Origin of the sequence: Acinetobacter terrestris, assembly GCF_004331155.1 — a bacterium.
Classification (GTDB): domain Bacteria; phylum Pseudomonadota; class Gammaproteobacteria; order Pseudomonadales; family Moraxellaceae; genus Acinetobacter; species Acinetobacter terrestris.
Genome location: NZ_SJNZ01000030.1, coordinates 1 through 48,403 on the forward strand (window position 1 = coordinate 1; position 48,403 = coordinate 48,403).

Annotated in this window: 45 protein-coding genes, 2 pseudogenes and 1 other annotated feature; of the genes and pseudogenes, 17 read left to right on the top strand and 30 right to left on the bottom strand. The window is 35.7% G+C overall.

Annotated elements, in window-relative coordinates; translation table 11 throughout:
* The 14 genes from E0H81_RS13765 to E0H81_RS13835 all read right to left on the bottom strand — a co-directional run.
* On the bottom strand, positions 1–2,318 hold a 2,318-nt coding region (locus E0H81_RS13765), incomplete at its 3' end, for a type IV secretory system conjugative DNA transfer family protein (protein WP_244926544.1).
* Positions 2,315–3,427, bottom strand: a complete 1,113-nt coding sequence (virB11, locus tag E0H81_RS13770; protein ID WP_131319699.1) for a P-type DNA transfer ATPase VirB11 — start codon at positions 3,425–3,427, stop codon at positions 2,315–2,317. The genes virB11 and E0H81_RS13765, both read right to left, overlap by 4 nt.
* Positions 3,408–4,832: a type IV secretion system protein VirB10 gene (gene virB10 / locus E0H81_RS13775; RefSeq protein WP_131319702.1), complete on the bottom strand. Its 1,425-nt coding sequence runs from the start codon at positions 4,830–4,832 to the stop codon at positions 3,408–3,410. Before virB10 ends, virB11 begins: the two co-directional genes overlap by 20 nt.
* Entirely contained in the window at positions 4,832–5,725 is an 894-nt protein-coding gene (locus E0H81_RS13780; protein ID WP_131319704.1) for a TrbG/VirB9 family P-type conjugative transfer protein, read from the bottom strand. Before E0H81_RS13780 ends, virB10 begins: the two co-directional genes overlap by 1 nt.
* 11 nt (positions 5,726–5,736) lie before the next feature.
* Positions 5,737–6,552: a VirB8 family type IV secretion system protein gene (locus E0H81_RS13785; protein ID WP_004644763.1), complete on the bottom strand. Its 816-nt coding sequence runs from the start codon at positions 6,550–6,552 to the stop codon at positions 5,737–5,739.
* A 162-nt stretch (positions 6,553–6,714) separates the two neighbouring features.
* Positions 6,715–7,416, bottom strand: coding sequence for a P-type DNA transfer protein VirB5 (virB5, locus tag E0H81_RS13790; protein WP_004644764.1), 702 nt, complete (start codon positions 7,414–7,416; stop codon positions 6,715–6,717).
* A gap of 11 nt (positions 7,417–7,427) precedes the next feature.
* Positions 7,428–8,453, bottom strand: coding sequence for a TrbL/VirB6 family protein (locus tag E0H81_RS13795; RefSeq protein ID WP_004644765.1), 1,026 nt, complete (start codon positions 8,451–8,453; stop codon positions 7,428–7,430).
* A gap of 23 nt (positions 8,454–8,476) precedes the next feature.
* The gene (locus E0H81_RS13800; RefSeq protein ID WP_015060281.1) at positions 8,477–8,776 is read right to left on the bottom strand and encodes a hypothetical protein; all 300 of its coding nucleotides are present in this window, start codon (positions 8,774–8,776) and stop codon (positions 8,477–8,479) included.
* Between the two features lie 2 nt (positions 8,777–8,778).
* Positions 8,779–11,241 (bottom strand): VirB4 family type IV secretion/conjugal transfer ATPase, encoded by a 2,463-nt coding sequence (locus tag E0H81_RS13805; protein WP_131319706.1) that lies wholly within the window; start codon positions 11,239–11,241, stop codon positions 8,779–8,781.
* 7 nt (positions 11,242–11,248) lie between these two features.
* Positions 11,249–11,575, bottom strand: a complete 327-nt coding sequence (locus E0H81_RS13810; RefSeq protein WP_005407440.1) for a VirB3 family type IV secretion system protein — start codon at positions 11,573–11,575, stop codon at positions 11,249–11,251.
* Positions 11,575–11,880, bottom strand: a complete 306-nt coding sequence (locus tag E0H81_RS13815; protein WP_004644768.1) for a TrbC/VirB2 family protein — start codon at positions 11,878–11,880, stop codon at positions 11,575–11,577. The genes E0H81_RS13810 and E0H81_RS13815 overlap by 1 nt, the downstream gene beginning before the upstream one ends.
* Before the next feature lie 134 nt (positions 11,881–12,014).
* Positions 12,015–12,692 carry a lytic transglycosylase domain-containing protein gene (locus E0H81_RS13820; RefSeq protein WP_131319708.1) on the bottom strand — a complete coding sequence of 226 codons (678 nt, stop codon included), beginning with the start codon at positions 12,690–12,692 and terminating at the stop codon, positions 12,015–12,017.
* Positions 12,692–14,944 carry a type I DNA topoisomerase gene (gene topA, locus E0H81_RS13825; protein WP_131319710.1) on the bottom strand — a complete coding sequence of 751 codons (2,253 nt, stop codon included), beginning with the start codon at positions 14,942–14,944 and terminating at the stop codon, positions 12,692–12,694. The genes E0H81_RS13820 and topA overlap by 1 nt, the downstream gene beginning before the upstream one ends.
* Positions 14,945–15,227: 283 nt before the next feature.
* On the bottom strand, positions 15,228–15,506 hold the full coding sequence (locus E0H81_RS13835) for a hypothetical protein (RefSeq protein WP_005248732.1): 279 nt from the start codon (positions 15,504–15,506) through the stop codon (positions 15,228–15,230).
* 533 nt (positions 15,507–16,039) lie between these two features.
* Between E0H81_RS13835 and E0H81_RS13840 the strand changes: the two genes are divergently transcribed.
* The gene (locus tag E0H81_RS13840; protein WP_131319712.1) at positions 16,040–16,288 is read left to right on the top strand and encodes a hypothetical protein; all 249 of its coding nucleotides are present in this window, start codon (positions 16,040–16,042) and stop codon (positions 16,286–16,288) included.
* 28 nt (positions 16,289–16,316) lie between these two features.
* Here E0H81_RS13840 and E0H81_RS13845 read toward each other — a convergent pair whose 3' ends face one another.
* Together E0H81_RS13845 and E0H81_RS13850 are read right to left on the bottom strand one after the other, a co-directional pair.
* Positions 16,317–16,637: a hypothetical protein gene (locus E0H81_RS13845; protein WP_005248735.1), complete on the bottom strand. Its 321-nt coding sequence runs from the start codon at positions 16,635–16,637 to the stop codon at positions 16,317–16,319.
* An 11-nt stretch (positions 16,638–16,648) separates the two neighbouring features.
* Positions 16,649–16,921: a hypothetical protein gene (locus E0H81_RS13850; protein WP_131319714.1), complete on the bottom strand. Its 273-nt coding sequence runs from the start codon at positions 16,919–16,921 to the stop codon at positions 16,649–16,651.
* Positions 16,922–18,106: 1,185 nt separating this feature from the next.
* On the opposite strand from E0H81_RS13850, the gene E0H81_RS13855 reads away from it, so the two are divergent.
* The 8 genes from E0H81_RS13855 to E0H81_RS13890 all read left to right on the top strand — a co-directional run bounded on the left by E0H81_RS13855 (position 18,107) and on the right by E0H81_RS13890 (position 25,931).
* Entirely contained in the window at positions 18,107–19,312 is a 1,206-nt protein-coding gene (locus E0H81_RS13855) for a replication initiation protein (protein ID WP_131319716.1), read from the top strand.
* 914 nt (positions 19,313–20,226) lie between these two features.
* Positions 20,227–20,745 (top strand): molecular chaperone DnaJ, encoded by a 519-nt coding sequence (locus E0H81_RS13860; protein WP_131319718.1) that lies wholly within the window; start codon positions 20,227–20,229, stop codon positions 20,743–20,745.
* An 89-nt stretch (positions 20,746–20,834) separates the two neighbouring features.
* Complete coding sequence (locus E0H81_RS13865; RefSeq protein WP_131319720.1) at positions 20,835–21,149, top strand: hypothetical protein; 315 nt, start codon at positions 20,835–20,837, stop codon at positions 21,147–21,149.
* A gap of 362 nt (positions 21,150–21,511) precedes the next feature.
* Positions 21,512–21,892, top strand: coding sequence for a DUF6573 family protein (locus tag E0H81_RS13870; RefSeq protein WP_015060287.1), 381 nt, complete (start codon positions 21,512–21,514; stop codon positions 21,890–21,892).
* A 152-nt stretch (positions 21,893–22,044) separates the two neighbouring features.
* A complete protein-coding gene (locus tag E0H81_RS13875) occupies positions 22,045–22,821 on the top strand; it encodes a ParA family protein (RefSeq protein ID WP_015060288.1) in 777 nt (258 codons plus the stop codon).
* 3 nt (positions 22,822–22,824) lie between these two features.
* Entirely contained in the window at positions 22,825–23,865 is a 1,041-nt protein-coding gene (locus tag E0H81_RS13880; protein ID WP_131319722.1) for a ParB/RepB/Spo0J family partition protein, read from the top strand.
* A gap of 324 nt (positions 23,866–24,189) precedes the next feature.
* A complete protein-coding gene (locus tag E0H81_RS13885) occupies positions 24,190–24,858 on the top strand; it encodes a plasmid mobilization relaxosome protein MobC (RefSeq protein ID WP_015060290.1) in 669 nt (222 codons plus the stop codon).
* Positions 24,858–25,931, top strand: a complete 1,074-nt coding sequence (locus E0H81_RS13890) for a relaxase/mobilization nuclease domain-containing protein (protein WP_104516576.1) — start codon at positions 24,858–24,860, stop codon at positions 25,929–25,931. The genes E0H81_RS13885 and E0H81_RS13890 overlap by 1 nt, the downstream gene beginning before the upstream one ends.
* 45 nt (positions 25,932–25,976) lie before the next feature.
* On the opposite strand, the gene E0H81_RS13895 is transcribed toward E0H81_RS13890, so the two are convergent.
* From E0H81_RS13895 to E0H81_RS13920, 6 genes are all read right to left on the bottom strand, one after another.
* Positions 25,977–26,912 carry a hypothetical protein gene (locus E0H81_RS13895; RefSeq protein WP_015060294.1) on the bottom strand — a complete coding sequence of 312 codons (936 nt, stop codon included), beginning with the start codon at positions 26,910–26,912 and terminating at the stop codon, positions 25,977–25,979.
* A 71-nt stretch (positions 26,913–26,983) separates the two neighbouring features.
* Complete coding sequence (locus tag E0H81_RS13900; protein ID WP_131319753.1) at positions 26,984–27,322, bottom strand: DUF192 domain-containing protein; 339 nt, start codon at positions 27,320–27,322, stop codon at positions 26,984–26,986.
* 116 nt (positions 27,323–27,438) lie between these two features.
* Positions 27,439–28,734 (bottom strand): Y-family DNA polymerase, encoded by a 1,296-nt coding sequence (locus E0H81_RS13905; RefSeq protein WP_131319725.1) that lies wholly within the window; start codon positions 28,732–28,734, stop codon positions 27,439–27,441.
* A gap of 24 nt (positions 28,735–28,758) precedes the next feature.
* The gene (locus E0H81_RS13910; protein WP_131319727.1) at positions 28,759–29,340 is read right to left on the bottom strand and encodes a LexA family protein; all 582 of its coding nucleotides are present in this window, start codon (positions 29,338–29,340) and stop codon (positions 28,759–28,761) included.
* A 279-nt stretch (positions 29,341–29,619) separates the two neighbouring features.
* Positions 29,620–30,549 (bottom strand): potassium channel family protein, encoded by a 930-nt coding sequence (locus tag E0H81_RS13915; protein ID WP_045900839.1) that lies wholly within the window; start codon positions 30,547–30,549, stop codon positions 29,620–29,622.
* 239 nt (positions 30,550–30,788) lie between these two features.
* Positions 30,789–31,916, bottom strand: coding sequence for an SEL1-like repeat protein (locus tag E0H81_RS13920; protein ID WP_131319729.1), 1,128 nt, complete (start codon positions 31,914–31,916; stop codon positions 30,789–30,791).
* 670 nt (positions 31,917–32,586) lie between these two features.
* Here E0H81_RS13920 and E0H81_RS13925 point away from each other — a divergent pair.
* From E0H81_RS13925 to soxR, 3 genes are all read left to right on the top strand, one after another.
* On the top strand, positions 32,587–32,883 hold the full coding sequence (locus E0H81_RS13925; protein WP_005175534.1) for a type II toxin-antitoxin system RelE/ParE family toxin: 297 nt from the start codon (positions 32,587–32,589) through the stop codon (positions 32,881–32,883).
* 1 nt (position 32,884) lies between these two features.
* Positions 32,885–33,175 carry an addiction module antidote protein gene (locus tag E0H81_RS13930; RefSeq protein WP_004969304.1) on the top strand — a complete coding sequence of 97 codons (291 nt, stop codon included), beginning with the start codon at positions 32,885–32,887 and terminating at the stop codon, positions 33,173–33,175.
* Between the two features lie 110 nt (positions 33,176–33,285).
* Entirely contained in the window at positions 33,286–33,738 is a 453-nt protein-coding gene (gene soxR / locus E0H81_RS13935; RefSeq protein WP_131319731.1) for a redox-sensitive transcriptional activator SoxR, read from the top strand.
* A 3-nt stretch (positions 33,739–33,741) separates the two neighbouring features.
* On the opposite strand, the gene E0H81_RS13940 is transcribed toward soxR, so the two are convergent.
* Both E0H81_RS13940 and E0H81_RS13945 read right to left on the bottom strand, forming a co-directional pair.
* Complete coding sequence (locus E0H81_RS13940; protein WP_131319733.1) at positions 33,742–34,956, bottom strand: cyanate transporter; 1,215 nt, start codon at positions 34,954–34,956, stop codon at positions 33,742–33,744.
* A gap of 281 nt (positions 34,957–35,237) precedes the next feature.
* On the bottom strand, positions 35,238–36,368 hold the full coding sequence (locus E0H81_RS13945) for a PIN domain-containing protein (protein ID WP_131319735.1): 1,131 nt from the start codon (positions 36,366–36,368) through the stop codon (positions 35,238–35,240).
* Positions 36,369–36,651: 283 nt separating this feature from the next.
* Here E0H81_RS13945 and E0H81_RS13955 point away from each other — a divergent pair, with 283 nt between their 5' ends.
* Positions 36,652–37,977: an ISNCY family transposase gene (locus tag E0H81_RS13955; protein ID WP_131319739.1), complete on the top strand. Its 1,326-nt coding sequence runs from the start codon at positions 36,652–36,654 to the stop codon at positions 37,975–37,977.
* 543 nt (positions 37,978–38,520) lie between these two features.
* On the opposite strand, the gene E0H81_RS16020 is transcribed toward E0H81_RS13955, so the two are convergent.
* Positions 38,521–39,714 (bottom strand): hypothetical protein, encoded by a 1,194-nt coding sequence (locus E0H81_RS16020; RefSeq protein WP_205677728.1) that lies wholly within the window; start codon positions 39,712–39,714, stop codon positions 38,521–38,523.
* Positions 39,715–39,908: 194 nt separating this feature from the next.
* Here E0H81_RS16020 and E0H81_RS13970 point away from each other — a divergent pair, with 194 nt between their 5' ends.
* Both E0H81_RS13970 and E0H81_RS13975 read left to right on the top strand, forming a co-directional pair.
* Positions 39,909–40,913 carry a DNA cytosine methyltransferase gene (locus tag E0H81_RS13970; RefSeq protein ID WP_131319741.1) on the top strand — a complete coding sequence of 335 codons (1,005 nt, stop codon included), beginning with the start codon at positions 39,909–39,911 and terminating at the stop codon, positions 40,911–40,913.
* Between the two features lie 18 nt (positions 40,914–40,931).
* Positions 40,932–41,795: an NgoPII family restriction endonuclease gene (locus E0H81_RS13975; protein ID WP_087933289.1), complete on the top strand. Its 864-nt coding sequence runs from the start codon at positions 40,932–40,934 to the stop codon at positions 41,793–41,795.
* A gap of 54 nt (positions 41,796–41,849) precedes the next feature.
* Here E0H81_RS13975 and E0H81_RS13980 read toward each other — a convergent pair whose 3' ends face one another.
* Positions 41,850–42,410: a recombinase family protein gene (locus tag E0H81_RS13980; RefSeq protein WP_131319743.1), complete on the bottom strand. Its 561-nt coding sequence runs from the start codon at positions 42,408–42,410 to the stop codon at positions 41,850–41,852.
* A gap of 268 nt (positions 42,411–42,678) precedes the next feature.
* Here E0H81_RS13980 and E0H81_RS13985 point away from each other — a divergent pair.
* Positions 42,679–43,926 (top strand): annotated as a pseudogene (locus tag E0H81_RS13985) (IS3 family transposase).
* Positions 42,968–43,084, top strand: a sequence feature (AL1L pseudoknot). Its footprint overlaps the pseudogene before it by 117 nt.
* A gap of 165 nt (positions 43,927–44,091) precedes the next feature.
* Positions 44,092–45,057 (top strand): PDZ domain-containing protein, encoded by a 966-nt coding sequence (locus E0H81_RS13990; RefSeq protein ID WP_131319745.1) that lies wholly within the window; start codon positions 44,092–44,094, stop codon positions 45,055–45,057.
* Between the two features lie 491 nt (positions 45,058–45,548).
* Here E0H81_RS13990 and E0H81_RS14000 read toward each other — a convergent pair whose 3' ends face one another.
* The 4 genes and pseudogenes from E0H81_RS14000 to E0H81_RS16270 form a co-directional block, all read right to left on the bottom strand.
* Entirely contained in the window at positions 45,549–45,935 is a 387-nt protein-coding gene (locus E0H81_RS14000) for a hypothetical protein (RefSeq protein ID WP_131319749.1), read from the bottom strand.
* Positions 45,936–46,360: 425 nt separating this feature from the next.
* Positions 46,361–47,650, bottom strand: coding sequence for an LPD7 domain-containing protein (locus tag E0H81_RS14005; RefSeq protein WP_131319751.1), 1,290 nt, complete (start codon positions 47,648–47,650; stop codon positions 46,361–46,363).
* A gap of 10 nt (positions 47,651–47,660) precedes the next feature.
* Complete coding sequence (locus E0H81_RS14010) at positions 47,661–47,942, bottom strand: hypothetical protein (RefSeq protein ID WP_005248700.1); 282 nt, start codon at positions 47,940–47,942, stop codon at positions 47,661–47,663.
* A 10-nt stretch (positions 47,943–47,952) separates the two neighbouring features.
* Positions 47,953–48,403, bottom strand: a pseudogene (locus E0H81_RS16270) (type IV secretory system conjugative DNA transfer family protein); the annotation flags it as partial.

Below are 48,403 nucleotides of genomic sequence, written 5' to 3' on the forward strand. Positions count from 1 at the left end.
TTTTCCGCTTGTTCTGGTTCATCGACTGCAACCAGATTTTCCATTTCGTCATGACTAAATTCAGTGTCATCAACTGCAATAAGGTTTTCCGTTTGTTCTGGTTCATCGACTGCAACCAGATTTTCCATTTCTGCAATCATGGCCAGAGGATCTGATTCATCTGCTGCAACAAGGTTTTCCATTTGTTCTGGTTCATCTACTGCAACCAGATTTTCCATTTCGTCATGACTAAATTCGGTGTCATCAATTGCAATAAGGTTTTCCGTTTGTTCTGGTTCATCTACTGCAACTAGGTTTTCTATTGGATTTTCAGCACTAGCTTCCACCTGGCTAAAGAAGTCATCGACAATATTTTGCGCTTCAGTATCTTCTTCCCATTCAACAGCCCCAAAGAATTGATCGACCACTTGTAGGCATTCTTCAGGTTGTGGATTTTCTGGATCTTCAAAAACTGTTTTATCTAACTTAAATTCAGGGATAACTAAGCTAGAAATATCTATCTGTTCAGCCTGTTCTACTGTAGTAATTTCAGTTATACGTTTTTCAATTTTTGCCTTATGCAGCTTTACGTCTAAATCAGGAATAGGAATTGAAAGTTCCAGATCCTCAAAAGCAATTTTTTCTAATTGCTTTTGAGTTGGAAAACCTTTAATTGCTTTCATGCTAGGAGAAACGGACTTTAGGCGATCCACAAAAGCACTGTCATTAAAATACTTAGCCTTTTCACACATGATAGGTTTTGTATTTTCCATAAAGATAATTTCTTTATCTTGCGACAATTCTTTTAACTCTTGAGGGAGCAGTAAAGCTCGTCTTTGATCTGATTCATTTTCTGAATTAGAGCCACCTTGACCCCATGCCATAGAACGGCTTTGGCCTTTAGATTTTGCTTTGAAAGTGAAATAGCCAAGCATTTCACTATATTCATTGGCATCACGTTGTTCTCTAGGCGGATAAACGATTTGCAAAGCATGGTTAGTCACAAGCCCCCTAGTTTGGGTTTTATAAACGTCCTCTAGCTGGCCAATAGATTGAATAATTGTTAATAAGCGAATGTTATAACCCGCGATAAACGAGTTAGCATCTGCAATTTTCGCGACTTTACCAACAGCCGTTGCTTCATCATTCACGACTAAGCACTGATATTTCAAAGATGAATCTTGTTGTGGCAGTGTTTTTAGATTCACATCAATTAAGAGTGAATAGAACAAATTGATTAAGTTCTTAGCATCCCCTAAACGGTTTGGTTGAACACCAAAATAGATAGACATTCTTTGTCTGCGTACATCTTCAAGTTTAAAGTCACTTGATGAAGTTGCAGCGTCTACAATCGGGTTCGCAAAAATCGTTAAAGGTGAGGTAAAAGTAGAAATGATGTTACCGAGCGTATTGTCTGGTGAACTTAAAAAGCGGTTTAAAGCATCTAGGCAAGTATCACTAAGCGGTTTATCACTTTGCGCTCTTTCATCAATAATAGATCTAATATGATCCTGAATTGGCTTACCTTTACCTGAACTCTGTCTTAAAACCTCGCCCATAGTTACAGGCAGATCTTCAGTTTCAAATAGATATAGGGCTAGGCCAAGAAATAAGTTATTAGCATTGTCATTCCAGAAATCGGTTTTAGCATCACCAGTCACAGGGTAGAAGCTTCGACCAATAGCAAGAATTTCACCTACTCTAAAATTTTCGTCATGACTAACGGTATCAAATGGATTCCATTTGTGAGATTTTAGATCTTCAGAAAATGGGCTGAATAGATAAACTTTCTGTCCATTCTTAGCACGAAATTTAGAAGTTAATAGGAAGTTTTCAAGCTTTAAATCCAATACAACTACACTATCCGAATAGTTTAAAAGGTTAGGAATAACAATCGCTACACCTTTACCGCTTCGTGTCGGAGCAGCCAGAAGTACAAATTGCTGACCGCCAAGCATTAAATATTTATTATGATATTTCCCTACTAAAATTCCCTTATTTCCCATCAATCCAGATTTCTGAATTTCTTTTGTTGTGGCAAATCTGGCATCACCATGTAACGACTGTTTTTTATTAAACAGACTAGCAATGACTAAAGCAGGGAGAACAAAAGTGATAAATAGTGCAGCGATCAAGGCACCTTGCAGCTTTTTCTTTTGTGCAGGTACATTGTGTGCATATAAATCCCAATAATACGCCCACGTTGTCAGATTCACTTCAGGAAATGGATTGGTCTTATTAGCTAAGTAATAAAGAACACCGGCCAGATATTTAGTAATAAAGAAACCAACGACCGCTAGAAAAATCGCAAGGAGTAGAATCAGGATCTTTTTATTCATGCTCGATCCCCGACAATAATTTCAGCATCACCAAATTGAGCCTTAACTTTAGAAACAGGATCAAATTTAATTTCAGAAATAAAGCGTTCTTTACCTATTAAATTACTTTCATCATCGTATTTTTTCTTCACTTCAACATGAACAATAATATCAATGGTTAAAGCAACTAATTCCTTTAGTGTAGTGGCATCGTAGATATTTGCTTGTTCATGTTCTTTGCACATAAAGACATAGCGATCATAAGCCAGTGAACAGCTTTCAGCGTGATAACTTGTAATAGATCCACTGTGACCAGTTGTAAGTAATTTCAGAAAGTCAAAAGCTTCTCCACCACGTAATTCAGCAAGTAATACACGGTCTGGCTTCATACGCATATTACTAGCGATCAGATCAGATGGAGTTACCTTAGCTTTACCTTGACCACCTTTAGAATAAAGTAGGTGAACCTTGTTTTCATGTGGAACAAAAAGTTCACGTACATCTTCAATAGTGACAAGACGTTCATCTTTAGGAATGTACTGACAAATTGCCTTCATGAAAGTGGTTTTACCAGAACCAGTATCACCAACAACTGCAATATTTTTCTTACATTGAACAGCGAATTTAAAAAATCCCTCAAGATCTTTGTTTTCTAAAAACTGGACTAGCTTAATATCTTCAGTACGTAATACAGGTTTAAACTGCTCAAACTCTTTAGATTTCCCATATCTGAAGTGGTCAAAAAAGCCTTGATCTTTATATTCCTGAAATGATCGGTTTGACTCGTCAGGAATACGGATTGTCATTGATACCGTTCCATTTTCAATGGCTGGCGGTAGAACAATCTGAATACGCTCTCCATCAGGCAATTGAGCAGATAATATAGGGTTTTCTTGGCCAATCCGTTGATTGGTATAGGTAGCAATAACATTAGCTAAAGCTGTTATTTGCGTCATTTCCAGATTTATAGAATGCTTTTCCCATCCTTTATTAGATTCCGTCCAAACTTCGTTAGGTGCGTTAATTGCAATTTCAGTCACCCCTTTAGTTTTTAAGAATTTTTCTAATGGAAGTAATAGCTGTCTAACCATTACATCCTTGCTTAAAACATTATTTTGCGCGGAGTTCATACACACCTCTGAAATCAATATCTTTGGCCACGTAAATTGAAGCTACATCACCCTGATTTTTATAAATTGTTGGCTTGATATTGATTGTTTCATTCAACACTGTTTCAGCCATTGATTTACCCATGTCTGAAGTGTTTTGAAGCATATAAGGAGTGCTATTGTTCCCGCCTGTTTCTTTAGAAATACCGTAAGCAATAGCGTCTTGAACTAAAGAAAGCATAAACGCTGCACCGATACGTGCCCCCCAACGGTTATCTACTCGACCACTTAAACCACCTGTTCCTAAATGGTCTGCTGCGGGAGAATCAATATCGACAATAACACCATGCGGAGTTTTTAAGCGTGACCAGATGATACCTAAACGTCTTTGCCCTTGTGCTGCAATACTTTTATATTCTCCAATGACTTCAGATCCCGCTTCAGCAAGGACTACACGACCATTATCAGAATAAACAGGTTGTGGAAGGACACATGAAGCCATACCGCCAATTTCTGAAACGACTTTAACTGACAGGTTGCAACGGATTACACGACCTTTAGCAATTAAGTAATTTCGATCCCCAATAAACCTAGCCTGGACTTTATTAGAGGAATGATTGGCCATGTTAGTTGTAGCTTGTTGTGGCTGATGCTGCTGCATAGGTTCATCATCATCATGCGCTAAAGACATCAAACCAGATCCAGAGAAATTACCAGAACGGCTATTACTATTCTGATCCTGTTCAAACTGTTTCATCATGCCTGTTACTTGGTTATAAGCTGCTTGATGATTCATGCTTGACGGCTGGCCAACCGCCCCGCCTTGTTGTGAGGGATTGATAAAAATCCCGCCACCGTAACGGCTTCCATTGTTTAAAGGTACATATTGAGCTTGTTGTTGTGGCTGTGGCTGAATTAATACAGGCTGTTGATTTGCTGCTTGTTGTTCAACTACTGGCGCAGCTTCAGGCTGTCTTAAAATCTGCTGACCATTTTGGCATTGAAAAACCAACATGCCGTTATAAGTTAAAGCATTGCCGTTATTGTCTGTTAGCTGTCTAGGAATACTTTGATCCTGACAGGCATCTAGGCTTTGAAATTGAGCATTTTGACCTGCATCCATTGGCACAGGATCAGTATTAGTAAAATCCCGTCTTTTAGCTGAAGCATCTAGGCTTGGATCTATCTGATTTTCTTTTAATTGGGCTGCTTCTTCAGCATCACTACTATCTGAAAAGAAGTTATAGGCAAAGACCGCTATAACAGTAAAAAGTACCGCCATAACTGCAATAAACGCTATTTTTTTACCTTTTCCATCTTCCTGATCCCCACGTTCATTGACAGACACAATGCCATTTTCTGATTCGTTGAATTCTTCATCAGGAGCTTGTTGATCATCTAATGGTTTTTGATCATTAATATTCATTAGTTCATATCCCCAGTAATGACACGTTTAACACCCTCTACAGTAGTGCCATCTTGAGGAGCAACACCGACAGGATCATAAGATTCATTGAAAATGCTCACTACGCCTTTTCCTTGACGTAAAACAAATTTTTTAGCTAGAGCTTCAACAATCAAAAGTTTTGGATCTTCTTTACTGATAAGGAAATTAACTTTTTCTTCCCCTTCCGTACCTTCAATAAATACGACTGGAATATCGGTATTTCCTTTAAATCGCATATAGGTAAAACGACCGTCATCAAATAGCATTTCTGGAACAAAATGCTTCCCTTTACTGTTTGCAGCTTGACGATAATTCCAATTTTTAGGGATAGGTGCAGCATTGGCTAAACGATGCTGTAAAACCAAAAATTCAGTAAGTTGGCTTTCTTCTTTTAATTGTGCTGCATAAGCGTTATAGCGTTGAGCTTCTTCCTGTTTACGTTTTTCTTCTTCTTCTTGTGGGTATTTAAAGACAACACGATACATCGGTTTTTCTTTGGCATTATTTAGAACTTGAAAATCAAAACTATAATCACGCTTATTAGTGCGTAACTCTAAGTTATTCCGAGTAGCCTTATCCTTTGGCTTCACCCATACTAAATTTGATCCAGTATCCGCAAAAATACACCAATTGGTGTCATCCTTTTCACAGTCTGAAGGGTATCCAGTAGCAGCACCACGCTCTAAAATTCTTTCACCTTCACCTAATACAATGCGGGTTACAGTGCCTTTTTTGACAGTAATTCGATAAACATCATTAGGAACGTAATTGATTGTTCTAATACGTGAATCGGTAGGCATAGCTTTAGGCGTAATTGCTGCATAAGAGATCCCATGCACAGCCAAACCCAAAGCAAGAATTAATTTTTTCATGTAATGATCCTTTACATTCCTTGTTGAGCTTGTGGCTGAACAGCAGCCCCGCCTTGTTGAATCGGAACATAGACTTGCTGACTAGGTTCAACAACCGCAGCTTGCGCTACAGGTCTGTTAGGAGATAATTCAGGATCGACACGATAGCCCACGACCTTAAAGCCGAATGGATTTTTAATTAGATCTTTTTCTACCAGTTTATTTAGATTGTTCGGAGCATATTCATATCGAATACTTGCAATATAATATTGTGGCTGTTCATCACGATTAGCTTCGACTGAATGCAAAGTCTTAGTGAAGCGGACACTAGCGGTAAAACCTGTTTCATCCTGATTAGTCTGGACAGAAATCACATCAACTTTTAATTCATATTTTTTGCCGTACTTTTTATCTCTTGCGCTATCACCTTCATAGAGTGAAGCAAAGTCATTACCGACCTGATTACTGCTCATAGTCATGACTAAATCATAATCTGGCTGTAATAACGGATAGAAATAACTCTCACGGGCAGTTACATAGCGAGTAATGTTATTTTTATCAATTAATTCTTGTTTGCCTTTTACTTGCTGATCATCAACAACGCCCACGTATTCAACATTTCCTTGAGCTTTATCTACTGTGAAAACAACAGGTACAGTCTGGCGCATTGGAGCTAATGTCACTAATCCAATGGCTTCTAAGACGGCCACGCCCACCGCTACTTTTGCAATAGTCCAAGCTTTACGTTCTGACTTAGCCCGCATCGCAATAAGATCTGCTTCCCAATCCATAGCTTTTTCATAGCTTTTAGCTTCTTCAGCAGCAGATACTTTTTTAAGTTTGTTCATGATAGACCCGATAGCCCCTATTAGAGTTATTTCTCTAAGTATGCCAAAAAATATTAAAATCGTAAACCAAAATAATATATTTTGGTTTTATATATTCAATATTTTATGAAAAGTTGCAAAAAAAATACCCATTTCAAAAGAAATGGGCTTTTTTTTAAAAGTTTAGTTACCAGAGTAGCCGTCAAGAATGTTGCCTTTTTGGGCAGCACGTTTTAATCGGCCTTCAATTTCAAGCTGTTGTGCTGCATCTTTTTGAGCTTGCGCTTGCGCCTGCATCAAAGCAATTCGGTTTGCATCATTAGCAACTTGTGACTGTTCTGCTTGAATCCTAGCCTGTAACTCAGCGATAGCTTTAGCATCAGTAGTGTTATTGATCTGTTTACGCAGATTATCAATCTGCTCAGTACGCAGATCCGCAACGCCTAACGCTTGCTGATTTAAAGCCTGTGTTTGTGCATTGTTATTTAATGCAGCTTGACAGGCTTTATAGTTCTGGCCAGTTCTAGAAGCACAGTCATAAACCATTGTGGCATCACGAATGTTTCTAGCTGCTGAAGTCATACCATTGACACCGCCTTGTTGGATGCCTTTATAAATGTCAGCAACGTCACTTGGAATCACGTCTTTAAGATATGGATTATTGACAGCGTCACCGAAACCACGAATACCAGTAATGGAATCGTATTGCTGTTTTGCCTGTTGGATCTGGTTCACCATCTGATTGTATTGCTCACCCCAAGCCACCATATTTTGAACAGCTTGAACAAGGTTAGCACCGTCAATGACAGGAATACCTGTAGCATTGGCTTGACCACTAATAAACAAAGATGAACCTAAACCCAAAGCTAACAATTGTTTTTTCATTAGAAAAATTCCTATTTGTTTCTTTTGAGGTTAGAGAGAGTATGTCGTTGATATAACGGCTTAGATCCTCCTGTATTCGAGCTATTGGAATTATTAGAGCTGCTAGAATTCCCTTGAACACTTCCCCCAGTAGTAGGAGTAGCTGAAGCACTATCAGATTTTGAATTATTACCACCACGACCTTTAGTAATTGCTTGTGCTACAGCACGACCGACACCTTGAACACCCGCCCCACCTGTTATGGCTGAAGCCATCGTTGGAATGTTCCACATGATCACTACAATAGTTCCCGCAACAATACAGAGGGAAACTACAGAAGTAAGAATGTCACCCGCATCAAAGTTATTAGCGATTTGCGTACACATGCCTGAAACGAAAGCAAAGAGCATACTGATAATTGCTGTGATAAAGCCTATGGTGAAAACATAGCTCAATGTTTGAGAAAGCCAACTTTCAAAATATTTTTGTGTAGCAGGGAACATTGCACACAGAATGAATATGGGACCAACGCCTAAACAAAGTTGCAGACTGATTTTTGCCAGTAAATATAGGCCAGTACCAATGAAGAACAATAGGAATTGAGCGACAGAAACAACAGCAGCAGATAAATACAAGCCAATATCAGGGAAAACGCCAGAAGCTGATTCAGCTTCTTCACCTAATTTTTGGATTAAATCACCCCACGGAACGCTCACTTGATCCAGTAAAGCACCTAACGAAGATTCACCACCTGGACTAACAATCTGAATTAAACCTATGGCTAGTCCGTTAATAGCTTCAACAACAAAGGATTGATAGACTCCCGCACTTAAAGCAATTCCACCAACAAAAGCGATCTTAAAAAACTTCCATAAAGCGGTATAAATAGAATCTTCTTGTGCGCCAGTCGCAATATTGTAGCCAATAATCAGGATATAAATTGTTGCAGCAGTCAAAGCTATAGGAACAATTGCAGAAGCGATATTACTACTAACACCTGTCACGTAACTTGCTAATAGAGAATCAATTTTTGTTTCTAATGTAGTAATAATTGCCATTGCAATCCCCTATGAATCCTTAATTATTTTGAATCTGGGTTATATCCATCGAGGATATTTCCCGATCCTTTTTTGGTTTCTGCTTTTACTGGTTTTTGAGGTGCAGAAGGATCATATTCATCAAGAATATTGCCCTTTTGGGATGCTCTAGCCTTGCGCTGCTTCAGTTCTTCTTGCTGTTCAGCAGTTAAGTCTTGAGGTTTTAATTGTTGTGCAGCCTTCACTTCTTCTTTTAACTGCTTAACCTGTTCCTTATCATCAGAACATGCAGTTGTTAAAGTAGAAATAACCAACAAACTAGATAGTGCTAAAAACTTAGTCATGACTAAGCAACTCCTTTTTCTGAAATTAATTTTTTACGTTCTGCGATCCGTTGTAAGAAAAGTTCGCCCCAATCGTTAGGATCTTCACCAACTTCATTCATAAGATTTTCGAGAAGTTCTACATTGTCCTTAGAGCCTGAAATAATCTGTAAAACGTCACGCATTTCGCCTAGATCCATTTTGCAGAGTGCGGAACGGCTACCCTGCTTAACTAAGAACATGCGTGAGTTTTCTTCTAGCTCTTTAATAATTTCAAATTCTTGCGGAGTGACCTTAAAGCCGTTTACATAGTCATCGTAATCAGCACGAGGATTAGGTAAAAAGATTTGAGTAACGCTTTGTTCAACCATTGTTTTACCAATGTCAGAATCTAAAACGTCACTTGGAGATTGCGTCATAAAGACACCTAGACCATTCAATTTACGAATAGTTTTCTGCTTATCTTTGGCAAAATCTTTGAAATATTCATCTGTTAATGGCTTCCAAAACTCGTCCATCCAATAAATAAACGGACTACCATCAATCAATGAATCTGTGATGTGTAATAGATAAGCCATGATTGGTGTACGGACTTCTGGATCATCTAAAAATTCCGTGTAGTCATAACCAAAGATTGGCATTTTGGCTTTAGAAAAGTCTTGAGTATCGTATGGATTATCAAAGACCCAAGATAAATTTCCGTCATGATCAGCAGTGTTACACCATTTAGCTAAACGATCCTGAAGCGAATCACCCCCGCCATTTACTTTCAGATTCATATATAAAGCTGAAAGTCTGCGGAGTTCTAACGGCATATCATCACGCATAATGGTACGAACAGCCTGACTGATTTCCAGATCTTCAGCAGCATTACGAACGCCACTTACCAGAATTTTTACAAGCTTTTCTACAAACTGAATATTTGTTTCAGTCGGTGGTAGCTGCAACGGATTAAAGCCAGTTGGTACACCACGCTCTAAGGCATAGTATTGACCCCCAATCCGTCTAATCCCAATTTCTGCGCCCCTATCTTTATCAAAGAAAACACCCTTCAGATTTTTATACTTACAAGCAAACATCATCATGGCCATGACTAGGGTTGTTTTCCCCACACCAGTTGTTCCAATGACACACGTATTACCTGGCATCTTGTCATCTGTAGAATCTTGCTTATCAGGGCTGACATGATGATTAAAGTAAAATGGTTGGCCACTTGGAGTTTTAAATAAAGCTAGTGCTTCACCCCAAGGATTTCCGTCACGCTTACCTCTTGCGAAGTTATGAAAAGGGCTTAAAGCAGAAAAATTTAGGCTTGTGAGATATGCTTCTCTTGGACGCATATTAAAGTTACCCGCTAATTGCGAGAACCATGCACATTCAGGAACAGTATCAATTACAGCCATTTTGAACCCTGCTTCATCTGATAAAGCAGTTCTGGCACTCGAAACATTTAGAGCAACTTGATTTGGTGAATCGCCAAAAATCGCAAGCGTATAGTGATATTCGCCTAACTGGAAATTCCCGCTATTAGCTTCACTCATAGCCAGATCAATATCACGAATCTCTTGATCTGAAACGTCCTCTACAGAATTTAGTTGGCCTTTAATTGTTTTTAATTTATCTACAGCATCACGCTTGCCATAAACCGTGAAACTTTGAGTTTCAATGTATTCATAGTTTCCATACAGGATGGAATTGCACATTCCTGATTCTGATAAACGTGGAAATTCTTGAATATCCAGAAAGCCCACATATTTTTGCGCTTCAGGATGTTTAATCTGTAAATAGCCATTTTTGTCACCAAAGAACAAGCGACTACTTGGAATATATTGATCAAGATTAGCCTGTCTTAAAGGGATTTCTTCCCAAACTCCATTAGTTAAAAAACCAAGCAGATTACACATTTCGGAGTAGACAAAACCTTTCTTGGTATAGGTCGCCAGACGTTCTGGATTGTAGTGATATAGACTTGCTTCAACCTGTTTAGCTACATCATCCAAAATATCCAGATCCCGCTTAATCTGCTTTTTCAGGGCTACTGGATCACGACTAGCTTTACTCTTAAAAATCTTTGTTAATCTGGAAATTTCAGGACGATAAAGAATTGTTAAATACAATTCAGTAGCCATCTGTTTATTCTTTTCACCCTGAAACTGCTGATAATATCTTTCATTAAAATCAGCAATAAAATCATTTTCATAAACGCCATTTAGACGTTCATTAACTCCCCTACGAATCTTATGCGTCCAAACAGCAAAGTGACCGCCACCTAAAGCACGATAAAAATTATTTAATCCTTCTTTACGGATTCTAATAATATCGGCTTCAACTGTTTCAAACGAAATGCCTTCTAATTTCCATGTAGCAATGTATTCACCATTTTTAAGCTTAATAACATTGTTGGAAACATGATTACCAAACGGCAGATAGTCTGAAATTGCGACTTCAGCATTTGCGCTATCTTTAACTTGCTGTTTTGAACGCATGATATTGTTATTTCCTTTTCTTTAATTTAAGTGGCGAAAATGAGATTGCTCCCCATTTCTGATGGTTCTGGATCTGTTTCCCTCTTATGCGCCACCGCATCAATACTTGCTTTAATCGTTGGTCATCTACTTTTGTTATTGCCCGCATCCAGAAGTAAATAGGCACATAAATAGCTGCTATAAATAAAGTCACATAGGCACTGAGTAGATAAAAAGACCAACCCGCTAAAAGAATTGCTACCCCCGTCACCAACAAAAAAGGCAACATTGGAACGCCAAAAAGCATGGCAGGACGAGTGCAACCCCTGAAAATTGGATCAGAAAAATTCGACATTAGTTAATCAGCCAAGCAGCGATACCCGCAGCACCACCTACCAAAATTCCCCCAATAACGATGTTAGAAATGTCTGACCACTTTGCTTGTTGCCAAGCCAATTTAAAGCCAGCCCACATGATAGTGATGGTAAATACAGTTACAGCCACACCCGCTAAGACTGACTGAACATTAGCCATAACCGTATTAACTTTTGAGATTTGAGCAAAAGCAGGGCTTGAGATTAACGTCATGAACAACATCAATACGCTTGCTTTGATACCAGTCGTTTTAGTCGTTGTTATTTGCGTTTGATTTGCTTTCATTATTTTCTCCAAGTGAAGCAATTAAGACCTAGCGCAGTAAGTACCAAGAACAATATTTTTGGAAAATCAAATATTGTTCATTGGTACTGGATATTTAATATATCATACTAAGTTTTAAACTTTTTGAAAATATTTTAAAATATCATAGAAGATTTTAAACTTTTTTCTTTTTCTTTAAAATCTGTGCCGTTAGTTAAGAAAAATGAAGGCCGTTTCTCCACTACTGGAAGGCTTTGAAGTTCTTTATTTTCGGTATATCCACTGGAGTTAGGCATATCTGCATTAGTAGCAAAATATGCAAGCTGTTCCGAGCTATTCATAGGAGGTGAAGGAGGATTGAATTTTACAGGCATGGTATTGAGTGAACCATTAGCTAAATAATTCAAATTTCTTGATACTTTCGCTACATACCCATTTCTAAATCCTGATGAATGGTTGCCAGTGTTATAGCAAGACATAGCTTTATAAATATCTTTGCCTTTTGCCCTATTTCGGCAGTCGTTAAAGATAAATTGCATTGCGCTTAGATTAGTGCAGGGATCAAAAACTTGCTCTACACTAAGATTTAGTCTTTTGAAATTAGTACTATTAATTTGAGCAAAACCAACATCAATATTTCGTCCCTGGCTGATTAATCTTTTGGCCACAGATACAGCTTCTTCATAGCTAGTCGGCTGTTTTTTAAGACCTGCGGCACGATTAACCCCTATCGCAAAAGGATTAAATGAGGATTCAGATTTAACAATTGCAGACGCAATATTTACATCAACTTGTGGCGCACATTGTTGTGCCAAAACTACGAAATCAATCATTACTTTTTCACCTCAAATTTTGGCTTACCTTTTTGATCTGGATAAGTAGCGGAGCACCCATTTTTATAGTTGGTACACCCCCAAAAATAGCCATTTGCCCCATTGATCCGTCTTAAATTACTGGCACATTGAGGACATGAATAGACTTCAAGAAGTGGCTTTTTATTAACTTCAGGCAAAAAGACTTTGCAATCTGTTTCCCGATTAGGACAGAACCAGATCGGATCTTTACCTTCTTTTTTGGATCTGAATAATGGCGTTGAGCATTTAGGGCAAGGATATTTGATTTTCTCTACTGGCTGACCTTTCTTGTCATTCATCGAGTGCTTACATTCCTGATCATTGCAGATCCAAAAAAATTCTTTAGTTTGCGAATTTTGGAATTTATTTAAGCGACCTGTTTTACATTTAGGGCATGAATGAATAACTTTTTCGACTGGTTTACTCTTGTCATCATCCATCGAGTGCTTACAGTCCTCATTGCTACAAATCCAAAAAAATTGATTGGTTTTAGTATTCTTAAATTTTTTTAATTGGCTTTTACACTTTGGACAAGGTATTGCGTTTATAGCTGTCAGTTTTGAAGCTGTACTTAGCTCTTGAGCAAGTTGAGTGTATAAGGCAGAAACAACAGAATTATATGAAGTTTCACCAGATGCAATTTTATCTAGCTGCAACTCCATCTCTTTTGAATAGTGCAGATCCAGAAAGCTAAACTTAGCTTTTAACAGACTACCAATTAGATCATTCCCTAATTTAGTTGGTTTTAAGACTTTCTTTTCTACCTCCAGAAAGCCCTTATTCAGAATATTGGCCATGATTGATGAATAAGTAGAAGGGCGACCAATCCCGCAGCTTTCCAATTTTTTAATTAGTGAAGCTTCTGTATAGCGTTTTGGTGGCTTAGTTTGTTTTGCAATAACTTCACCGCTTTCAACATCAACTACAGAACCAATTTCTAAGACTGGCACCACGCCTGAAGGCTCGTTTTCATCTTCATTCAGGCAGTCTTTACCAAAAACCATCCACCCTTTTTTTATTAGCTCACGGCTTTTAGCATGGAACTTATATTTTCCATCTTCAGACAGTAATTCCAAAGTAACGGCTTTATATTCAGCTTTGGCCAATTGACTTGAAATAGTACGTTCCCAAATCAATTGATATAAAGCTTTTTGTTCTGGTGACTTTCCTAGATCTTTTTCAGTTATGTGAACAGGTCGGATTGCTTCATGGGCGTTTTGCGCCCCATCTTTTTCCTTAAACTTATTAGGCTTTTCAGGTAAAGAAAATTGATGTTCATTAGCATAAGCAAAGATTTCTTCTACACTTTCATCAGCTATGTTTAGGCCGTCAGTCCGAATGTAAGTAATTGCCCCTTGTTCAAATAATGCCTGTGCTGCTTTGGTTGTTTGTTGAGGGCTAAAGCCTAACGCTACACTAGCAGCTTGTAAAAGTAGGGCTGTAGAGAACGGAGAAGGAGCATTTGAATACTCTGTTTTTTCAGTGCAGTTTAAAACTTTAACTTTCTTAGTTTTTGCAACTTCTTCAGCTAGGGAACGATCTAAAACATAAGGCTGATCCTCAGTTACAAATTCCGTTGTAACCCATTGCGAGATCCATTTTTTAGGCTCTTTATCAAAACTCAAATTAACGCCAAAGTGGTTAGTAACTTTGAATTTCTGGATTTCGATTTCTCTAAGGACAACGATTAAAACAGCAGGAGATTGTACCCGCCCCGCAGATGAAGGCTGACCCATAAGATTAGATGCAATAGGGGAAACTAGATAGCCCACTAGACGATCTAAAGCCCTACGTGCTTCTTGAGCATATACAAGCTGATAATCTAAACCACGCCCATTATTAATGGCTTCTCTAATAGCTTTTTCTGAAATCTCATTAAATTCTATTCGTTCAAATTGACCATCTTCCAGACCTAAACATTCTTTTAAATGCCATGAAATCGCTTCACCTTCCCTGTCTGGATCGGTAGCTAAATAAATCTTATCTACTTTATTCAAAAAGGCTTTTATTTTTCCAATACGTTTTTCGCCACCGTCAAAAGTTCTGTCATTAACTTTGGCATCAGGAATAAATGAATATTCCATTGCAAAATCATTGGCTATATCAATACCTAAGCCTTTTCTTGGTAGATCCCGAACATGGCCAACACTGGCCACAACTTTAAAATCAGAGCCTAAATAACTTCCAATTTTTGAACATTTGTTAGGAGATTCAACGATTACAAGATTCATGGGTTATTTCCAAATTGTGAAATTTAGGAAACTCGAAAGCCCACAAAGAAAAGATGAATATAAGAAAGCAACTACTTGAAATTTAGTGAAATCTACAAGGATTTCTAAAAGCAGTGCATCTTGTGGCATGAAGCACACAAGATAAACACATGAAATAACTAGAAAAAATTTTAAAAAATTTCCATATTTATTTAAACTTATAGCCATTTTCTTAAATCACATCCTAGAGCTTTAAAGAATACAATCCAAAATATACCATATTGGAAATGGCTTTTGTGTTTTTTTACTTTATTCTTATTATTTTTACTTCTTCTGTATAAATTTTTTCTTTCAGGAAATCATTAAGCCTAGTCAGATCCTTAAAGATCCTAGCTTTATCTTTTTCTCGTCTTGTTGTTAAAGTCCAAACCTTTTGGCCTGACCATGCCAGTTTTGCTGTGATAAAAAATCCACCCTCAAATTCATTAATAATTAACTCTTTAATAAATCCTTGTTTATTAGATTCCTCTAGCACCACCTCAGAAATAGAAAAATCAGGATCAATATTTATAAAATCAGTCATCCATAAAACCTTTTAAAGCACCCATAACAAAGGTGCATTATCATCAATTTAGGTAATCTTGGTAAAGTTTTTTAAATAATTTAAAGAAATTTTAAATATTTTAGCTAAATTCTGCTTTAGTCATGACTAAAAACCTCGATGCTTGAATAAAAGCTGCAAGCTGCAGCGTTTATCAAGGCATCTATATTACTTATCTAATCCAGATCCATAGCAGATATATCAGAGCAAAGTGTCTACTTTGCGAACTGACGTAATAAGTTAAATTTTCCCTTCCCTGATTACCGTTGATTTTCAAGTGAGCTTTAAAAAGCTGTGCTTTTTAAATGGCGACCGTAGAAAATAAACTGCTCCCATTTGATTTAGTAGCGGGATTTAAATAGTACATAGTATGAGGTTATTAAAAGGGTTATAACCTCACCTTAAAACATACTATTGCAAGGCTATTCCTCATAAAAGGCGACCAGATATAAGTAGTAAATTATTTGAAAATGACTTAATATCCACCTGTGGACATTTATTGAATAGGATAAGTTATGACTGAAGAAACAAAAACAAAAACAGAAGAAAAGGTACTAGATCGCAGAAAAAGATATAGAAAGAAGCCTACTATCAAAACTCCACTTTCAGTTTATTTCAATATGGATGTTCCTGAAGATGTTGAAGCACTGGAAGCCTTGGAATACTTAAAAGATATTTATGGTGGGGAAAAGCAAGGAAAAAGTGTAGCAGTCAAAGAAGTTTTAAGAATTTTCTATAAACAATTACAAGAAAAAAAAGCCTGATTTAATCAGGCTTTTTTCTTGCAAAAACTCAGGACTTTTTAACTGTAGTGACTAACTTGTCATCTACATAAAGATAGACTCTTTTGTTATGTGTATAGGATGAAATTTTAGGTTGCCCTTCTCCACCTCCAACAGATCCGTCTTGATTACTACTGACGAATGAACAGTGAGGAAAGCCTTTTCCTTTAGCCAGATCTTTTTTTACGTCACTAATTGTAGACTGACATTCAGAAACATTAAGACCGCCAGCAAAGCACATAAAAGCGCGACAGCCATAATTTTCATCTTTAGCTGCAACTAAGGCAGATGCACTAGCTAAAGTTAAACCTAAAATAAATTTTTTATACACAAATAGTCACTCTATGTAGATGAGTTTTCCAGTACGAATAACTTGCCTTCAAAGTTTAGAGATATTGCTTTGGCATTGCTGCACATTGAACAAATCTCTTGAATCAAAAAGGGTAAATTCCGTGTGAATCGAATTTTTCCTGATGCGGTATGAATGACGTGATCAACATCATTTACTTTAACAGTAACAAAATATTGAAACTGTTCATTCATACCAATTTCAACACCATAGTTATTGGCGTTGAAGTCATCGACTGTTTTCAAGTCATTCATCGTTAAAGCCATTTCTGCAAGATCCCTAGTTTTTAAAAGTGAAGTGCGGATTCTTACAAAATATAATTAATTTAAAAATGTAACTGAAGTGTAACTGTGTGTAAAAGACACAAAAACATCAATTATTTTTAAACACTTTTAATATATATCAAAAAGTTTAAAACATTAATGAAATATTTAAAACTTTTGTAAAAAGTTTGTATATATCAAAACTCATATTTTTTTAGATCCCTTCCCTTTTTATCATGTAAATATCACTTTAATAATCTTCTAAACATTTCTAAAAACTTTTTAAAAAAAACTAGATTAGGTTTAAAAAGAGTTTAAATAGAGTTTAGGAGTGTTTAGAACAGTTTAAGAGCCTTAATTTCTTTTTGTAAAACAAAAGTTTACAAGCCTATAACTATACGTTTTGTCGCTATAACTATACGTTTTGTCGCTATAACTATACGTTTTGTCGCTACAACTATACGTTTTGTCGCTATAACTATACGTTTTGTCACATACCTATACGTTTTGTCGCAAATAATCCACAGACTTATCATCAGCATACAAAAAATGGCTAAATTATTCTTAAAAATCAGTAATTAATTAGGTATTTAACTCTAACTTATTATATTTTTGCGTATTTTTTAGCCTTAATCTATGCTGCACTCTCAAAACTATACGTTTTGTCGCAACTTCCCCGCATAACTATACGTTTTGTCGCAAACCTGCGATTATGCGTACTGGATACGATTATATATATTTTTCAGGAATTAACTAGATTCTTGATAATTTAGTAAGTTATTGTTTTGTTTAAAGAATTACATTAAAGAACGATTTTTATTTTTTGGTGCTAAAAAAGATATTTGTATAGGCTTAAAATCATAACTATACGTTTTGTCGCAGCGTAAGTTATTGATATATATGTATTAGTTATAAATATTCAAAATTGAATATTTTTTATCTAGTTTTTGTGTTAAAAATAGCCATACGTTTTGTCGCAATGTAACTAATTGAAATAAAACAAAATATTTAAAAAGGAAAAACATTTATTTTTCTTATACTACTACAGGGGTATAAAGTAATTTTACTGATTTTTAATAAATATATTCTTTGGAAACAATAATTTATAAACCCACTTAATAACTATACTTGATAAATATACTTGTATAGTTATAATGATTTTAAAAGAGATAGCGGATTTACAAAAAAATGCAGAAAATTATTGGCTCACAAGGCTTAGAGGACTATACACAATCTAATACAAGGGCAAAATTGACCGATTTAGTTGTGACCCGCAATGATTTTCCTACTGCCAGATATAGCATTGATCTCAATCTTGAGAAGCTTATGTACTGTGCAATGATCATCGTGAGAAAGAATGAGCTTAAAAATAATACATCAATTACTCATGACGACTTCATTTATGTGAGCAGCGAAAACTTTGGAGAATTGACTTCCCCAATGGCCAGAAAGGAAGTGCTTACAGCAACAGATAAACGTGAAATTCAGAGAAATGCTGAAACTGCTTTAAAACGTATTTATACAAAATTTGATAACCCAACTATGTTGGTTAAAGATGGGGAATCTGACGAACCTGCTAAAGTTCCAATGATGACTTATTGCCATTATGACAAAGCAACTAAATGTATTAAGGTTAGATTCGCAAAAGAATTTTTTGAGTATTTCTATGATCTAGTTAAGAAAGTAGATGAAAAAACTAAGTCATTTAGTAGCCATGAACTGAAGCATATTATCTTATTTAATTCGAGCTATTCCCTTCGTTTATATCGGATCTTAATGAGCTATATGTGGCGTACATCAGAGGTCACTATTGATCTGGAAGAATTAAGATGGATGCTTGAATGTGAGGATAAATATAAAGAGTTGGCCAATTTTAAAAGCCGTGTTTTGAATGTGGCTCAGGATGAAATTAACGAACTTAGCAATATTAATGTCAGTTTTGAGAACGTAAAAAACGGAAAGGAAGTAATTGCTATTAAGTTTATTTTTAGCTTGAAAACTGAATATAAAGAGCAAGGACACATCAAATTTATAGATAAAATGAAAAAGGGCTATCTGGCTGCTGCAATTCCATTTAGTGATGATGGATCACACTTTAAAGCACCTGATCGTATTAAGCATTTCAAACCACCAGTAAAGGTATCTCCAAAACAAATCAGCACCTTAGTAAATTGCAAAGAATTTTTACTGGATTACGGATATTTCTTAGGTAATTTAGATGAGGATACTTCTAAGGTAATCATGAGAACTCTATTAACTGAAAAGTTAGATAAGCTTAATGCTCATAAGCCGATAGATATGGATTATTACTTCTGGTTACAGGCAAAACGAGGGATTATTACCAATAGCAATAATGATAAGAAGAACGATCAGGACACGGACGATCAGGATTAATATCTAAAAAGCATACCCACCATATTGTCTTAAACAGACTTCGCTAATTTAAGACAATATGGTGGTTCAATTTAAAACCTTCAAAAATTCTTATTAATCTATATAAAAAGTATCTTTTCTATTCGCATCCAAATAGTAAAATTTAATAATTAGCTAATTGATACCTTAGTCATGACTAAAAGTGTATGTTTAGCCTAAGTGGAATATTTTGCCATTTTTTTAGAATTTCAATTTACACCCATATAATAAAAACAATAACTTAATATTTCCCAGGATTTGGCCAAACCTGTAATATTTTGCCAATAAATCTAGCTAATTAGTTTTTAAGTATTTAGTTTTTGTCTTAGTTACCTCCTACATTTTTTAGTTTTCTATGCTATCTGGTCGCCACCCATGCGGGCTGGCTTTAGGTATCTCGTTTTAGATCAAATGGGAGCAGTTGCGGTGCTGCGGTCAGCTCGACAAAATCACAGATTTTGTCGGCTTCGCTTGCCCCTTGCAACGGTAATCAGGGAAAGGAAAATTTAACTGATTGCGTCAGTTCGCAAAGTAGACACTTTGCTCTGATATACCTTCTAGGGATCTTAACTAAACATTGTTTTAATTCTTAGTCATGACTAAGGGAAAACGATTGTTCATCTTGTTTGTTTTAAGCTCATTTTGGCGTGTTTGTGGGTTTAATGTGGGGTAGCTAGACGTAGGGTGAAAAAAGGCTATCAGCAGCCAAAGAAACGCAAATATAAGCATTAGAAAAGCAGACCAAACAGAATACCTAACTAACTATTTTCTATAAATTTATATTATTTAAAAAAATTAGTCATGACTAATTTTTTGCTTGAATGTCCACAGGTGGACTGATATAATGATTTTATCAGGACGCATCGGGCGACCTGAAATTAAACAGGTATTTAAACATGAAACATTTTTCATCAGTTACATCATTAGACGAGTTAAAACTTCAGTACAAAAAATTAGCTTTTAAAAATCATCCTGATCGTGGCGGTAAAACCGAAGTTATGCAGGAGATTAACAGCGAGTATGAACAGCTTTTAAATCGCATTATTAATGAAGCTTCAAAAGATCAGTATCAAGATAGTTCCGAAAATGGGCGTGGTTTCTGGTCAAGCCGTTCAGAACATTCTGAAGTTGAGAAAAAAGTAAAACAGGCTATTGATGCCATTATTAATCTGGATGATTTAGATATTGAAATTATTGGTGTTTGGGTTTGGGTTTCTGGTGATACTAAGCAGCACAAAGACAAATTAAAAGAAGCGGGTTTTGTCTGGAATCGAGTGCAATGTAAATGGGTTTTCATTGGTAAAAAATCAAATGGTCGAGGCAGAATGACTTTAGATCAAATGCGAGAGTTACACGGCAGCCAGAAAGTTAAAAAAACCAGAAAGGCAGAAGAAAGACAACTTTTAACCGCTTAATGAATAAGTCCCCGAAAGGGGGCTTTTTTTTATCAATTTTCTTAGTCATGACTAAGTTTTGCTTGAATGTCCACAGGTGGACTGGTATAATGATTTTATCAGGACGCATCGGGCGACCTGAAATAAAACAGGTATTAATTATGCGAGCTTCAGTAGTAGCAATATTTACAAACTATCCTACAGGTAAACTGGTTCATTTTTGCGGTCATGAGGTTTTAACTGGATCTAACTATAATATCTGGTTTCCAATCTTTGATGAAAAAACACTATTCCAAGAAATTGAAAAAATCATGATTAATTGCCGAGTAGCCCACAATGTTACTCATATTGAAAGAATCAGAAGGGGCGACAATGAAAACGGTTATTTTGAAGATTATAGAATCACTTATAACTTAGCTGTTTAAGGTAAACCTCCCATAATGGGAGGTTTTTTATTGCGGGCGATTTTTTTGGTTTTTAGCTTGTCTAAAAAACATAAAAAATTGTCTATCTGTTCTGCTTTATATACGCTTATTTTGGCCTGTTTAGGTCGGTGCTTGGATAATCTAGCTTCATATATAAAAAAGGCTGTCAGCAGACTAAGAATCGCAAATAAGAGCATCTGAAAAGCGGTTTAGCCAGGTATTAAAACGGATATTTTTCTACTCAATTTTCCCTATAAAAAATTAGTCATGACTAAGTTTTTGCTTGAATGTCCACAGGTGGACTGATATAATGATTTTATCAGGACGCATCGGGCGACCTGAAATAAAACAGGTTAAAAATCATGGAACAATACATTTCAGTTTACACACGTCAGCAAGCCATTGAAGATGGTTTTTTAGTTGCAATCAATTCTCTTAGTTCTAAATTAGATGGACTGGCAAAAGAACATTATAAGCATCCTATCTGTTTCACTTCTGCGCTTTGGGCGGTAGTTGATAAGGCGGTAAAAAATGAAAAATGGCTTAATGACTTAGAGGGTGTTATTCATGACATTTTATGGATGAGCCGAGCATATAAGACACACCTAAGCCCTAGTGCGGTACGTTTTACTGTGATTATCACAGGCGCAGGTCGCAAGAGAAATCATATTTTAGAATTGCACGTTCATGGTGGAGATCAAGGAGAGCCAGTCATAACAATCGGTTATCCTGAAGATTTTTAATTTACGTCCTCCCTTTATGGGAGGATTTTTTTATGATAAAAAACTTAGTCATGACTAAGAAAATGCTTGCAATGTCCACAGGTGGACGTTAGAATATACAGCATAAGGACGCAATAGGGCGACCCTTAATAAGCCATTAAACTAGGTGAAATATGAAAAAAGTTGTTGCTTCAAATCAAAAGGGCGGTGTGGGTAAATCTGCAATCATTTGCCAGTATGCACACTATTTAAATTCTTTGGGCTTGCGTGTATTAGTCATTGATCTAGACCACCAGAAGAACACTACAAAAGCATTGATTACTGGCGGGGCTGTGACTGTAGCTAATGTATCTGCATTCGACATGCTGACCAAAGAAGATCAAACTATTTCAAACCCTGAAGCCTTTACTTTGGTACAAGCAACACCAGAATTAACAGCTATTGAAAAAAATGGCACTTTGCATAACAACTTTGCCACCAATTACCAGAAGTTTTTAAAATCAGTTGATTCTTTATTTGATGTTTGCCTGATTGATACCAATCCAAATCCCGACATTCGCCAAGTAGCTTCATTAATTGTTAGTGACTATGTTTTAAGTCCAATTCAATTGAATCAGGAAGCTATTGACGGCATCGGTGGATTACTCAAGCAGATCCAAGCGATTAATCAAAAGCTAAACCCAAATTTAAAATTAATCGGCATCCTTCCGAATATTGTTGAACCAACTCCATTTCAGAAAGACAACCTAAAAGCTATTGTTCAGCATTTTTCAAAGTACCTGATCAAAAACTCAGACGGTAGCTATGCCTTCGTTAAAAAAACGACTGCAATCGCTGAAGCGCAAGCGCAAGGCATACCTACAAATAAATTGGGTAAAACTAGCGGTTTTACCGCATGGGCTGAATTAAAAACAGTTTTTGAAAGCATTAACAAGTTTATGGAGATTTAAGGAATGTTAGATTTATCAGCTTTGGAAGGTATTGATCTAGGTAATTCTGCACCAGTAGCAGACGGAACACCTAAACAGATTCCACTTACAGATATTCTTGAAGATCCAGATCAGCCGCGTGTTGAGTTTCCAGAAGATCAGATGCAAAAAATGGTCGAATCAATCAAGGCTCGTGGAGTTAAAACACCAATTAGTGTTAAACCCCACCCAACAGAACAAGGCAAGTGGATCATCAATTATGGAGCTAGACGTTTTAGAGCTTCAGTGATGGCTGGCAAGGAAACTATCCCTGCTTTTGTTGATAATGATCATGATGATTATGATCAAGTCATGGAGAATAAAGAACGCCTTAACCATTCACCTATTGAGCTTGCACTTTTCATCCAAAAGAAAATTAAGCAAGGTGAGAAGAAAAACGTAATCGCTAAAAAGTTAAATGAAGATCCTGTTTTCATTTCTACTCACTTAGCTTTAGTAGATATGCCAGAATGCTTATCTAAGGCTTATGATGCAGGTTTTAAATCTCCAAAGACTTTGTATGACTTACGCAAACTTTGGGAATCCTTCCCTGAAGAAGTAAACGCTTGGGTGGATGAATCTTTAGAGAATGGTCAGGACATTATCAGATCTAGAGTTCAGGCTTTATCTAAAAAGTTAAAAGAACCTAAGCAAGCTGAAGCGACTGAAGTAGATCAAGAACCACAGGCGCAAGAAAGCCAAGAGCAAACCGCCATTATTGATGATAATGAATCTTTCAATTTTGAGGGGGATGATCAAGCTGAAGCGACAGAAGAACCAGAAGAACCAGAAGTTAAAAAACTGATGGATCAATCGAATCAGAAAGAGCAGCCAGAAGCTAAAGAAGAAGATCCAGACAAAATCAAAAAACCGCTTTTAGTTGTTATTCATGACGGCCGACAAGCGAACCTGATGCTAAATAAAAAGCCTACTTCTTTAGGTTTTGCATGGATCAAATACGAAGATGGAACAGAGGTATCTGTAGATTGCAGCAGACTTGAAATCGAGTATTTACAAGAAGCCTAAACCTATCAATGGAAAAAGACCTTGCTTATGCAAGGTTTTTTTTGGGCGGGTTATCCCGACCACCTAGCTAGATTACCCTTAGTCATGACTAAGGAGAAAAGAGGGAAAAAAGAAGGTATATAATCTAGGGCGGGTTATCCCGACCACCTAGCTAGATTACCCTTAGTCATGACTAAGGAGAAAAGAGGGAAAAAAGAAGGTATATAATCTAGGGCAGGATAGGCAGCAGCCGTTAAAAACCTTAATTTGTGTCACAAATAAAGGTTATACTATTCTTTCAGAATAGCTATCGAAAATATTAGTTTCGATAAAGGTACTGGAATCATGACGAAATCAAACTTGGATCAAGTTTTAAAATTTAGGGTTAGCAATGCCGTTTATGATTGGTGGCAAGCTAAGTGTGAGAAGCAAGGAATCAAGAAAGGTGAGCCTTTCCAGAAGGCTTTAGAAAACGCCTATAAAAAAGAAAATGATCCTAATTATTCAGGACAAGATTTTTCATTGAATCTGGAAAAGGACTTAACCGAAAAAATCTATCAGTTAGCTAAGTTTGAAGAAGTAGATCCAGACGACTTGATCAAAAAAATGATCAAGGAAAAGTTATCTGAAATAGAAAAAACGCAAGACGTTATAGATGTATTTGAAAAAACATCACGCAAAGAATTAAGGCTTAAACCAAGTTTGATGAAAGCCATTAATGAGAAAGCAGCACAGATCGGCATGAAACCGAATCAATATATCATTTCGGTTTTAACAGCTAATGTCACAAAAGATTCAATATTCTTTAGCCAGGAAGAAGCTCTTAAACTTGGCGAATCAAATAGTCAGCTTTTGGCGATTGGTAGAAACCTAAACCAAATGGCTAAGAATATGAATCAGGGTATTTATGAATCTTACGATAGAGAATTTGTCGAGCGAGTACATCAGCTAGTAAAAGCTCAAGTTAGGCATGTTTTCACTCTATTAGAGCGCAATAAAAAGAGGTGGGAATAATGGCTAACGGAAGCAGTAAGACTACCAGAGAAGTGCAAAGCACTTTGCTTGCTCATGGTGAGCAGCTACTTAACGGATCTAAAGTTAAGCGTGTTAATCAGACCCAAAGTTTAGATACTTTTTTAAATGATCTGTCTAAGCCTAAAAATGGATCTGGCCATTCAGCTAAATCAGCCCCTAAATCATCTCCAAATAGCGTTAAGGCAACTTTAAATAGAATCAGTAAAAAGACCCCTGAAGTAATGGTCAAGGTTACTGGTGGAGGTAATTCTATGGGGAAGGTGAAAGCCCACATGGGATATATCACACGGAATGGGCAATTAGAGGGAATTGATCAGGACGGAAATAAAGTTAATGGTAAGGATGATATAGAAGATACTGCTGAAGATTGGCAAATGTCAGGTACACCTATTTCTGATGAAGAATCTAAATATAAGCAGGCTTTTAATATTGTGTTATCTATGCCGAAAGGTACGGATGAAAAAGGCGTTTATGATGCTGCAAAAGAATTTGCAGAGGAACATTTTAAAGACCATAAATATATGATGGTGCAGCATACCTTTACCAATGACCCTTCAAAAGATCCAAGTGAAAACCCGCATGTGCATGTTGTTGTTAAAGCTGTTTCTGAAAAAGGTGATCGGTTAAATATCAGGAAGGCTGATCTTCAGGAATGGCGAGAAAGTTTTGCTGAAAAATTAAGATCCAGAGGGATTGAAGCGAATGCGACAAAACGTATAGCTAGGCTTCAAAAAAATAGAAGTGATAAGCAGTCAGTTAAACAAATGAAAGAGCAGGGCAAATCGTTTAAGCGATATGGTAAAAATAAGGCAAGTCCAGAACGTGTCCAGAAAGCTAAACAGCAAGAAAAAGAAGCATTGACGCATTACAAGGAAATTACTAAAGCTCTATCACAGTCACCAGATCCGCAAGATAGAAAACTAGCAGTTGATCTAGTGGACTATTTACGGAAACAGGTAGAAGTGAAAAAACCAACGCCACAGCCACAGATTCAACCTAATAAGCTAGATCTTCAACACGGAAAGAACAAGGGGAAAGAGCAAGACCGTTAATAATATAAGGGAAGGATAAGGCGCAATACTGTGCTTTAGTGCCCTTTAAAAATCCTTAATTTTCTGAGCGGGCATACCTAATTTAAACATCCTATTAAGCTCAAAAATTGCATATTTTAAATCTTTTTCAGGTATATGCTTAACATCAAAATATTCAATTTGGCCAAATCTCGCTTTATATAATGCAATTCGTTCTATTCTGTGTCGTTGCATCTGCACTGTTGACGACATAATTCGATCCATTAAATAGAATAAGTAATACGATGTGATCTGCATACTGTCTTTAATCATAAAACCATGATTTTTTGTACTTTTATAGTCATATAGTGTTTCATCAATACAAATATCTGCATCTATCCCCCCTAGTGCAACACGGATATTTGCAGAATATCTGGGATTGTATGTGATCAGACTATCAGGCTTAATAAGACCATTCTTAATGAATACATTATCAAAATTTTTGACTAGGGAAGATATATCTTCGTAAACCACGTTCTCCGTTGGTTTTAGTATGTCTTTCTTTGTTGCTACTGGTAGAAATCCAGATCGCCATAGATTTTCTAATTTAGCCAAAAGAATAATTCCACCAATAAATTCTTCATTTAGTTCTAAATCGTTTGATTTATTAGCTAGTAGAAAATCTATGTGATTTTGAATTTTTTTATACAATACCAAAATGCTTTTATTTTTAGTTTCCTCTAGAAAGCTGATAATTTTAGGTTGCTCAAATTCCTTAGCACTCAATTCAGTATTCGTGTAGTACGCACAAATTATTTTAGATAAGTAGTCAAATGCTGTACCAACCAAGCCTGAATCATAACTACTCGTTAATTTATGTTCACTCATAACTTCATAATTAGTAAAAGGAGGAATACCACTGTAAGTTTTGAAATCTTTTTTTTGGGGTGCGACACTTTTTATAATTTCTTTTACTTCCTTGCACTTAGGATCTGAAGATTTCAGTATCGACATTAAAGACATATTTTATACTCTTTATCCATATAGTTACTATTCAAACAATTTTAAAGATACTAAAGACTAGATTGAAAAATCTAAGTTTTTATTCTTTCTAATGCAAATTGAATCTTTTCTTTGGGGCAGTACTGCTTTTGGGAAAATTTTTCCATTACAGCCGACCCAATAATTTTTTTATCTGCATTAAAGAAAAATATCTCTAACTCATAAGGTACATTGACCATATTAAAACAGGTATAAATCGGCTTTTTCCACGTAAAAACTAAAGGCTTTAATAAAGGATTTTCTTTAAAACCTATTTCTTGATCATGTTCCCTATATAGGTATAGAGCCGTTAATTTTTTTCCATTAAAGCTAAACGTCTTTACCTCTCCATCTTGATCAAAGTAAGGGTTATAAACCTGTTTAAAGGCCATAACAGACACTACTATTAAAAGAGCTATAAACGCTGCATATTTTAATTTCAATTCCTGTTATTCCTTTTAGCCAGGTGGCAAGTCACATGCAAAAAAATTATCTTAGTCATGACTAATTATTTAACACTCATAAGTTGATCCCATTTAAAGTAATTGGGAGACAGCTTATTACGTGACATATTCCAATTTCTATCAGGTAGCATACTGGCACCTAATCCTATTTTTCTCTTGCCAAATTTATTCTGTATATCATCGAGTGAATCCATAAGTTTATTACTTGATTCTATCTTGTTCATGTCCGTGAATAGGTCATAAATATGAGTAGCTTTAGGTTCAAGACAAGTGAGGATAACTCCACATTTTTTAAATCCAATATTCTTCTGGTATAGCTGATCAACTATTGAGGTAGCAATTTTAGAAAGTAATAAACTATTGTCTGATGGATCGGGTAAAGCGTAAGACAAAGATTTAGTATAAAAAGGCTCAGAATTATCAAATGGATTAGATTGAACAAAACTAATAATACAGCCACATAGTAAATTTTCACTTCTTAAACGGCTTACGGCATCTTGAACATAAAGCGTAATCGCTTCTTTAAGATCCTCACAGCTATAAACTTTCTGGCCAAAGGAACGGCTTGCTATTATTTGTTTTTTTGCTTTAGGACTTTGCTCAATTTCAATGCAAGAAATTCCCTGTAATTCTAATAATGTTCTGTGCATGACTACAGAGAATTGATCTCTAATCATTAAGGGGGAAGCACAGACAAAATCGAGAACAGTATTAATGCTTAGGCTATTCAGCTTTTTAGTATGATTTCTACCAATACCCCATACTTCACTAACTTCTATAGACTGATATAAGCTCTCAATCGAACAATAGTCCATTGAAACAAGGTTACATACACCTTTTAAATAACTATTCTTTTTAGCGATATGATTAGCCATTTTTGCTTCTGTTTTAGTCCGACCAATTCCAATACAGGCCGGCAAACCTAGCCAACGTGTGAGCCGATCCAGAATTAAATGAGCATAAGCAGTTAGATCATAATTTGAAGCATAAGCAGTTAGATCTAAAAAGCATTCATCAATCGAATAAATTTCTTGTTCTTGAGGTGTAACAAATTCAGCTAGGACTTTTATAAATCTACGGGACATTTCCGCATATAGAGCATAATTACTCGAAAGGACTGTAATGTTGTGCTGCTCTACAAGATCCTTGAGTTGAAAAAAAGGTACACCCATCTTTATGCCTAAGTCTTTAGCTTCTTGTGAACGAGCCACAGCACAACCGTCATTATTAGATAATACGATTACTGGCTTATTATTCAGGCTTGGATTAAAGATACGTTCACAACTTACATAACAGTTATTAATGTCTACCAAAGCAAAGATCTTATTTTGATTTTCCATGTAGATTAGACCAATAGGATTAGATTATTTATGTTTCCTAAATGGCTTAATGACAAAGGTCACTACACCCCATATTAATAATTCTTGGCAATCATTAAGGTGAATATCGTCATAATCTGGATTTTCAGCTTTAAGCCAACACTTATCCCCTTCAATCATTAACCGCTTAACGGTGAACTCATTGTCAATTAAGGCAATGACAATATCTTCATGTTTAGCTTCAAGACTACGATCTACTAAAAGCTCGTCATCAATTTCAATGCCTGCGTCACGCATGGAAAGAGAAGCTACTTTGACAACAAATGTGGCAGCTTCATTTTTAACAAGGTGCTCATTCATGTCTAAAGTTTTATCAATGTAATCTTGAGCGGGAGAAGGGAAACCAGCAGCTACTTTTTCTGAAGCTAAAGGAATACGCTTAAAGGTTGAAGGATTAATTAAGGTGATAGTAGCTACATCATTTAAGGTAGTCTTTTTATGATTCGCTAAAAACTTCTTAATTTCTACAATACGTGATACTGGTACACGCATAGTCTTAGTGGGTTCATTGTAAATGGTCTTTCTTCCTGCACCTTCCCTATAACCACCTTTTCTATTTTCATTCATAAAAGCTCCTTTGATTTTGTGACAAAATCAAATAGTAAACTTTAACCTAATTGAAATACAAGATATTAATGCAAAATTAATAACTACTTGGACACCTATTCTTATTTCATGTGGCTATTTTTTCATCTTTAATATTAAATAAGACTATACAAAATTATGGAACATGGATAATCATAAAAAAAGCCCATCTATGGTTAGGTGGGCTAAAAGAAGAAAAATATAGCATTGATTTCTAAAGATAATTAGAACTAATTTCGCATAACGTGTATTATGTTAATTTTAGGAAATCTTAAGTTTAGTCTTAACATCATTAACACATTCTTCAATTTCTTTAATTAGAGTGACAGTCAGTTGAATCTGTGAATAAAGTTGAATATAAGCATCTTTCACGTTTGCTATTTCTGTTATTTTATATGGCTCTTCTGCACTAACTAACAGACTGATTACACTTTCCATTTCTTTTCTATTAGCTATTGGAGCCAATACATGTTCTCTAGAATCTAAGTCATTAAAAACTGCTAAAAATTTTATAACTTTATCCATCAAATCTTTGTCAAAACTCAAATAACCTAATTTCAAAAAATCTTCTAAATTTTGCTTCAACCTATCATGAATAGGATAAAAGACCTCAATGCTTGATTTATAAAAGCTATATTTTCTTAAAAAGCTTGGCTTATACATATCTCTAAAATCATTTAGTTTGAAGTCAAGCGTCATTACCTTTTCAACTTTTGTTGATGGGCTACGTTGATCTTGTGGAGTAACAAGACAGTAAGTTATAGAAATAAAATCCCTAAAGTTCTGAAAAAGGATCGGGGTAATATTTAAAAACCTTCTTATTTCTTCTTTCTTTTGATCTTCTTCAAATCGTATCTGATCCCTTTTTTGAGTAATCAATGAAACTCTATAAGCTAATGAGTTTAAGAAAAGTCCTGTAAGTAAAATTCCATTGAAAGCTAGAGCTATTACAAGAAAACGAGTAGTTTGATTAGCTGGAGTAATGTCACCATACCCTAGGGTTGTTATGGTGGTAAAACTAAAATACAAAGATGTTAAAAAACTTGTTAACTCTACTTTATCTAAAGAACTAGACAATTCAAAGCACGGTAAATAGTAAATTAAAAAAGCTGCAAGAAAAGTACCTAAGAAATAAAAGATTGCAAAAACTAAAGGATTTAACCCACCTAAATATTGAAGTATTTTTTCCATTTAATCATAGTCATACGTAAGTTTTTCTATATAACTATCATAAAAAAATCATTTATCCCAATGTTATTTTTTCGCTAGATAATTCGCCATTTAACATAATGGCGATTATACGAAATAAAAAAACCTAGGCACTGGCCTAGGTTTTAAATTTAAAAAAACAAATAAAAATCAGTGTAATAAACTCAATTTTAGCGTTTCGTATAAGGTGTATTATGTTAATTTTAGAAAGACTTACCTAATTACTGTAACCCTGCAAGCACTAGTTTTGCTTGTGCATTCCCATTATCTGCTGCTTTTTTAAACCACTTTAAAGCTTGTGTACGATTTTTTGGTAAACCATTTCGACCATATAGATAATTATTACCAATATTAAATTGGGCCATTGCATCACCATTATCTGCTGCTTTTAGATACCATTCGTTTGCCAAGATTGTATTTTTGCTTGTGCCTTTACCCGTTTCATACATTACTGCTAGGTTATATTGCGCATCTACATGCCCCTGTGCTGCAGACTTGCTATACCATTCAAACGCCTTAACATCACTTTGGGCGACACCTCGACCTTTGTCATACATTATTCCAAGACCATATTGCGCTGCCGCCATTCCCCTTTTTGCTTCAGACTTACTGAACCATTCAAACGCCTTAACATCACTCTGGGCGACACCTCGACCATCGTAATACATCATGGCTAAGTCATATTGTGCTAGCGCATTCCCTTGTGCTGCAGACTTACTAAACCATTCAAATGCCTTAACATCACTTTGGGCGACACCTCGACCACTGTCATACAGTATTGCCAGATAATATTGCGCCATTACATACCCCTGTGCTGCAGACTTACTAAACCATTCAAACGCCTTAACATCACTCTGGGCGACACCTCGACCATCGTAATACATCATTGCAAGACTATATTGCGCATTAACATTCCCCTGTACTGCAGATTTGCTGAACCATTCACATGCCTTAACATCATTCTGGGTAACACCTAGACCATCGTAATACATCGCTGCTAGGTTATTTTGTGCCTTAGCATTCCCCTGTACTGCAGATTTGCTGAACCATTCAAACGCCTTAACATCACTTTGGGCGACACCATCACCATTTAAATACATTCCTGCTAAACTGAATTGCGCATTAGCATTCCCTTGGGCCGCAGATTTGCTGAAGAATTCAAATGCCTTCTCATAACTCTGAGCGACACCTTGGCCCTTGTCATACATCTCTCCAAGGTTATATTGCACATCTGCATTCCCTTGGGCAGCAGCATCTAATAAATCATTAAAGTGAGAAGACTGAGCAAAAGAGACACTCGATACAATGCTGAAGAAAAATGGTAAAAACAGACTTTTTTTAAAGTTCATAATTTAAGTTTGATTAGAATAAAACTCATTCTAATCAATATTTCTTTAAGTTAATCAAATTTATTCATCCAATAATTATAGGGTTGAAAAGGATATTTAATGATAGGTTTATACAACAAAGCCAATCTTATATAGAACTATCTTCAAGGTTGATCTAAGAGTTTTTATATTGTTTAAAAAATATCTATCTTATATGCTCAAAATTTGAAGTTATACATACACTAAATATATGGAAGTTTTAATTGTTTTAACTGTTTTAATTATTACTGTAATTCTAATCAGTCTTCACGGGTGGGACGTAAGTAAAAAAATATATAAAAACTACTATGAAAGTTGGGAAACAGTATTCATGATTTGCTTATTGATCGTATATTTAATGCTACTTTTGTTTTGTTTGGCTTATATTGCCGATATCTTAGTCAAGTATTATTACTTCATAAAAATTAAAAATAATCCTCCTTGGCCGTTAGGTTAAGGCTCGATTCATGGGCCTTTTGATCATCTGCTTAACATAAAATCTCTTATTCGCAATTTTGAAAACTGAAATTTTCCACCATTTCACGCTCCATTTAACATAATGGGTGTTATACGAAATTGATGGGTGTTCGTATAGATTCCTTGCATATTGTATTCGATCGAATACAATATAGTGAGAAGAAAAGGAATCCTCATGATTGAAATTAAACGTCTGCCAGAATTTGATGAATGGTTGGATGGCATTAAAGACAATATGACCCGTATCCGCTTGAATCGTAGATTAGATAAGGTTCAACGTGGAAATTGGGGGGACATTAAGCCTCTCCAAGATGGCGTTTGGGAAATGAGAGAGTTCTTCGGTGCTGGATGGAGAATGTATTACATCCAACATGGTGACGTAGTGATTGTAATGCTTGGTGGAGGAGATAAATCGACTCAACAACAAGATATCGATCGTGCAGTCAAATTATCGAAAACATTGGAGGATTAAAATGGTTAAAGTCGCTGATTTACCAAGTTTTGATATGGCTGAGTCGCTCAAAACTGAAGAAGACATTGTGATGTATCTCAATATGGTTCTTGAAGAGAATGATCCTGCTGAATTAGCCCATGCACTTGGCGTTATTGCTAAAGCTCGTGGCATGACTCAAATCGCCAAAGAAGCAGGGATTGGACGTGAGGCACTCTATAAAGCCCTACGTCAGGATTCAGCCCCGCGCTTTGATACAATTAATCGTGTTGTGAATGCTTTAGGCCTAAAACTCACAGTACAACACGCCTAAAACTTTAAAAACTCTAGTAAAAAGGGAGCCTTTAGCTCCCTTTTTTGACTTCGTATAACGCGTATTATGTTAATTTTAGAAAATCTTAATTGATAACGAAATTATATTTTATGGCAAAAGATCCATCTGATTTATTAACAATAGGAGAAATTGCAAAAAGATCCAATGTCTCTATTACAGCTATTCGTTTTTATGAGGCTAAAGGTCTTATCGAAAGTATTCGTACCAATGGTAATCAACGTAGATATATGAGACATATACTTCGAAAAATTGCCTTGATTAAAGTATCTCAGCAAGTTGGTATTTCACTTGCTGAAATTTTTGAAATTTTTGAAAAATTACCTAGAAATAGGATTCCTAATAGAGAAGATTGGGACTTAATTTCGTTAAGTTGGAAATCCCATCTTCAAAATAAGATTGATATTTTAAATAATTTACAAAACCAACTTGATGCGTGTATTGGCTGTGGCTGCTTATCTTTGAAGAATTGTCCGTTAAGAAATCCAGATGATCAATTTTCCGTAGATCCTGAAGCACATCCATATTGGGAGGAAAGTAAATAAACTTTAAGCTCTCTTCATCTTTTTTGCATATTTTTTAGGATTGAAAAAGGGAACTAATCCTAGTAAAAAAAATGAAATCAAAAGAAGAGATACCCACGAAATTAAAAAACTTCCTGTTTGATCTCTTAATAACCCAGCAATCACTGGTGAAAATCCAGCGATGATATAGCCGATCCCTTGAACAAAAGATGTTAATTGATTTGCTTCTTGTGCAGAAGATAAATGATCTAGAGCTAGAATAAGACTCATAGGAAATAGCCCCCCAATTCCAAGTCCTAGAAAGAAAATCCATAAGTATGTTATGGATTCAGGAATAAAAATTAAACCAAGATATCCTGAGATACTGCAAAAAATGATAAGCATAAGAATCATTCTACGATCTGGGTTTCTATTCGATAATGTGGGAAATAAAAGTCCAGCGAATACTTCTGACAAGGTTAATAACGCTAATAGTAATCCAGCCTGGATATTCGTCCTGCCTAAGTCAATAAAATATGGAGGTAACCACGCTAATACACAGGTATAAGAAGCTGTGCTTAAACCAAAGAAAATTCCTAATACCCATGCTCGTGGAATAGAGAAAAAATTTATATTTTTCACATTCTCTTTTTCTATTTCAGGTTCACTTTTCCATAGAATGTTTTTCACATAGAAGCAACTGAATATTGTTATAACTGTCAAGATAGACCAACAAGCTAAGCTGAATTGCCAACTGTGAAATTGATTCTCTATGACAGGGACTATTACAGAACTCAAAGCAGCTCCTCCCATAATAGCTGTTACATAGACTCCCATATAAATAGTAATGCTTTTAGAAAAATTTGTTTTTATGATAAGAGGTAAAATAGCTTGAATCATTGCTATACCACATCCAGCCACAATAGCTGTGATTAATAAATTATATTTGTAATCATCAGCAAAAAATCTTAAAAAATTAGATAAACCTATCATACTTAAAGCAATAATAATTAGCTGAAAAGAACTTACATGTCTAAGTATTCGATGACTGATAAACATCATTATTCCCATACATAAAATAGGTATTGCTGTAAGTAAGGAAATTTCTATAAAGCTAAAATTCAATGTAGTTTTAATTTGAGGAAGTAATGGACCAATAGCAGCCATTGATGGTCTTAAGTTCAATCCTATTAGAATTAGTGACAATATAACGATGAGCTGATGTCTGATTTGAAAGCTGTTATTTATGAAGTAATTCATTTGTAGAAGTTTCAACTATTTTTAAAAGTATGCAGATCCTAAAACCTCAACTTAAGTTGAGGTCAAGTACATCTAGATCCTAATTTTTTAGTCTCATTTCCATAGATTATTATTCCATTTAACATAATGGCTGTTATACGCAATAAAAAAACCTGGGCACCAACCCAGGTCTAAAATTTAAAAAACAGATAAATATCAGTGCAATAAACTCATTTTTCTAATTTCGCATAACGTGTATTATGTTAATTTTAGCAATTCTAATAGATTAGTCTTAATCTCAGTTAGTAATCATCCGGCTCAAAATCTGGTTCTAATGTTCCAAAATCAATTACTGATGGCTTATTTAGTATTTCAACTTCTACCAATTCTAGATTATCTAAAGTTTGTTCTGTTGTGACCTCACCTTCAAAACTAAGGAGAATTTTAGAGTCGAATTCTGTTTCAATGTTCTGTACAGCCCCAGATATTCCTACATAGTCGCGGTCTATTGAGTCATATACTGATAAAGAAAACTCGCCCTCTGCACCTATAAATATACGTACATTTATTTCAACAACTAGTTGATGAGTATCAGCTTCTATGATTCTGCCTTCCTCTTCCATAAATTCAAATCTTTCAAACCATGCATATGCACCTTCTGGTTCCCAGTAAAGATATGAATCGGCAGTCTGATCTGGAGTGAAACCATCTAATTCAATTCTTAACAAGTTTGCTATGCTTGTATGAAAGTCTTGATCTTCTTGCTGGATTAAGGATTCAATCTGATTCAATACTACATATGGTGCATTTAAAGCATTTAAATCTGCTAATACCGTTGCAAGATCTTCCGAATATTCAATATTTTCAGATTTCTCACAATAAGACTTCCAATCGTTATCACTTGCTATGGCTAGGACCTTTTTATGATTCTGCTTAGCCCATTCTTCAATAGCATTCAGAGTAATAGCATCTGGAAATTCATTTTTCTTTTTTGCATCCTTCCCAAAAGGAGGTATAGCAGAAAAATAATCATTCAAAATTTTTGTAATATCCGAAAACTCACCGCACACTATTTCTAAGGCCGCTGTATTTTCAATAAATTCACTTAATTTATTTTCCACAATTGAATTTATATCAATATTATTTTTCATTGTTTCCAATGCTGCTAGCAACTCAGGTTCTTCTAAATTATATTCCTTAAAATCATGTATGATTTTACCTAAGCCATTTATTTCATTTATTTTTTTATTTAAATGGTTTTTTAGCTCATTATAAATTACATCTGGCATCAGTAGATCAATAGGACTGTGTTTGAACTGATATAAAGCTTTCAGCAATCCTTTATCTAGTTTTAGACCATTACGCTCATAAATACTTGTATCAATTAAAATGGCATCAAATTCTGAAGACTCAGAAAAGTCTGTATTAATCATGTGTTGTTCAACTTTTTAATTAAATATTTAAATAAGACTATAAAATTTAATACATTTTTTCATTCTTAAACAGATTTTTTCCTATGAATAGCCACCGATTTTGTAAACATTTTTTAGTTAGATAAAGTTAGAAAATTCACGCTATTTAACATAATACACGTTATACGAAACGCCTTTGTAAGCCCAAAATAGAAATGTCCGGTTTCTCCAAAGTAAAAATGTCCGCTTTTAGAATATGCACTTTTGCAATTTCCTTAGCGGACGGTTTGATATGTTGGTGTCTATGTCGGATAAAGAACTTAAACGATTGTCGGTCTTGCAGGAAATCTGTGATCAACGCATAACTCAATCCCAAGCTGCTCAGCTACTTCATATTTCAGAACGTCAGATCAGACGCTTACTGCAGAAATACAAAGCTCAAGGCCCAGTTGCATTAGCCCATGCTGCACGTGGTCAAACCAGCAACTGCAAACTTCCTGAAGAACTCAGACTCAAGTGCCTCAATATTGTTTCGGATCAACTCCATGGTTTCGGACCTACTTTAGCGCATGAAAAGCTCACTACCGTTCATGGATTCGATATTTCAGTGGAAACACTACGTTCCTGGATGATTGCAGCCAATTTATGGATTCCGCGATCCAAGCGCTTGAAACGCCCGTATCAGCCTCGTTACAACCGGGATTGCTTTGGTGAACTGATTCAAATCGATGGCTCACACCATGACTGGTTTGAAGGACGAGCCCCTAAATGCTGTCTACTGGTGTTTATCGATGATGCCACAGGAAAATTGCAGCATTTACGCTTCTGTGAATCAGAATCAGCCTTTGACTATATGATTTCAACACGTTTGTATGTTGAGCAGCATGGTAAGCCGTTGGCATTTTACAGCGATAAACATTCAGTCTTCAGGGTGAATCAAAGCAGCAAGAAAGACACCAAGATTACGCAATTTGGGCGCGTACTCAGCACCCTGAATATCGATATTATCTTCGCTAATTCACCACAGGCCAAAGGCCGTGTAGAACGAGCCAATAGAACGCTTCAGGACCGTCTGATCAAAGAAATGCGCCTGGAAGGCATCTGTTCGATTGAACAAGCGAATGCTTGGCTACCCTGCTTCATTGAGCAATTCAATCTCAAGTTTGCAAAGATGGCCTTTAATCCTAAGAACTTACACCGCTCTGCCACCGAAACAGCTGAGCAATTAGATGATATTTTTACCTGGCGAGAGCCACGTAGAGTCACCAATAGCCTGACCATTACTTATGATAAATGTGTATATCTCCTGGAGAGTACAGAAGAAAACCAGAGGCTGATTGGTAAATATCTTGAGTTTCTAGAATACCCGGATGGTACTGTAGCCATCATGCATGAAGGCCGGAAGATCAATTACAGCATCTTCGATAAATTAAGTCAGCTCAACCAGCGAGAGATTGTTGAGAATAAACGGTTGGGTGCTGTTCTGAATCATATCCAACAACAGCATGAAGAACTGGAACAACAAAACAAACGCAATCGTTCTCAAAAGATGCCAAGCAGACGTGCACAGAAAACAGCAATTCAACAACGAAATCTGAATCCTGTGCTTGACTTGGAAATGTCCATATAGGACATTTCTATTTGGTTATTAGGTAGGACATTTCTACTTGGGAATAACAGCCTTTTTAAATAGTATTATTTATCAAATAGTTAACTCAATAAATCCAAAACCAAAAAGATCAAAAAACAGACGTTTTAACAACTCGTGTGTTTTTTAAGCAGATTTGTAATCTTTCGCCAATAAAATCGTCTAAAAAATGCTCAATTTTGGCATTTTCCCAATGTTCTCAGCTCTTCCAGGGCGAAAACTATCCCCAATTACTGTGGATGAAATTTAGGCTATTTTGTACGCTTTGGCTCACATAAAACTCGGCCCTTTGCGGCTATCCAGGATAGGTGAATTTTCCTATGATGAAGTCATAGAGAACAGGATGTTCCAAACAACAAGAATAAGAAAGATCGCACCAGGAGCGTGAGGTAAGACAGGAGTCATACCTAGCAACCCAATATGAGAAACCCCGGCAGGATGCTGGGGTTTTTTATTGTCTAAAATTAGCTTCGGATAAGCCGTATTATGTTAATTTTAGGAAAATCAATAATATACTTTGAAATATTACTTTTTAAACTTATGTAGATAATCAATAAGTGGACTAACATTCGCTGATGCTGTTTCCTTATCGACTGATTCCATAAATTTTTTATATAAACCATAAATTTTCTTAGAAACATGAGCACTAAAAAATGGCTTAATTGGCTCTAGTTGAATACTTGGACTAAGGGAGGCACTCGGACTAAGGGAGGCACTCGGACTAACGGAAGTACTAGGACTAAGGGAGGCACTCGGACTAACGGAAGTACTAGGACTAAGGGAGGCACTTGGACTTAATTTAAGATCAGATAGATTGGAATAAACAGTATCAATATTCTTAGTATTAAGTAACTCCTCTACAGCTTTATCACAATCAAATATTTCACCTAACTTAGTGACTTTTCTTGAATCATCAAGAATTGCTTTATTACCACTTTTACCATAACTTTTATCAAAAACAATTTTTGTAAAAACTCTCAATGAATCCAGATCTATTTTTCTTTTCATTTGAATAAACGACACATCATGATACTTATTCAGATCTCGTTCTAATCCAAGGTAATCACGGATTGATGGATTAGCTAAAGCTGTCGTAAAGACAGAGTAATCAATTTTTTTTGTCTCAATAAGGAAATAAAAAAACTCATACTTTTTAATTTCCTCAAAAACCAAATAACAAACAAGAGCTAAATAAATATTTGGAACACTGATTTCATAGTCTTTTGCTAATTGCTCAATGCTATTGCGGTGAAATTTATTGTGTTCAATCGCGGTATAACTATTATACAAGAACTGATTTTTTGCATAAGGTTTCCAACCATGAGGCTTAGATACATGTCGCTTATGTAAATACTTTTGAGCAGCTTCTCGTGTCTCATAAATAAAAATTGGAACTTCCATTGTAGGCGAAAGAACACTTTTTATATCTAATCCAACTTCTCTTGCATATTCAGCCGTACTACAAATCATGAATGCCGCAGTGCGTCGATTTCCCTCTAGAACAAGCCATTGTCCATTAATGTCTCTAGTAACAACGATAGGTTCTACTAAATCAAATTCCTGTTGGAGAACATTCTTTACTATAGATAGGACATCTGACTCTTTAAATAACTCCTTTAAAATTACGACTAAATCAGTATCACTAGAAAAAGCTGTTTCAAATCTGGGATTTAATGGATCTAATTTTAGGGTGTTGAGTTTTGCTACGGAATGAGTCATACAATATATTTTTTTAAAACGGCCATTTTAACTATTAATTATTTTTTTAAAACGGCCATTTTAATCGAGTGTCTAATAATCATTCTAAAAGCGTTTCAATTTCGAACCCTTATAAAAATTTCAAGAAAATACTGGCCTTTTATCTTCAAAAATGTAAAAATCACATCTAAATTATTAACTGTGTTTTTTTCAACATGTCTCTCAAAATTGCATCCTTCTTTTCTGGCGCTGGTGGTTTAGACCTAGGCTTTAAACAAGCAGGTTTTGACATCATTTTTGCCAATGAATTTGATAAAGATATTTGGGCTACCTATGAGCATAATCATCCTGAAACAACTTTAGATAAGCGTAGTATCACCTTAATCAATGAATCTGACGTTCCAGATTGTGATGGCATTATCGGTGGTCCACCATGCCAAAGTTGGAGCGAAGCAGGTTCACGAAGAGGCATTGAAGATAAAAGAGGGCAACTCTTTTTTGATTTTATTCGTATTCTTGAAGCTAAAAAACCATCATTTTTCTTAGCTGAGAATGTTAGTGGAATGCTAGCTCCTAGACATAAAGATGCTCTCGAGAACATCAAAAATACCTTTCTTGAAGCTGGTTATGATCTTCATTTTAAACTTCTAAATGCAGCAGATTTTGGGATTGCTCAAGATCGAAAACGAGTTATTTTTATTGGTTTTAGATCTGATCTCAATGTCGATTACTCATTTCCAGAGCCAACACAAGAACCTAAGCATCTAGAAGATATCATTAAAGATCTAGAACATAATGCTGTACCAGCACTGAATAAATCAAAACCGAACCCAGATGTTGAAATTGCCAATCATGAATATATGACAGGTGGCTTTTCATCTATGTATATGTCAAGAAACCGTGTTAGAGCATGGGATGAACCATCTTTTACTATTCAAGCTGGTGGACGACATGCCCCTATTCATCCAAGCGCACCGAAAATGATAAAACTAGAACAAGATAAATTTATGTTTTCACCGAAAGGTGAATATAGACGTTTAAGTGTTCGTGAATGCGCTCGTATTCAAAGTTTTCCAGACAATTTTATTTTTAAATATACAGATGTAAATCATGGTTATAAGATGATTGGGAATGCAGTAAATGTTGATTTTGCTCAGATATTAGCTGAGAGCATTCTTCGTGTATTAAAAAAATCAATCGCTATTAAAAAAGCAAGCTAATAAGGATGAAATCATAAAATGGCAAATACACTTCAAGCATTCAACCTCTTGTGCGATACAGTTATTGAAGCATTTGATGAAAATTATAATGTATCGAACCGAGTTAATCAGGTGGGTGACGCTTTGGAGAAGTTTGTAAAAGACTTATATGCCAATAGTCTAAATAATCCAGACCACATGCCCTTACATCAACAGGTATTTTCTTACCTAGGCAATAAAAACAATCCACCTGATGCGATTTTGCGAAACAGTGATGCTATTGAAATCAAAAAGGTAGAATCTCAAACAGGAAGTATTGCCTTAAATAGTTCATTTCCCAAAGATTATTTTTATAAAGATGATCCCTTAATCACCAAAAACTGTCAAATATGTGAAGATGATTCATTATTAGACAGTGAGAAACAGTGGACTAAAAAGGATATGCTCTATGTGGTTGGTGTTGTAAAAGACAAAGTCTTAAAGGGTATTTGGTTTGTTTATGGTGACTGCTACTCAGCCGATAGATCAGTTTATCAAAATATTAAAAACACAATTACAGACGGTATTAAACAATTAGATCTAGAACTTATCAAAACTAACGAAATTGCCAAGGTCAATAAGGTTGATCCTTTAGGTATTACTGATTTACGAGTGCGTGGCATGTGGGCTATTCAGCATCCAGCGAGAGTCTTTGCTCATCTAAACTTAAACACCAGCTCGCCTTTTTTTGCTCATTTAATTATGAGTAAGCGCAAGTATGATAGCTTTCCCGAAATAGATATTGAAAATCTAAATCAAATCGTTGAGTCCAATGTATCTGTTTCAAAATTAGAGACTAAAATCTATGACCCAAATAATCCAGCAAAAAATATTGATGCTCTAGTATTCAGTTTAAATAGATGACTTAAAACTTTATCTATTTAACATAAAATCTCTTATTCAAAATTGAAGGGAACTCTAAGTGGTATGTGCTTTTAAGGCTCGTTGTACAGTTGCAACACCTACATCGAACTGTTTAGCCACACTTCTAAAAGTTGCCCCTTCAACCTTCATAGCTTTTTGTATTTCTGCATAATCAATTTTTCGTTTTCTACCTTTATATAAGCCTTTAGCTTTAGCTTTATTAATTCCTTCTCTTTGGCGTTCACGGATCATAGATCGTTCAAATTCTGCGAATGCAGCAAGCATTTGGAACATAAGTTTATTCATTGCCGATTGCGCTATATCATGACTGAAAATTAGGTTCTCTTTATGAAAAATAATAGTTATGCCACGATCATTAAGACTACTCACAATTTCGTTCAGATCATTTGTATTACGTGCTAGACGATCAATACTGTGAACATGCACTGTATCTCCTTCACGAAGATAGTCGAGCATTGCATTTAACTGATGACGTTCACGGCTACCTCCGCTTGCCTTTTCAGTGAATGTTTTATCCAGACTGATTCCATCTAATTGGCGTTCAGTATTTTGTTCCGTTGAACTGACACGAATATAGCCGACTTGGTTAGGCATTTTGTTCCGTTAGATATTAGATTTGTAGATACATATTGTACCGAAACTTAATATTAAGTCTATAGGTACGGATTTCAGCATATTTTATTAGGTTTTTGAATGTATCGTTAGACTATACTCTATAGATACAGAATATTTAGTTACTTTTTTTAATTTGTCATTCATGCAATATGTAAATTGTTATAGATAAAAAAATCCGATTTCTTGAAATCGGATTTTGAACCGTACCGGGTTTGTCGGAGAGTCAATATTCTGAGAGACTATCCCGATGACAAAATTAAAATATACCCCTGAAATCAGAGAAAGAGCGGTTCAATTATTGATTGAATCTGAAAAAGATTATCCATCGAATTGGGCTGCGATCACCGCTATTGCTCCCTGAGCAGTATACTGCGCAAGGGTTGTACTCCTGAAACACTACGTGTTTGGTATCAAAAATATTTAGATAAACAAAATCCAGTTAAAGTACAGCAGCTTTCAGACCAAGAACGTATCAAACAACTCGAACGCGAAAATAAAGAACTGCAACGCGCCAATGAGATTCTACGTAAAGCAGCCGCTTTTTGCGCCCAGGCGGAGCTCGACCGCCCACACAAATAATGGTGGATTTTATCCATAATAATAAAGAGCTGTACGGAGTCGAGGCGATTTGTAGAATTTTACCGATCGCACCTTCAACCTATTACCGGACTCTAGATCTCGCTGACAATCCAGAACATCGAGCGAAACGAGATCTACATGATGAGTATCATGCTGAACAAATTAAACGAATTTGGAAAGAAAGTTCAGGTCGATATGGTGTGCGTAAGGTCTGGCAACAATTGAAACGTGAAGGTTATGTTATCGCACGTTGTACAGTTGCTCGATTGATGCAGAAGCTAGGTATACAAGGTGTTTGGCGTGGTAAGAATAAACAAACCACCCGTAACCGAGATGATCAAAAAAGAGCAGATGATTTAGTGAAACGTAATTTTAATGCTGATCATCCTGACCCTTGCGAAGCAGTGCTTCTCAGGTCAGTGACTTTACGTATATTCAAACTCATTCAGGCTGGGTCTATACCGCCTTTATTATTGATGTGTTCTCACGAGCAATTATTGGATGGAAAGTATCTACACGGATGAATACAGATATGGTGCTCGATGCACTTGAGCAAGCATTGCACGATCGAGGCATGCCAAAGAATGTGATTCATCATTCCGACAGAGGTGTGCAATATCTTTCCATTCGCTATACCAATCGTTTAGAAGCAGCAAATTTACGAGCATCAGTCGGTACGACTGGTGATTCATACGATAATGCTTTGGCTGAAACGGTGAATGGCTTATACAAAACAGAGGTGATTGAATATCTAAAAGCAGATTGGCAAGGTTTAGCAGATGTACAACTTGCGACACTAAACTGGGTAGATTGGTTCAATAAAAAGCGTGTACACAGTGCACTGGGTTATGTATCGCCTTTTGAGTTTGAAGCAATGTACTATGATAAGATTAACCCGTTAGGTCAGGTGGCCTAACTTAAATAAAAAAGTCTCCGACAAACCCGGTACGGTTCACCATGTTTTCATACGTTAACCCCTTTGAATATTAATGTTGAAATTAAAATTATTTAAGTTTATCAATAATGAAAAGACTACCTCATAATTGAGGTCTACATACTTGCATTTAGAGAAATTTTAACAATGTCATCTACGAAAATTAAATTGCTTGGATTGCTAATGATGATGGGGTGTATAACAGCTGAGGCATCCACTTTCTATACGTATAAAAAGCCTGATGGTGCAACTATTATAACAACTAGAGAGGTCAAAGAACCTGGCTATGAGCTTTTAAATATCACTATTCATCAAGCTAATGGTCCTATACTAGAAACCCGAGGACTAAGTAACAATAGTGTTAGTACAAGTAATGTCTCTAAACCTACTAGCAACAATAGTGTTAGTACAAGTAATGTCTCTAAATATTATTATTCAGCAAATTGGCGAGAAGATGCAAAAAAGAATTTTGAATATTTAAAGCCAGGAGAACAAGTACAAGTATTAGAAGTTGCACCTGGTCTAGAAAGCTATCAGTTGTATAACGCACAAGGATATTCAGCTATTGGGCAAAGTATATTTAGAGATTGGGATGTGCCAAAAGATTCCCTTATAAATCAGGCTAAGAAAGTAGGAGCTACTTTTGTAACTTTCTCAAAATATGCAGACTCATCAATTACTTATTCAGTGAAAGATAATCTTAACAATTTAGCAAATACTGTTAATCCTAAAAATTTAGCAACTATTATTGATCCTAACAATTTGGGTATTATCTACAGTTATGAAGTGCTCTTTTATGTTAAAGACAACTACACCAAGAATCCTAATGCATTTGGGTTTAGATTTACTGAAATTCCACTTGAGAAAAGAAAGACCTATCAGAGAAATACGGGATCGTATGTTGAAAATGTAGTCGAAGGTTCGAGAGCGTACAAGGCTAATGTACTCATTGAGGATGTTATTATTGCGATTAATGGTAATCCTATATCAACACTGAATGACTTCTTCGAGATTAAGGAAAAAGAATTAAAAAAGACCAAAGTCCTAGAGTTAAAGATTCTTAGACTAGTTAATAACGAACTCAAAGAGTTAAATATTCCTGTTAATTTCTAATAACTTAAAGTTTTAATAAAGCAATCTAATATGATTGCTTTTTTTATATCTACTGACAAATAAATTGTTCCTAAAGGTGTACTCCAATTTTACATAACGTCTCTTATTCGAAATTCAGCCATGTAAGCCCAAAGTAGAAATGTCCGGTTTCTCCAAAGTAAAAGTGACACAGGTTGAGTCGCAGCATAGTGTCATTATGCCTCGTTAGAAGAACTAAAACACTGTTTTTATTATCATGCTAATGACAAGCTATGTGTCATTTAACGCTCATTTTATCTTTAATATATTCAGTGGTCTTTATCATCCAGTACATCAAAACAAAAAATGGAATAATTAGAATTAAAAGATAAAGAATACTAAAACTTAAAAAGTATCTAGCAAAGGATAATGCTGTCAGTAAGACCAACAATCCGCAGATTGTATAAACAATCTTATTGCGTTTGCTAATTAGCTCAGCAATAGATAGATCCTGATTTTTCATTCCATGACCCTTAGTAACTTGAGCAATATTGCATTTCTCTATAACCATGCAGCATATTGACCAGAACCATTAATTGGTTAAGGTATGTGCAAGGTAATCCATTTAATTCAGGGAATTTTTCCCACATTAAATATTTATCTTTGTATAGAAAGCTATTTCTCTTAAATTTTTCTTGGCCAGATAATTCAATTTTCATTTGTTCAAGCTGCTTAAAATGCTCAACCACATCGTCTGGAATCGGCATATTGAGAGCTACACTTTTACCATTTAACCAATATTGGATTGGTCGGACGTTAATAGATTCATTAAAGCCTATAGCTTTGAAATAATCGCGTATCGCTTCAGGGTTGTAAAATCCCAATGATTCAACTAGCAGTTTAAAATCTGCATTTGTCATTCTTTACCGTCCTTAATCAGATTAAATTTGATTATATAGTCCACAGGTGGACAATACAAGCAATATCCCAAGTTTAACCTTCTATTGGTTTTAGTAGATTATGGACTGCCAATATTATTGTCTGGTCCATAATCTCTAAAACGTCTAATCCCGATGCTTGGATAAATGCTGCAAGCTGCAGCGTTTATCCAGGCATCTATATTACCTATCTAATCTAGATCCATAGCAGATATATCAGAGCAAAGTGTCTACTTTGCGAACTGACGCAATCATTTAAATTTTCCTTTCCCTGATTATCGTTGTTTTCAAGTGAGCTTTAAAAAGCTGTGCTTTTTAAATGGCGACCGCAGAAAATAAACTGCTCCTATTTGATCTAGTAGCGGGATATAAAAAAACACCCTTAATGGGTGTTTTCGTGGCCAAGATTATCGGGATATATCTCTATTTTTATTTCTCTCTTGAGTTTTAACTTGTGGCTGCTGTACTGGCTGTTGTTTTGGAGCATTGGCATCATAAGCCGTTAATTTTGGCTTATGAAATTTCTGATTTTGAAGGTCGGCATTATGTTGAATCTGAAGCTTAGTTTTATCATTTTTGGTTAAAGCTTTTTCAGTTGTTTCTTTCAATTTACTCAAGCTTTGAGCTTCCCACTTCCCTTTATTTGCCAATGTTTGAACTCTTGCACCTGTTGGCAGTCCAGTTTTAGGATCAATTTCTTTAGTATTCACTTCGACTTTGTTAGACCCTTTATAGGACAGGACAATATCATCATTCTTAATGATATTTTGCTCTTTCAAAGTACGTTCCAGATCCTTCGCCCAAATTGTATTTTTTTCACCTTTACTATTTTCAATAGTGGCGTAGTAGCTGCTGCTATTTTTAGGATCATGTTTAAATGGTGCTGCACCATGATCTACTAATTTTCCAACGTGCATTTTTTTCTGATTAAGCTGTTCGATTGCAACGTCTATACTGGCTATGCGCTGCTTTTCTGTGAAGCCGTCAGCTTTCATTTTTTTATCAAAAATAGTCAGTAAAGCTTTTTCCTGTTCTGACAGATTATTAAGCTTTTCCTTTCGTTCCTGTGCTGGATCTACTTTATCCTTCTCATTTAAAGGCTTCTCTTTCTGGCGTTCATTACCCTTTTCAATAGTATTGTGAACTACCTCTTTACCTTGTTCTTTTTTCATATCATTGAGCAAGGCTAGATCAATATCACGAGGTTCATAACCCTTTACTGTCATGCCCTTCATTGAAGCTTCAAGCCATACATTCCGTTTAAATTCTTCAGAGCCTTTAACCTGTATTGTTTCCCATTTTTTAGCTTTTGCTACCTCCACCATTGAAGCAGCAATATGTTTATCATCAATTGTGGTTTTTAAAGCTTTTCCAGAATCTTCAAAAGCTACTTTTTCAGGATTACCTTTAAAGTGATATTTGTCATCTACCACATAATATTTATTGAGTAATGCTTTAGGTATGCCTTCTTCACTAGATTCTTTACTGTCATCAGCTTTTAGCTTTTTGGTATCAGTTACCTTAGTTTCTTCAGGATTTTTATTAATACCTTTTGTGCTTTTTGAAATATCTATATTTTCAGCTTTTTCAATCGAATTGACTTCAGCTTGATTTGTTTCTAACGTCTGGCCAAGTTTGGTATAGCCTGTTTGTTCTTTATTAAAACTAGGTTTATCGACCTTGTTTGCTTCAGTCATGATCAAGTCCTTATTGATTAGAAATATTTTGGCGACGTGCTGCTTCGTCAATAATCATTTTGGTTTGAATATATTTGTCTGTTAGAAGTGCAATTTGTCTTTCAGTTTCAGTGCTTAAATCTTTATTTTGCTGATATACAGCTATGCTTTGCATATAGTTTTTTACAGTGTCAGGCTGATTAACCGCTTTAGATGAAAAGCCATTAGGACTGGTCACGGCTTTATTTGAAGTACAGCCCACAACTGAAAAAGATAGGGCAAGGCTGATTAATGTAAGAGAGATTTTTTTCATGATAGTTTCCTTATTTCGAATTAATTTGGTCTGAAAACGCCTGATAAACGTCATCAATATCTGAATTTTCTATAGATCCGTTTTGACCTTCATCGACTGCAACTAGATTTTCCACTTGTTCTGGTTCATCGACTGCAACCAGATTTTCCGCTTGTTCTGGTTCATCGACTGCAACCAGATTTTCCATTTCTGCAATCATGGCCAGAGGATCTGATTCATCTGCTGCAACTAGATTTTCCGCTTGTTCTGGTTCATCGACTGCAACCAGATTTTCCATTTCGTCATGACTAAATTCAGTGTCATCAACTGCAATAAGGTTTTCCGTTTGTTCTGGTTCATCGACTGCAACCAGATTTTCCATTTCTGCAATCATGGCCAGAGGATCTGATTCATCTGCTGCAACAAGGTTTTCCATTTGTTCTGGTTCATCTACTGCAACCAGATTTTCCATTTCGTCATGA

Coding starts and splice junctions, on each gene's coding strand:
- virB11 (WP_131319699.1), bottom strand. CDS start 3,427: ATGAACTCCGCGCAAAATAATGTTTTAAGCAAGGATGTAATGGTTAGA.
- virB10 (WP_131319702.1), bottom strand. CDS start 4,832: ATGAATATTAATGATCAAAAACCATTAGATGATCAACAAGCTCCTGAT.
- E0H81_RS13780 (WP_131319704.1), bottom strand. CDS start 5,725: ATGAAAAAATTAATTCTTGCTTTGGGTTTGGCTGTGCATGGGATCTCT.
- E0H81_RS13785 (WP_004644763.1), bottom strand. CDS start 6,552: ATGAACAAACTTAAAAAAGTATCTGCTGCTGAAGAAGCTAAAAGCTAT.
- virB5 (WP_004644764.1), bottom strand. CDS start 7,416: ATGAAAAAACAATTGTTAGCTTTGGGTTTAGGTTCATCTTTGTTTATT.
- E0H81_RS13795 (WP_004644765.1), bottom strand. CDS start 8,453: ATGGCAATTATTACTACATTAGAAACAAAAATTGATTCTCTATTAGCA.
- E0H81_RS13800 (WP_015060281.1), bottom strand. CDS start 8,776: ATGACTAAGTTTTTAGCACTATCTAGTTTGTTGGTTATTTCTACTTTA.
- E0H81_RS13805 (WP_131319706.1), bottom strand. CDS start 11,241: ATGCGTTCAAAACAGCAAGTTAAAGATAGCGCAAATGCTGAAGTCGCA.
- E0H81_RS13810 (WP_005407440.1), bottom strand. CDS start 11,575: ATGTCGAATTTTTCTGATCCAATTTTCAGGGGTTGCACTCGTCCTGCC.
- E0H81_RS13815 (WP_004644768.1), bottom strand. CDS start 11,880: ATGAAAGCAAATCAAACGCAAATAACAACGACTAAAACGACTGGTATC.
- E0H81_RS13820 (WP_131319708.1), bottom strand. CDS start 12,692: ATGATTGATTTCGTAGTTTTGGCACAACAATGTGCGCCACAAGTTGAT.
- topA (WP_131319710.1), bottom strand. CDS start 14,944: ATGAATCTTGTAATCGTTGAATCTCCTAACAAATGTTCAAAAATTGGA.
- E0H81_RS13835 (WP_005248732.1), bottom strand. CDS start 15,506: ATGACTGATTTTATAAATATTGATCCTGATTTTTCTATTTCTGAGGTG.
- E0H81_RS13840 (WP_131319712.1), top strand. CDS start 16,040: ATGACTGAAGAAACAAAAACAAAAACAGAAGAAAAGGTACTAGATCGC.
- E0H81_RS13850 (WP_131319714.1), bottom strand. CDS start 16,921: ATGGCTTTAACGATGAATGACTTGAAAACAGTCGATGACTTCAACGCC.
- E0H81_RS13855 (WP_131319716.1), top strand. CDS start 18,107: ATGCAGAAAATTATTGGCTCACAAGGCTTAGAGGACTATACACAATCT.
- E0H81_RS13860 (WP_131319718.1), top strand. CDS start 20,227: ATGAAACATTTTTCATCAGTTACATCATTAGACGAGTTAAAACTTCAG.
- E0H81_RS13865 (WP_131319720.1), top strand. CDS start 20,835: ATGATTTTATCAGGACGCATCGGGCGACCTGAAATAAAACAGGTATTA.
- E0H81_RS13870 (WP_015060287.1), top strand. CDS start 21,512: ATGGAACAATACATTTCAGTTTACACACGTCAGCAAGCCATTGAAGAT.
- E0H81_RS13875 (WP_015060288.1), top strand. CDS start 22,045: ATGAAAAAAGTTGTTGCTTCAAATCAAAAGGGCGGTGTGGGTAAATCT.
- E0H81_RS13880 (WP_131319722.1), top strand. CDS start 22,825: ATGTTAGATTTATCAGCTTTGGAAGGTATTGATCTAGGTAATTCTGCA.
- E0H81_RS13885 (WP_015060290.1), top strand. CDS start 24,190: ATGACGAAATCAAACTTGGATCAAGTTTTAAAATTTAGGGTTAGCAAT.
- E0H81_RS13890 (WP_104516576.1), top strand. CDS start 24,858: ATGGCTAACGGAAGCAGTAAGACTACCAGAGAAGTGCAAAGCACTTTG.
- E0H81_RS13895 (WP_015060294.1), bottom strand. CDS start 26,912: ATGTCTTTAATGTCGATACTGAAATCTTCAGATCCTAAGTGCAAGGAA.
- E0H81_RS13900 (WP_131319753.1), bottom strand. CDS start 27,322: ATGGCCTTTAAACAGGTTTATAACCCTTACTTTGATCAAGATGGAGAG.
- E0H81_RS13905 (WP_131319725.1), bottom strand. CDS start 28,734: ATGGAAAATCAAAATAAGATCTTTGCTTTGGTAGACATTAATAACTGT.
- E0H81_RS13910 (WP_131319727.1), bottom strand. CDS start 29,340: ATGAATGAAAATAGAAAAGGTGGTTATAGGGAAGGTGCAGGAAGAAAG.
- E0H81_RS13915 (WP_045900839.1), bottom strand. CDS start 30,549: ATGGAAAAAATACTTCAATATTTAGGTGGGTTAAATCCTTTAGTTTTT.
- E0H81_RS13920 (WP_131319729.1), bottom strand. CDS start 31,916: ATGAACTTTAAAAAAAGTCTGTTTTTACCATTTTTCTTCAGCATTGTA.
- E0H81_RS13925 (WP_005175534.1), top strand. CDS start 32,587: ATGATTGAAATTAAACGTCTGCCAGAATTTGATGAATGGTTGGATGGC.
- E0H81_RS13930 (WP_004969304.1), top strand. CDS start 32,885: ATGGTTAAAGTCGCTGATTTACCAAGTTTTGATATGGCTGAGTCGCTC.
- soxR (WP_131319731.1), top strand. CDS start 33,286: ATGGCAAAAGATCCATCTGATTTATTAACAATAGGAGAAATTGCAAAA.
- E0H81_RS13940 (WP_131319733.1), bottom strand. CDS start 34,956: ATGAATTACTTCATAAATAACAGCTTTCAAATCAGACATCAGCTCATC.
- E0H81_RS13945 (WP_131319735.1), bottom strand. CDS start 36,368: ATGATTAATACAGACTTTTCTGAGTCTTCAGAATTTGATGCCATTTTA.
- E0H81_RS13955 (WP_131319739.1), top strand. CDS start 36,652: ATGTCGGATAAAGAACTTAAACGATTGTCGGTCTTGCAGGAAATCTGT.
- E0H81_RS16020 (WP_205677728.1), bottom strand. CDS start 39,714: ATGACTCATTCCGTAGCAAAACTCAACACCCTAAAATTAGATCCATTA.
- E0H81_RS13970 (WP_131319741.1), top strand. CDS start 39,909: ATGTCTCTCAAAATTGCATCCTTCTTTTCTGGCGCTGGTGGTTTAGAC.
- E0H81_RS13975 (WP_087933289.1), top strand. CDS start 40,932: ATGGCAAATACACTTCAAGCATTCAACCTCTTGTGCGATACAGTTATT.
- E0H81_RS13980 (WP_131319743.1), bottom strand. CDS start 42,410: ATGCCTAACCAAGTCGGCTATATTCGTGTCAGTTCAACGGAACAAAAT.
- E0H81_RS13990 (WP_131319745.1), top strand. CDS start 44,092: ATGTCATCTACGAAAATTAAATTGCTTGGATTGCTAATGATGATGGGG.
- E0H81_RS14000 (WP_131319749.1), bottom strand. CDS start 45,935: ATGACAAATGCAGATTTTAAACTGCTAGTTGAATCATTGGGATTTTAC.
- E0H81_RS14005 (WP_131319751.1), bottom strand. CDS start 47,650: ATGACTGAAGCAAACAAGGTCGATAAACCTAGTTTTAATAAAGAACAA.
- E0H81_RS14010 (WP_005248700.1), bottom strand. CDS start 47,942: ATGAAAAAAATCTCTCTTACATTAATCAGCCTTGCCCTATCTTTTTCA.